This window comes from Lentzea sp. NPDC058450 (genome assembly GCF_042721395.1).
Classification (GTDB): domain Bacteria; phylum Actinomycetota; class Actinomycetes; order Mycobacteriales; family Pseudonocardiaceae; genus Lentzea.
In genome coordinates this window covers 173,015-228,297 of record NZ_JBHXLO010000007.1, presented here as the reverse complement: position 1 = coordinate 228,297, position 55,283 = coordinate 173,015, and the positions used below count along the sequence as shown (strand labels likewise).

Here is a 55,283-nt window from a genome sequence, read left to right as displayed (position 1 = left end):
GGCGTTCAGAGTGCGCACGTCGCCCAGTATAGGGCTACCGTCGAAGGATGTTCATCGTGCTGCTGAAGTATTCCGCGCCACTGGAACAGATCGACTACGCCCTCCCCGACCACCGCGCGTGGGTCGAGAAGCAGTACGAGCGGGGACTCTTCCTCGCCTCGGGGCGTCAGGTGCCGAGGACGGGTGGCGTGATCATCACGCGGCCCATGCCCCGGGGCAAGCTCGAAGCGCTGCTCGCGACGGACCCGTGGGCGGAGCAGAAGCTCGTGAAGTACGAGATCTGCGAGTTCGAGGCGACTCGGACGGCGCCGGAGCTGATGAAGCTGAACGAGGCAGTGCTCCAGCACTAGTCCTGGTTCTCGATCCACTCGATGGCCTTGGTGAGCGCGTCGTCCGCGGGCACGTGCGGGGCTATCGGGGCGTTGCCGTACGTCCTGCCGGTCCGGTCCGCCATGACCGCGGTGGTGATCGCGAGCCGGGCGCCGCCGGGCAGCGCGAACGTCTGGTTGGCCGTCGCGAACCCGGCCGTCGGGGCGCCGAACGACCGCGCGCGGGGCGCCCCCAGGAACGAGACCAGCACCGCCTCGCCCGAACTGGCCGTGGTGCCGTCGGTGAGCAGCGCGACCGGACCGTGCTGGGGCCTCGGGACGCGGTGCAGGCGGAACGTTTTTCTCGTGCCGTTGTAGACGTGCCGGCGGCGGACGCCCCAGCCGGTCGACTCGCCTTCGTGCCCGACGAACCGGCCGTGCTCGCCTTCGCCGAGCAGCGGGGCGACGACCGTGAGCATCGGGTGCATGTCGCCGCCGCGGTTGCCGCGCAGGTCGACGACCCACCCGGCCGGTCTCTCCCCGATGAGGCCCCTGAGCACCTTCAGCCCGGCGCGGACGTAGGCGTGGCCGTGGCGCGCGTGGGTCTGGGGGAGCCGCAGGCACGCGGTCGTCCCGACCAGCTGACCGGTCGGCGGACCGGAACGCGGCGGTGCGGCCGCCCGTTCGGCCGTGATCAGGTGGGTGTGCGGGTTGCCGAGGGTGGCGATCACGTGCCGGATCGCGTCGTCGGCGTCCTCGATGGCGTGAGCTTCAGCACTCAGGACGGCCCAGTCGACCCGGTCCCGCTCGATCGAGTGACGCCGGAGGAGGTCGAGCGCCCTGCCGACGTCCGCGCGGCCCGAGCTCACGCAGCCTTCTTGAGGGCCTTCTTCGCTGCCTTCGCCGCCTTCTTCGCGGCCTTCTTCCTGGCCTTGTCGCGCTCCTTGAGCAGGAACGGAACCGGGCAGCGCTTGCACTGGGGCTTCGAACGGCAGCACTTCTTCTTGAGCTTTTTACCCACTGGTTGAACTCCACTCCGACACGTATCGCTAGAGTAGGTGAGGCTCAGTTCACTGGCACTCTTGTGTGGTAATGGCGATGCAGCCGGTAGTATGAGCAACGGCCCTGCGCATCGAAGTGTCCGGCGCGAGCCCCTCCAACGCCTTCGAAGCTCTAGGAGTTCTGCGTGCCCACGGCCACCGCGTCTGCCCTTCAGACGCGCACTGACCTGCGAAATGTCGCGATCGTCGCGCACGTCGACCACGGCAAGACCACCCTGGTCGACGCCATGCTGCGCCAGTCCGGCGCCTTCTCCGCGCGTGCCGAGCTCGTCGACCGGGTCATGGACTCGGGCGAGCTCGAGCGTGAGAAGGGCATCACGATCCTCGCCAAGAACACGGCCGTGCGCAGGCACACGCCGGACGGCGACGTGATCATCAACGTCGTCGACACCCCCGGCCACGCCGACTTCGGTGGCGAGGTCGAGCGCGCGCTGTCGATGGTCGACGGTGTCGTCCTGCTCGTCGACGCGTCCGAGGGCCCGCTGCCCCAGACGCGCTTCGTGCTGCGCAAGACCCTCGCCGCCGGCCTGCCGGTGATCCTGCTGGTCAACAAGGTCGACCGCCCCGACGCCCGGATCTCCGAGGTCGTCGAGGAGGCCCACGACCTGCTGCTCGACCTGGCGACCGAGGTCGGCGCCGACGAGTCCGTGCTGGACCTGCCGGTCGTCTACGCCTCCGCGCGCGCCGGCCGTGCCTCGCTGACCCAGCCCGAGGACGGCGGCCTGCCGGACGAGGAGAACCTGGACACCCTGTTCGAGGTCCTGCTCAAGCACATCCCGGCCCCGCACGTCGACGTGGACGGCCCGCTCCAGGCGCTGGTCACGAACCTCGACGCCTCGACGTTCCTCGGCCGCATCGCGCTGTGCCGCATCCACCAGGGCACGCTGCGCAAGGGCGAGACCGTGGCCTGGTGCCGCGAGGACGGCGAGCCCGTCAAGGTCCGCATCACCGAGCTCCTGATCACCGAGGCCCTCGACCGCCAGCCGGCCGAGCTCGCCCGCGCGGGTGACCTGGTCGCCATCGCCGGCATCCCGGACATCACCATCGGCGACACCCTCGCCGACGCCGAGACCCCGGTCGCGCTGCCCCGCATCACGGTCGACCAGCCGGCCATCTCGATGACCGTCGGTGTGAACACCTCGCCGCTGGCAGGTCGCAACGGCGGCACCAAGCTCACCGCCCGCGTGCTCAAGGCCCGCCTCGACGCCGAGCTCGTCGGCAACGTGTCGGTCAAGGTCCTCCCGACCGAGCGCCCGGACACCTGGGAGGTGCAGGGCCGAGGCGAGCTCGCCCTGGCCATCCTGGTCGAGCAGATGCGCCGCGAGGGCTTCGAACTGACCGTCGGCAAGCCCCAGGTGGTCACGCACACGGTCGACGGCAAGATCCACGAGCCGTTCGAGCGCCTGTCCGTCGACTGCCCGGAAGAGCACCTCGGCGCCGTCACCCAGCTCCTCGCGAACCGCAAGGGCCGCATGGAGAACATGTCGGGCCACGGCACGGGCCGCATCAAGCTCGACTACGTGGTCCCGTCGCGAGGCCTCATCGGCTTCCGCACCGAGTTCCTCACCGAGACCCGCGGCACCGGCATCGCCAACGCCGTCTCCGAGGGCTACGGCCCGTGGGCGGGCGAGATCCGCACCCGCCACAACGGCTCCCTGGTCGCCGACCGCACCGGCTCCATCACCGCCTACGCGATGATCCAGCTGGCCGACCGAGGCACCTTCTTCGTGGAGCCCGGCGCCGACGCCTACGAGGGCATGGTCGTGGGCGAGAACCCGCGCGCCGAGGACCTCGACGTCAACATCACCCGCGAGAAGAAGCTCACCAACATGCGCTCCTCCACCGCGGACGTGATGGAGACCCTGGCGCGCCCCCGCAAGCTGTCGCTGGAGGAGGCCCTGGAGTTCTGCGCCTTCGACGAGTGCGTCGAGGTCGCCCCCGAGGTCATCCGCGTCCGCAAGGTCATCCTGGACGCCAACCTCCGAGGCCGCGAGCGCTCGCGCCTCAAGAACCGCGGCTAGTCACACGCTGACGCGAAGGGCGGCAGGACCCGAGAGGGTTCTGCCGCCCTTCGTCGTTTCCGGGGGAGGGCGTAGGTGAGGGGGATGCGGCCAGGCGGGCAGGCTGGCGCAAGGGTCCCCTTGGAATTTCGATCCCCCGCAACCCAACGTACTCAGAGGGTCTGACAGTCCGGCGGAGCGAGGGAACTGAGCGCGCGGGACGTGGTAAGGGCAAGACGGGGTGAGGCAAGACGGGGTGAGGCAAGACGGGGTGAGGCAAGACGGGGTGAGGCAAGACGGGGTGAGGCAAGACGGGGTGAGGCAAGACGGGTCAAGGATGGCTTGAGGGGATGCGAAGCCGAAGGCGAGCCCGTACGAGCGCAAGCATCGCGATGGCGCAGCCGAGCGCCCGGCCAAGACCCGAGCGCAATGCCGAAGGCGAGGCGTCCCTCCCTCTTAGCTCCGGTCAAGCGGTAACGGTGACGTACCCGCCCCAACGCAACCACGCACGCTTGAGATTGGGGCTTGACTTTGGGTGCGAGGTGCTAGCTTCTCGAGCTCGGCCGGGCGCTTTTCAGCCCGGCCTTTTCCGGCCGATGAGCGCCTCGCAAGGGCCCCGAAGTCAAGCCCCAATCTCTATCGTCGCGAAGCGGCGATGCATGGACCACGCTCGTCCGCGGTTGTCTTTGCCCCAAGCCGAACCACTCGTCCAGGTGACCCGTACTACCCACCGGGACAAGCAACCCCGCACCAGCCGCACACGTCCAACGAGTGGCAGGGGTGACAAAACCTGGGTTGCCCGAACACCGCCACCACCCTTCTGGCAATGTGAGGACCATGAGGCGACTCGGGGGAGTGCTAGCCGCCGCAGTGCTGTGCACCACAGCCGCGGCGTGCACGAACGCGCCCCCTCCCCCGCTGGTCCCCAAGTCCGAGGCCCCGGTCATCACCACGACGGGCCCCAAGGTCACCGAGATCGTGGTCGGCGTGGACGACGTGGCCGGCGGCTACAACCCGCACTCGCTGGCGGCCCAAAGCCCCATCACCACGGCCCTGAGCTCGCTGCTGCTCCCGTCCCCGTTCAAACCGGGCAACGACGGCGCGCCCCAGCTGGACCGCAACCTGATGGTCAGCGCGAAGGTCACCAAGGCCGAACCGTTCACCGTCACCTACACGATCCGCAAGGACGCCAGCTGGTCGGACAGCGCGCCCATCGCCGCCGAGGACTTCTACTACCTCTGGCAGCGTATGCGCGCCGAGCCCGGTGTCGTGGATCCGGCCGGTTACAGGCTCATCAACAACATCAGCGCGCGCGAGGGCGGCAAGGTCGTCGAGGTCGCCTTCGGGAAGCCGTTCCCGGGGTGGCGGAGCCTGTTCTCGAACCTGTTGCCCGCGCACCTGCTCAAGGACGCGCCCGGCACGTGGGCGAACGTGTTGTCGACCAACTTCCCGGCCACGGCGGGGCCGTTCCAGGTGCGCAGCCTCGACGAGCCTCGCGGTGAGGTCGTGCTCGAGCGCAGCGACCGGTACTGGGAGGTGCCGACGACGCTGGACCGGGTCGTCATCCGGCGCGCCACGCACAGTCAGATGGCCGAGTCACTGTCCAAAGGCGACAACCAGGCGGCACTCCTCAGGGCCGACGCGGCGGATGTGAACCTGCTCAACAGCATCGCGAAGGTCACGACGAAACCCGTGCCGCGCAACGAGGTCGTGCAGGTCCTGCTGAGGCCCACGAGCACGACGCTCAGGGACGTCAAGGTGCGCAAGGCGGTCGTGGCGGCCATCGACCGGGAGGCCCTCATCGCGTCCGGCACGCAGAGCGGGCCCAGTGCCTCGTTCCGCGCCGACTCCTACGTCGTGCCGCCGAGCCGGGCCGGGTACGTGAAGACCATCAACGCGAACACGCTCGACGCCGCGCTGAGCGACCAGCTGCTGACCGAGTCCGGGTACGTGAAGGCCGGGACCGAGTGGCAGAAGGACGGCAAGCCGTTCAAGCTCAGGATCGCCGCGCCCGAGAAGAGCGAGCCGTACGTGAGCATCGCGAACCGGCTCAAGGTGCAACTGCGGGACCGGGGGATTGACGCCGAGGTCATCACCCCGACGGCCGAGGACCTCTTCAGCAAGGACCTGGTCGAGGAGAACGTCGAGATCGCGGTCGTGCCGCGGGTCGACGCCGGCGACTCCGCGGCGGCGCTCGCGAGCGAGTTCGGCTGCCCCGGTGACGCCCCCGACGGCGCCACGCCCAGCCCCAAGAACCCGTCCGGCTTCTGCGACCCGTCGATCCAGGCCGACATCGACGCGGCTCTGAACGGCAAGGCGTTGCTCTCGGACGTGCTGGCGCGGGTCGAGCCGTTGATCGCCGGGCAGGCCGTGGCGGTGCCGCTGTTCCAGGTCGTCGACCTGCTCGGTGTGCTGCCGACGGTTTCAGGAGTCGGAACCGGGGCACCCCTGGCGGGCGTGCTCAGCGGTGCACCCGAATGGCGGCGCCTCGACAAGTAGTCGGGGGGCCGTAAATCGTTTGCGCGGGTTGTTCAACCGTTGCTACGTTCGGCCGTTCTCGTTGACAGAATTTCTGGCGCCCGGTCAACGAACGCACGCGCCCGGTAATCGGGCCATTGCGCCGCGCTACAACCTGTTTCCATTGGGTCACGATCCCCCTCCCAGGTAGTGACCGCCACCTCAGCGGGTTCTTACCGTGCTGCCCACGATGTGCCGGTTCGGGGCGCGTATGGCACATCACGGTTATGGGCGTGCAAGCCGACCAGGCCACGGCCGCCCAGTGCTAGGAGGGCACGTGTCGATGAGGAGAACCAAAGCACTGCCGGCGATCGCGCTGGTGGCCAGCGCGTCACTCGTGCTGGGTGCCTGCGGTGGCGGCGGAGGTGGCACGAGCGACGCCAACGGCGGCGATGCCACCATCGCGGAGATGGCTGTTGCCCGCGGTGAGTCCGCGGACGGCTACACCGCGCCGGACACCAAGCAGAGCGACCAGATCGTCGTCTCTACGGACAAGGCGTTCACGTCGTACAACAACGCGACCGAGGACGCCAACCAGTCCTACAACACGTTCGCGCTGGTTCTCGCACAGCCGGGTGCGCACATCCTGAACGGCAACAACAAGTACAGCCTCAACAAGGACGTCATGGAGAGCGTCGAGGTCACCTCGAAGTCTCCCCAGGTCGTCACGTGGAAGCTGAAGAAGGGCGTTGCCTGGTCCGACGGCGAGGCCTGGGACTGCGACGACTTCTACATGGCCTGGTTCACCCAGAGCAACTCGGCCAAGAAGGCCGACGACACCAAGTACTTCAAGCCGGCCGGCACCACCGGGTACGACCTGATGACCGGTGAGTGCAAGGACGACCAGACGTTCGTCGGTTCGTTCTCGTCGCCGTACCCGGACTACATCGGCATGTTCAACAACGACGTTCTCCCCGCGCACATCCTGGAGAAGAACGCCGGCATCGCCGACATCACCAAGCTGAACAAGGACTCCGCTCCCGCCGACATCCAGAAGGCTGCTGACTTCTGGAACGAGAAGTGGAACGGCTTCACGAAGGACCTCATGCCGGGCGCGGGCCCGTACATGCTGACCGCCTTCGAGCCGAACCAGTCGGTCACGCTCGAGCGCAACCCGAAGTGGGCCGGCAAGCCCGGTGGCCCGGCCAAGATCGTGCTGAAGGCCGTTCCGGACCCCGTCGCGCAGGCGCAGGCGCTGGAGAACGGTGAGGTCGCCGTCAACTCCATGGCCCAGCCCGACGCGAACGCCGCGACGAAGCTGAAGGGCCTCAGCGCCCAGGGCATCACGTTCGGCGCGGGCCCCGGCCTGTCGTTCGAGCACCTGGACATCCAGTTCAAGAACCCGGTGCTGGCCAAGGAAGAGATCCGCAAGGCGTTCTTCATGTGCGTCAAGCGCCAGGACATCATCGACAAGCTGATCACCGAGGTCCAGGCCGACGCGAAGCCGCTCGGCAGCCTGATCTTCTTCCCGAAGGACGAGGGCTACAAGGACGTCTACGCCGACAAGGCCAAGGGTGACCCGGCCGAGGCGAAGAAGATCCTCACCGACGCCGGCTGGGCGCAGGGTGCGGACGGCGTGTTCGCGAAGGACGGCGTGCGTGCCTCCTTCCGGATCAGCCACACCGACATCCCGCGTCGCAAGCAGACCGTCGAGCTGATCCAGGGCCAGTGCAAGGAAGCCGGCATCGAGGTCAAGGACGACACCGACCCGAACTTCCTCGACGAGCGCGTCTCGCAGGGTGACTACGACGTCGCGCTGTTCGCGTGGTCCGGTGGCCCGCTGAAGAGCGACAAGAAGTCGATCTACGAGACCGGCGGTGGCCAGAACTGGCAGAACCTGAGCGTTCCGGCTGCCGACGCCGCCATGAAGGAGGCCGTCTCGCAGACGTCGATCTCGGACTCGCTCAAGCTGTTCTCGAAGGCTGACGAGGAGATCGCGAACGCCTACGGTTCGCTCCCGCTCTTCCAGATGCCGAACATGTGGGCGTTCAAGGAGCTCGACCGCGTGTACTTCCAGAGCTACTACGGCGCGCTGTGGAACGCCAACGAGTGGCAGACCAAGTAAATCGCCATAGCTGAAGTGCGCAACGCCTGACCGGGCGGGGCCGGACCACGAGTCCGGCCCCGCCCGAGCCGGGTTGCCCCCTAGGAGCCCGCCCGTGATCCGCTACATCATCCGGCGCCTGCTGATCTCCATACCCATCCTGCTGATCGGCAGCTTCGCCTGTTACGTCCTCGTCGCCACCGCCGGAAACCCCTTGGCGGAGATGCGATTCCGGCCCGGCGTCACCGAAGCCGACATCAAGGCCGCCGAGATCTCGCTGGGCTTGGACAAGCCCGTCTTCGTCCGCTACTGGAACTGGCTCACCGACTTCCTGTCCGGTGACTGGGGTCAGAGCATCGCCCTCGGTCAGGCCAAGACCGCTGTCTTCCCGGCCGTCACCGACGCGCTGTGGACCACCGGCCGCCTCGTCATCGGCGCCGAACTCCTCGCTCTGACACTGGGTGTCTCGGTCGGCGTGCTCGCCGCCGTGCGCCAGTACTCGATCTTCGACTACCTCGCCACCAGCACCGCGTTCCTCATGTTCTCGATGCCGATCTTCTGCGTCGCGGTCATCGTGAAGAACTACGGCATCCAGTTCAACAACGTCCTGGAGTCGATGGGGCTGGACCGCTGGCTCACCACCGCGGGTCCGCGGCCGGGTGGGTTCACCGGCAGCTTCGGCGAGGTGATCTTCAAGTACACCGGCACGTTCCTGCTGCCGACCGTCGCGCTGATGCTGATCAGCTTCGCCGCCTACAGCCGGTTCGAACGCGCCTCCATGCTGGAGATCCTGCACTCGGACTTCGTGCGCACCGCGCGGGCGAAGGGCATCTCGCAGAGCCGCGTGATCTTCCGGCACGCGTTCCGCAACGCGCTCATTCCCGTGTCGACGCTGTTCTCGCTGAACTTCGGTGCCGTGCTGTCCGGCGCGATCATCACCGAGACCGTGTTCGGCTGGGCCGGCATGGGCACGCTGCTGGTCAACTCCGTGCGGCAGTTCGACCCGCCGATGCTGATGGGCTGGCTCGCGGTCACGGCCACCCTGATCGTGCTGTTCAACCTGATCGCCGACGTCGTGTACGGCATCCTCGACCCTAGGATTCGCCTTGGCTAACATCAACTTGGCGTCCGAGGGCGGCGTGGTGAACAGCGCTCCCCAGTCCGACTCCCACGAGTTCGACGCCACCAAGACCCGCACGCAGGGCCAGCTGGTCATGCGTCGCTTCCTGCGCCACCGGCTCGCCATGGTGAGCCTCGGCGTCTTCGTCTTCCTCGTGCTGTTCGCGTTCCTCGGACCGTTCATCTGGACGTTCGACTACGAGGACGTGAGCAGCAAGTCCTACCAGCCGATGAGCGGCACGCACCCGCTCGGCACCACCCAGGTCGGCAAGGACATGCTCGCGCTTCTCATGCGCGGCACCGGTTACTCGCTCCAGATCGCGTTGATCGTGGCCGCGCTCGCGACCGCGATCGGCGTCACCTTCGGCGCGCTGGCCGGCTACCTGCGCGGTTTCGTCGACACGGCGCTGATGCGGCTCGTCGACCTGCTGCTGATCATCCCCCAGATCGCGGTCGCCGCGATCGTCGTCAAGGGGTTCTCGGGCAGCTGGTACGTCGTCGCGCTGGTGCTCGCCGCGTTCGCCTGGATGTCGATCGCCCGCATCACCCGGGGTGAGACGCTCTCCCTGGCACAGCGGGAGTTCATCGAGGCGGCCCGCGCGTGCGGCGCCTCGACGCCGCGGATCATCTTCAAGCACCTCGTGCCGAACATGATCGGCTCCATCACGGTCAACGCCACGCTGGCGATCGCCGCCGCGGTGCTCACCGAGGCCGCGCTGTCGTTCCTGGGACTGGGCGTCCAGCCCCCGGACACCTCGCTCGGCGTGATCGTGCTGGAGAACTACGGGCAGTTCATGAACCGGCCGTGGCTCTTCTGGGGTCCGTTCATCGTGCTCGTGTCGCTCTCCCTGGCCGTCAACTTCATCGGTGACGGCCTGCGCGACGCGTTCGACCCGAGGCAGACGAAGGTGCGTGCCTGATGAGTGTTTCCGAACTGACGGAGGACTTCCTGCCCTCCAACACCACCGCGCCGTTGCTCTCGGTCAAGGACCTCAGCGTCACGTTCCCGACCGACGACGGTGACGTCCGCGCCGTGCGCAACGTCTCGTTCGACCTCAACGCCGGCGACGTGCTGGGCATCGTGGGCGAGTCGGGCTCCGGCAAGTCGGTGTCCTCCATGGCGATCATGGGCCTGCTGCCCAAGAACGCCGTCATCGAGGGCTCGATCCGCTACCGCGGTGAGGAGCTGAACGGCCGCACCTACAAGCAGATGCAGCCGTTCCGCAGCAAGCACATCTCGATGATCTTCCAGGATCCGATGACGTCGCTGAACCCCGTCTACACCGTGGGGTGGCAGCTCGCCGAGACCTACCGCGCGCACCACGACGTCTCGAAGAAGGCGGCGTGGGCCAAGGCGGTCGAGGCGCTCGAACTGGTCGGCATCCCGCAGCCGGACAAGCGCGCGGCCCAGTACCCGCACGAGTTCTCCGGCGGCATGCGGCAGCGCGTGGTCATCGCGATGGCGATCATCAACGACCCCAGCGTGATCATCGCCGACGAGCCGACCACCGCGCTCGACGTGACGGTGCAGGCGCAGATCCTCGACACCATGCTCCGGCTGCAGACCGAGACCGACGCGGCGATCGTGATGATCACGCACGACCTCGGCGTGGTCGCGGGCATGGTCAACCGCGTGCAGGTGATGTACGGCGGCACCGTGGTCGAGTCCGGCCCGGTCGACGACGTCTTCGAACGGCCGCGGATGCCTTACACCGTGGGACTTCTGGGCTCGGTGCCCAACCCGTCCACGTTGGGCAAGCGGCTCACCCCGATCAAGGGCGCGCCGCCGTCGCTGGTGAACCTGCCGACCGGCTGCTCGTTCTCGCCGCGCTGCCCGCTCGTCACCGACGTGTGCCACGAGTGGGAGCCGCTGCTGGAGGAGGCGGGCTCGGCGAACCACACGACGCGCTGCCACCGCTGGGAGCACCTGGCGACGATCGAGACGCCGCAACGGTTGTTCCTGCACGACGAGATCGGCTCCGTCGAGAACCCCGCCGCGTTCGTCGCGGCCAACCCCGACGAGTCGCTCGAAGTGACCGCCGTTCACGGCACCCTGGTTTCTGAAGAGGAGGCGAAGTGACCGCTCCGCTGCTGGAGGTCACCGACCTCGTCAAGGAGTTCCCGGTGCGCGGCAAGGGAATCATCCCGCGCAACGTCGGCACGGTGCAGGCCGTGTCCGGGGTGTCGTTCACCCTGCACCCCGGTGAGACGCTCGGTCTCGTCGGCGAGTCCGGCTGTGGCAAGTCCACGACCGGGCGCGCGATCCTGCAGCTGCACAAGCCGACCTCGGGCTCGGTGAAGTTCGAGGGCCGCGAGCTCACGTCCATGAGCACCAAGCAGCTGCGGCCGTTGCGCAAGGACATCCAGATCGTCTTCCAGGACCCGTACGCGTCGCTGAACCCCAAGTGGCAGGTCAACGACATCATCGCGGAACCCCTGGTGATCCACGGTGTCGAAGGCGGCGTGCAGCGCAGGGTCAACGAGCTGATGGAGCTCGTGGGCCTCAACCCCGAGCACCGCAGCAGGTACGCGCACGAGTTCTCCGGCGGCCAGCGCCAGCGCATCGGCATCGCCCGCGCCCTGGCGCTGAACCCGCGGTTCCTGGTGCTGGACGAGCCGGTGTCCGCTTTGGACGTCTCGGTGCAGGCCGGTGTCGTGAACCTGTTGGAGGAGCTGCAGGAACGTCTCGGGCTCGCGTACCTGTTCGTCGCGCACGACCTCTCGGTGGTGCGGCACATCTCGGACCGGGTCGCGGTCATGTACCTCGGCAAGATCATCGAGATGGGCGAGCGCGAGGCCATCTACACCAAGCCGATGCACCCGTACACGCAGGCGCTGCTGTCGGCTGTGCCGATGCCGGACCCGAAGGCGGAGCGCAAGCGCCAGCGGATCGTGCTGACCGGTGACGTGCCGTCGCCGGTCAATCCGCCGTCGGGCTGTCGCTTCCGCACGCGGTGCTGGAAGGCGCAGGACATCTGCGCCACCGAGGAACCGAAGCTGGAAAGGCGTGGAGGCCCGGACGGAACGCTGTCCGCGTGCCACTTCGCCGAAGAACGCGCAGTGGTGTAGCAGTAGCGCCGACCACGTGAGGTCATTAGCAAAGGCCGCCTTTATCAACTGATGAGGGCGGCCTTTACTCTGTTTCAGTGACCCTGACTGCCCCACCACGGTTGCTCTTCGTGCACGCCCACCCCGACGACGAAAGTCTGTGGACCGGCGGCACCATCGCGCGCTACGCCTCGGCGGGCGCGCACGTCACCGTCATCACCTGCACCCTCGGCGAAGAGGGCGAGATCATCCCGTCCGCGCTCGCCCACCTGGCGGCCGACCAGGCCGATCAGCTCGGTGGATATCGGGTGGGTGAGCTGAGATCGGCGTGCGCCGCACTCGGTGTGACGGACCACAGGTTCCTCGGCGGGATCGGCCGCTGGCGCGACTCCGGCATGGTCGACGTGCCGTCCAACGCCAAGGCGCGCGCGTTCATCCAGGGATCGCTCGACGACCAGACGGCCCAGCTGGTCGAGATCCTGCGCGAGGTGAAGCCGCAGGTCGTCGTCAGCTACGACGCGTTCGGTGGCTACGGGCACCCGGACCACATCCGCGCGCACGAGATCACGGTCGCCGCGTGCGCCCAGGTCTCGGAGGTCGAGCGGGTGTTCTACGCGGTGACGTCCCGCGACGCGACCGAGGCCGGTGTGGCCGCGCTCGCGAACGTGCCCGAGGCGTTCCGGCTGCCCGAGGCCGGCGAACTGCCGGTGACGCCGGATGAAGAGATCACAACGGTTGTCGACGTTTCGGAGCACCTGACGGCCAAACGGCGTGCCTTGAGGGCACACTCGACGCAGGTCAGTGTGTGGGACGGCGGGTACGCGTTGTCGAACGACATCGCGCAGCCGCTGGTCGGCGCCGAGTACTACGTGCTCGCCAAGGGGGCACCCGAGGGGGCGTCGTCGGATCTGTTCGGAGGACTGGGTGACCGGTAGCTGGCGAGTGCTGTTGTTGCTGCTTCTGTGCGTCGAGGCGGCAATGCTCGCTGTGCTCGAAGTGATCTACCTGCCCATCCGCTTCGACGGCACGCTGCTGCCGAAGCTGGGCGACCTGCCGTTCCCGATCACGATCGCCGTGGCCGCCGTCATGACCCCGTTGATGGTGTCGTGGGCGGCCGGGCTGTCGAAGCGGGTCTTCACCGCCGCGTTGCCGCTGCTCGTGTGGTTCTTCACGCTGGCCGTCTTCGGGTACCTGGAGCCGGGGGCGGCCTCCGGCCAGGCCCTGCTGCTGCAGGACTGGCGCGGACTGCTGCTCTTCGCCGCCGGGGCGTTCCCCGGTGCGGTCGCCGTGGGGGCCGTGATGGCCCGCAACGCCGCGAACCGGCCTGGGCTCTACGAGACCGCCGGGATCCAGTAGCGGTAGCGGTGGTGCTCGGTGCAGCCGAGGTCCTCGTACAGGCGGATGGCGGCCTCGTTGTGCTCGGCGACCTGGAGCACGCACGTCGTGGCGCCCTGGTCGAGGCCCCAGCCCGCCAGTTCGCCCATGAGGCGACGCGCGAGGCCCTGACGGCGGTGTGACGGCCGCACGGCCAGGCGGGCGACGTGCAGCAGGTCCTCGACGACCGCGCCCCGCACGGCGGCGACCACGGTGCCGGTGTCCGGGTCGGTGAGGCTCGCGAAGCAGACGTTGCCACCGGAGCCGAGCACGTGCCGCTGGGCGGTGGTCGTCTCGGATCCTGCCGTCAGTTCCCACCATCCGGGAAGATCACGACTCTCGGCTACGCCCTGCGCGAACTTCTCCAGCGGACCGGTCATCACGAGCGACTCGGCCCCTCCCGGGTGATCCAGATCGACCCTCCAGCCTGCGGCTTCGATCGCGGCCTCCGCAGATGAGCCGTTCACCACATGTGCCGTGGGTTTGATGCCGTGCGTCTGGGCGAACCTCTGCACGGCCTTGAGGGCGTCCGGAACGGGCATGTCAGGATCGCCGCAGGTCAGGGTGCTGTTCGCGCGTCCGGTGAACCCGTCGGCGGCCCGCATCAACCAGTTTCCGAGCGGAACTTCTGCCAGGGCGGGCCATGCTCGCGCGCAGAGCGTTTCGAGGTGATCCACGGTGTGCACCCGTCCATCCTGACTAGGTTGACAAGAGGATTTCCGAGCGGGAGTTGTGGCGTGGCGCACCGCACAGCTAAGGCAAGCCTGACCGGGTGATACTCGTATGCGCCGCGTACTCTCCGGCTTGCGCGGTGTGGACCAGATGAAGTTGGAGAGCGCAGTGACTTATGTGATCGCCCAGCCGTGCGTAGATCTGCTCGACAAGGCGTGCATCGAAGAGTGCCCCGTCGACTGCATCTACGAAGGCGACCGGATGCTCTACATCCACCCCGACGAGTGTGTGGACTGTGGCGCGTGCGAACCCGTGTGCCCGGTGGAAGCCATCTACTACGAGGACGACGTCCCCGACGAGTGGAAGGACTACACCAAGGCGAACGTCGACTTCTTCAACGAGCTCGGCTCGCCCGGCGGAGCCTCCAAGGTCGGCAAGGTCAGCGCCGACCCGGAGTTCGTGAAGGCGCTCGAGCCGCAGGCTGAGGGTCATTGATCATCCAACGCAGAGGTCCGGCACTCCCGGACTTCCCGTGGGACCAGCTGTCCGGCCACGCCGCCAAGGCGCGCAAGCACCCCGGCGGCGTGGTCGACCTGTCGGTCGGCACGCCCGTGGACCCGGTCCCGGACGTGATCCAGGCCGCGCTGTCGTCGGTCTCCTCGATCCCCGGCTACCCGACCACGCACGGCACTCCTGAGCTGCGCGCCGCCTTCGTCGCCGCGGTGGAGCGCCGGTACGGGATCGTCGGGCTGCCGGCCGAGGCCGTGCTGCCGACGATCGGGTCCAAGGAGCTCGTGGCGTGGTTGCCCACGCTTCTGGGTGTTGGGCCTGGGGACGTCGTGGCCGTGCCTGCTGTCGCTTATCCGACCTACGAGGTCGGGGCGTTGATGGCCGGGGCCACCGTCGTGCGGCTGGCCGATGGTGAGGCGCCGCCTGCCGGTACCCGGCTGGTGTGGCTGAACTCGCCGTCCAACCCGACCGGGCGGGTGTTGTCTGCTTCGCAGTTGCGGTCCGCTGTTGCGGCTGCTCGTGCTGTGGGCGCTGTGGTGGCTTCTGACGAGTGTTATCTCTCGTTGCCTTGGGATTCGTCGCCGGTTTCGGTGTTGCACCCGTCGGTGGTGGATTCGTTCGACGGGGTGCTCGCTGTGCACTCGTTGTCGAAGTCGTCGTCGTTGGCCGGGTATCGGGCCGGGTTCATCTTCGGGGATCCCGAGTTGGTGGCCGGGTTGCTGGAGTTGCGCAAGCACGCCGGGATGATCGTGCCCCGGCCTGTGCAGGAGGCCATGCGGGCTGCTCTGGACGACGACTCGCATGTTGTTGAGCAGCGGGCTCGGTACTTGGCTCGGCGTTCGGTGTTGAAGCCTGCGTTGGAAGCCGCCGGGTTTGTCGTGTCGCACTCCGAGGCTGGGTTGTACCTGTGGTCTTCTCGGGGTGAGGACGCTTGGGAGACCGTGTCGTGGTTGGCCGATCGCGGGATTTTGGCTGCGCCTGGGACGTTTTACGGGCCCGCTGGGGATCGGCATGTTCGGATTGCTTTGACGGCTTCTGATGAGCGGGTTGCGGCTGCGGTGGAGCGGTTGCAGGGCTGAGTTCTGCGGGTGCCGGTTTCGTTGGGATGTCGCGTTCCAGCGGGGTTGGTCGCGTCCCACACTTCGGCCGGCGGTTGCGAGGGTGGGCGCGCGGGTCTCGACGAAAGACCTGGGGTGTTGCGATTGGGGCTTGACTTCGGGGCCCTTGCGAGGCGCTGGTCGGCCGGAAAAGGCCGGGCTGAAAAGCGCCCGGCCGAGCTCGAGAAGTTAGCACCTCGCACCCAAAGTCAAGCCCCAATCGCCTTGAGCGGCGTAACCGGCTCTCGGGGTGGCATCAGCCCGTTCGGGCTCGCCTTCGGCATCGCGTGCCAGGCCTCGTAGGTGGCTGGCTTTGCGTTGACGGCTGCCGGCTGGGAGCGCGCGCCGGGCTTGCGGCGGTGGTCGCCTTGCGTTCGCGAGTGCGGTTGGGGCCGTGGGTTTGTGGGTCAGGGTTTGAGGGCTGACCAGACACGTCTTGTGAACTGGTTTGGTGGCACCGCGTCTGTTGTCAGGCGGACGCTCGTGCTGATCTCCTCGCCGCTCAGGCCCAGGCCCAGCACCAGGTGCCAGTGCAGGTCCCAGAGGTCGGCGAACGCGTCTAGTTCTACGTCCGCGTCCGCGCTCACGTGCAGCACGGCCGGTTCTGCTACTCGGACGACCCGTTCTACTGCTCGCACGTCGCGGGTGTTGGTGCGGAAGCTGAAGGCCAGGTCCACCGTTTCGCTGTCCAGGCCGTAGGTGGCGTAGGAGTGGCAGCGGTGGTGGGGGAGTGAGAGTGGTTGGTTGGTTTCGAGGTAGAGGTCGCCCTCGAAGCGCAACGTCGGTGAGTGCTGGCTGAGGGTGGCTCTGGCGCTCACGAACTCCCAGCCCGGCATGTCCAGTTTGGGGACGAGGAGTTCCAGGACCTCGCCGCGGCGGGCCGAACGGGTTCGTTCGCCTGAGCGCCAAGGGATTTCGCGGCTGTACGGCTCCTTCTTGGTGACGAAGACGTACGGCGCGTTGTCTGTTTGGAGGGAGAGGACGACGACTGTGCGGCCGCGCGCCCAGTCGAAGGCGACCGTGGTGAGGCCTGGTGCTACGCCGTCGAAGTGGCTTTCCACTCTCGGCCACCAGGAGGAGAGTTCCTCGGCCGGTGCGCCTTTGACGTAGCGGCCCTTCTCGTCGACGCCGACGATCCACATCGCCTCGGAGCCGCGGGCCGCGTTGCAGAGGGCGGCGATTTGGCGGGCCGCCTTGCCGTGGTCCACCGGCCACTGGGTTTTGAACTCCACGAAGGAGTCCTCGGACTGCGCGCCCTGGAGGGCACGTTCGATGGCGGCGCGAGCGTTCAACTCAAGTCGCTGTTTCAGCACGTGCACCTCCCCTCTGCCGGCGGGGGCCAGTCTGCCCTGGCAGACCGGCCCCTGACACCGAGTTTCGCGTGAGGCCCTAGTCGTTCGCGTGCAGCACCGAGTTCAGTTCGACGCCGGTGCCCTTGCGCGCCTTCACCAGGACCGTGCCGGTGACGGAGTCCCGGATGAACAGCAGGTTCGATTGTCCGCTCAGGGACAGGGCCTTGACGACCTCGCCGTCCGGAAGCGTGACCTTCGTGCCTGCGGTGATGTAGAGGCCGGCTTCGACCACGCAGTCGTCGCCGAGCGAGATGCCGAGGCCCGCGTTCGCGCCGAGCAGGCAGCGCTCGCCGATGCTGATGACCTGCTTGCCGCCGCCGGACAGGGTGCCCATGATCGACGAGCCGCCGCCGACGTCCGAGCCGTCGCCGACCACGACGCCGCCGGAGATGCGGCCCTCGACCATCGACGTGCCGAGCGTGCCCGCGTTGAAGTTCACGAAGCCCTCGTGCATCACGGTGGTGCCGGAGGCGAGGTGCGCGCCGAGGCGGACTCGGTCGGCGTCGGCGATGCGGACGCCGGACGGGAGGACGTAGTCGACCATGCGCGGGAACTTGTCGACGCCGTAGACGGTCACCGGGCCGCGCACGCGCAGGCGCAGGCGGGTCTGCTCGAAGCCGTCGACGGCGCACGGGCCGTGGTTGGTCCACACGACGTTGGTCAGCAGGCCGAACATGCCGTCGAGGTTCGCGCCGTGCGGCTGGACCAGGCGGTGGCTCAGCAGGTGCAGGCGCAGCCAGATGTCGTAGGTGTCCCGCGGGGCCGCGTCCAGGTCGATCGCGACCCGCACGCCGACGACCTCGACGCCGCGTTCCAGGTCCTCACCGAGCAGCTTCGCGGCGGCCTCGCCGAGGGCCTCGGCGATCTCGGCCGACGACACGCGCGTGGTGCCGGGTTCCGCTTCACCGAGGACGGGGGACGGGTACCAGGTGTCGAGGACGCTGCCGTCCGGGGTCACAGTGGCCAGGCCGATGCCGTATGCGGTGCTCACGGCTACCGAGCTTAGTCCGACCGCCCTGCCCGCCACCGTCCGGCGGGGACGTGGGACGCACCTTCGCGGCCCCCTGTGCCGGAGCCGTCGCCGCAGCTGAGGGACGAGGTGATCGCGGTGGTGGGCGAGGGGGAGACGTTCCCCCTTTCGCTGCGGACGGCAGCGGTGCCGGTGTCAGTCGGGGACGTCCGCGCTGAAGTAGAGCGAACCCAGGTCGCCGCGGGTGGCGATCAGGGCCTCGTTGCACTTGGACTGGCGGGCGTCGGTGCTGGAGACGTTGTCGACGCGCACCTCGCCGCACCGGTGCGCCTCGAAGTCGCCGACCGCGGTCATCAGCCGGGGCAGCACCTCGCTGACGTCCTCCTGGACGTGCTTGCCCTGCAACGACCTGTCGAGCCTGCGGGTCATCGAGCTGACGTCGCCGACCCATCCGGCGCAGTCTGCGGGCGTGAAGCTGTGCTGCGAGCCGCACGGCGCGGTGAACAGCTGCCGGATCTCGCCGCACTGCCGGTCGCACGCGGCGGGTGCTTCACCGCACGCGGTGGTGGTGAGGAGCAGGGAGATGACCAGGAGTGTGCGCTTGATCACGCGGCGTACGGTATCGGCTGAACGGCCTAGCGCCCAAGCGCGCTGAGTAGGGTGAACCGCGTGTCCGACACCCTTGATCTCCTCGCCGACCCGATCGACCTGACGACCGCGCTCGTGGATGTGCGCAGCGTGTCCGGGGAGGAGGCGGAGATCGCGGACCTCGTCGAACGCTCGCTGCACGTGCACGCGCCCCACCTGGAGATCACCCGGTCGGGTAACGCCGTGCTGGCGCGGACGTCGCTGGGCCGCGGCCGCCGGGTCGTGCTCGCCGGGCACCTCGACACCGTGCCGATCAACCAGAACTTCCCCAGCCGCCGCGAGGGCGACGTCCTGCACGGCTGCGGCACCGTGGACATGAAGGGCGGCGACGCGGTCATGCTCGCGCTCGCGGCTTTGAGCGCCACCGCTGCTTACGACCTCACCTTCGTCTTCTACGACTGCGAGGAGATCGAGGCGGAGCGCAACGGCCTCACCCGCATCCAGCGCGACCTGCCCGAGTGGCTGCTCGGCGACCTCGCGATCGTGTGCGAGCCCTCGAACGGCGTCGTCGAGGCCGGCTGCCAGGGCACGGTGCGGATCGAGATCACGACGTCCGGCAAGCGCGCCCACACCGCTCGGGCGTGGATGGGCTCCAACGCCATCCACGGCCTGGGCGAGGCGTTGCGGCGGCTGGAGTCGTACGTGCCGCGGCAGCCCCTGATCGACGGCTGCCAGTACCACGAGGGCCTGCAGGCGGTGAAGATCGCCGGTGGCGTCGCCGGGAACGTCGTGCCGGACTCCGCCGTGCTGACCGTGAACCACCGCTTCGCACCGGATCGTTCGGTGGAGGAGGCGGAGGCGCACCTCCGCGAGGTGTTCGAGGGCTTCGACGTCGTGGTCACGGACTTCGCCGGCGGCGCGTTGCCGGGGCTGGAGTCGCCGGCCGCCGCTGAGCTGGTGTCCGCCGCCGGTGGTGACCCGGTGGCCAAGCTGGGCTGGACGGACGTGGCGCGGTTCGCCGCCCTGGGGATGCCGGCCGTGAACTTCGGCCCCGGCGACCCGACGCTCGCGCACACCCAGGAGGAGCACGTGCCGGTCCAGCAGATCACCGGGTGTTTCGACGTGCTTAAGCGATTTCTGCTGGACTGATCACTAGCATCTCAGTGATGAACGAAGAGAAGAACGGCGTCGTGGACGAGCGCCCCACCGAGAAGCAGCGTGGCCCGGTCGTGCTGCGGCGCGACCGCAAGGACGAGCTCACCACCACCGATCAGCGCCTGCTGGACTCGCGCGGCCCCTCCGACTGGGTGCACACGGACCCGTGGCGGGTGCTGCGGATCCAGGCCGAGTTCGTGGAGGGCTTCGGCGCGCTCGCCGAGGTGCCGTCGGCGGTGACCGTGTTCGGGTCGGCTCGCACGGGCCGTGACCACCCGGAGTACCAGATCGGGCGTGACCTCGGGGCGGCGCTGGCCGAGGCCGGGTTCGCGGCCATCACCGGTGGCGGGCCCGGTGCCATGGAGGCTGTGAACCGCGGGTGTTCCGAGGCCGGTGGGTTCTCCGTCGGGCTCGGGATCGAGTTGCCCTTCGAACAGGGGCTGAACCCGTGGGTCGACCTCGGGGTCAACTTCCGGTACTTCTTCGTGCGCAAGACCATGTTCATCAAGTACTCGCAGGCGTTCATCTGCCTGCCCGGTGGGTTCGGGACGCTGGACGAGCTGTTCGAGGCCTTGACGTTGGTGCAGACCAAGAAGGTCACGAAGTTCCCGGTGGTGTTGTTCGGGACCTCGTACTGGCAGGGGCTGTACGACTGGATCCAGAACTCGGTGCTGGAGGGCGGGAAGGTCGGGGAGAAGGACCTCGCCCTGCTGCACCTGACCGACGACATCGATGACGCGGTCCGGGTGGTCAAGGACGCGCACAAGGCTTGGGCCGACGCGCACTGACGGCAGTCGCGGGCGCCGGTCGTGAGCCTGCCGCAGCCGCGATTTGCGTGGCTGCGGCGGGGGCAGGGGCGATAGTGTGCGGCCTTCCCCGTCAGGAGTGGACTTCAGACTGATGTACGTAGCTGTTTATTGCGGAAGCCTCGCCACCGTTCCCCAGAGTTATGTGGAGCTGGCCGCCGAGGTCGGGCGTCAGATCGCGGCGCGTGGCTGGCACCTCGTGTGGGGTGGCGGACAGACCTCGATGATGGGCGCGGTCGCCCGAGAGGCCCGTGCCGGTGGCTCGCACACCTACGGCGTGATCCCCAAGGGGCTGGCCACTCGCGAGATCGCGGACCGCGAGTCGACCGAGCTGCACGTCGTCGAGACGATGCGCGAGCGCAAGAAGATGATGGACGACAAGGCGGACGCGTTCCTGACCTTGCCCGGTGGCATCGGTACCGCCGAGGAGTTCTTCGAGGTGTGGACGGCCGGGGTGCTCGGCATGCACGGGAAGCCGGTCGTGTTGCTGGACGTCGACAACCACTACAAGGGGTTGGTGGAGTGGTTGACGGAGTTGCGGGACAAGGGGTTCGTGTCGCACGCGGCGTTGAGCTCGCTGGTCGTCACGGACGACGTGTCAGTTGCTCTTGACGCTTGCGTCGTCTAGGCCCTTGGCCTGGGCCAGGAGTTCGGTCTCCGGCAGGAGGTCGGGGAGCGGGCGGTACGGGGTCGCGGTGACCTCGTAGCGCTTGCCCGAGACGACCTTGCCCTGCCAGGAGCCCGCGATCTCGCCGTCCACCAGGATGGCGCCCCGGCGGCCGAGGATGCGGAAGATGTCCTTCTGCGCCGCCTTGTCCGGGAGGAGCAGGTCTCGGTCGCGGGCCTGCAGGTACGGGTCCGTGGGCGGGAGCAGGCGGACGTCCGGTGGTTCGGCGTCGACGATCTCGACGTCCTCCGGCAGCCAGGCGGCCACGCCGTCGACGGTGACCTCGACGAGGCCCTCCTTGGGCCAGCGCTTCTTCAGCTCGCGGACCGTGGTGCCGAAGTAACTGGCCACTTCGGACGGTCCCGCCGGGCCGTGCAGGGTCAGGTAGCGGTGGATCAGTTCGTCGAATCCTGCCGTGATGCGGGGGACGCCCGGCCAGCCGTGGATCCGTTCGAACGTGACGGTCTTCTCCTCGGGGATGATGCGCAGGCCCGCGGGGAGGGCGCCGAGGCGGAAGATCGGGTCGCTCACGTGGTCGGTGCCGCAGCCTCGGCACGGTTCGACGGTCTGCTGCGGGGCCAACGGGGTGAGGGCCTTGCTCAGGTCGCCCTTGGTCATCGGCTTGGTGACGATGGAGCGCATCGCGGTGGCGATGTGGCGGAGGGCGGCGAGCATGTCGTCGACCTTCGGGCGGGCGGCACGGGCCCTCGCGTCGGCGTCGCTCCACGGCCAGAGGGCCCGGGAGAACGCTTTCAGCTCACCCGCGCGGTGCAGGTGCGGGGCGCCGCGGACGGACCAGGTGTGGGTGAAGTCCTCTGTCGAAGGTGCTTTCAGCCTGGCGGCGAGGCTCAGCACGGCCGCGCCGGCGGTGTTGTCCTGGACGCCCAGGGAGAACACCGCCAGCTCGGTCGCGTCGCTGGTCCGCCGGTCCAGTTCGTGCTGATGGATCCGGTGGAGGAGCACCTGTTGCCGGGTGAGGTCCACCCGGACATTCTTACGCCTTCGGGATGGTGAGGCTCGACGGTCCGAAGGTGACGGTTGAGCCGCGAGTTGATTCCGTCAGATAACGCGGGTCGACCGTGTCGATCACCAGTGCGACCCGGTTGCCCGCGTCGACGTTCCAGACGGTCGGTTCCAGGTCCACGGCGAGGGTCTGGGTGCGGCCCGCGCCGGTGACCTTGATCGGCTTGTGCGTGATCAGAGCGCCCAGGCCGAGCGGGCCCACTTCGTAGAGGTACGCGAAGAGGGTCGTGGTCTCGGCGCTCGGGGTGACCGTCAGGTTGAGGCGAGGTGTGCCCGCCAGGGTGGTGTTGCGGGAGTAGTACGGGCCGTTCCAGACGCCGGCGACGTTCCTGTCCACGAACGGCAGGGAGACGCCCGTCGGGATGTTCAGGAACCCTTGCAGGGCACCGGAGAGCAGGATGGTGCCGCTGTCGGCGACCGTGCCCCAGCCCGCGGTGATCCGCTTGGCGTCGAGCTGGAGGGTCTCCGCGTTGGCGTTCGGCCAGGCGGGGAACGTCTTCCAGGTGCCGCCGTTGTTGGGCTTGAGCTGGACGGGCGCTTCGGTGTCGATGCCGTTCGCGACACCCTTGACGTACTTGTCGAACCAGCGGCCGACGGACTCCCAGATCTCGTTGGGCAGGCCGGCCGCGCCGAACAGTTCGGCGGTGGCGTGGTCGCCCGGCGAGAGCATGAGCCGCTTCGGGCCGGTGAGCTTGCCGTAGAAGTCGGTGATCTGGCCCGGGGCGAAGATGCCGTCGTTCCAGGCGTTGCCGAGCAGCACGGCGGTGCCGTTGGCGTTGATCTGCGCGACCTTGGACGCGGCCGAGCGTTCGGCGGAGATCGGGACGACCTCCCAGAACCTGCCGTCGCGGTACGCGTCCTCGGCTTCCTGCAGGACGGGACCGGGACGTCCGGTGGCCTTGCCCGCGGCCAGCAGGACCTCGACGGCCTGCTTGTTCACGGTGTTGTTCGGGTAGAGGGACCGCGCCAGGTCCGTCCACGTGCTGAGCGCGGCGGCGGCCTTGATGCGCTTGTCGTTCGCCGCGGCCAGCAGGGACTGGCCCGCGCCGTACGAGATCCCGGCCGCGCCGACCTTGGTGCCGTCGGCGTGCGCGTTGGCGATGGCCCAGTCGATGACTTTGCTGACGTCACCGACGGTCTCGGGGCCTGCCACGTCGATCGTGCCGCCCGAGTCCCAGAAGCCTCGGCTGGTGTAGCTCACGACGACGTAGCCGGACTGCTTGGCGAGCTTCGCGGCCGCGCCCACGTACTCGATGTTGGGGACCGCCCAGCTGGACGGCATGACGAGCAACGGGAACGGGCCGTTGCCCTGACCGGTCGGCTCGACGACGAGGGCCTTCAGGGTGGTGCCACCGACGCCGGGGATCGAGCGGTACGAGATCTGGTGTCCGGGAGCGGCCGTTGCGGCGACCGGAGCACCGAGCAGGGTTGTGAGGAGTACCAGGACCAAAACAAGTGATCGTCGCACGCTGGTCCTCCTTGACCATGACGTAGATCACACAGGGTTGTTACTGCGGAGTAAACCAGGCTGCTACTCGTGGGTAGCAAGACCCTGTGAGCCAGGTCACTGTCGGTGCCGGTGTTTACGCTGGGTGGCGTGAACCGATTCCGCGTCACTGAGCTGCCGAAAGACCGGGTCCTGGTCGTTGCGCATCTGACCAGCGCGGACGCGTTGTCTCAGGTGGCCGCCGACGGCGCCGATGTCGTCGAGTTCGACGGCGAGCTGGAGCTGCCGTCGCTCACCGAAACGCTGGATGTCGTGACGATCCCTCCAGGGGACGAGGACTTCACCCTGGCGGCTGCCACAGTGGCTGCGATATCCGGCGCACGGGCCGTTCGTGCGTCTGACGTACGGCAGGCGAGGAAGGTTGTGGAGATGGTCGCGAGTGTGGTCGGGACCCGTCCGCCGGCCCGTGCGATGCGAGCGCTGGCCTGATGCTGCCCGCAGTCGAAGCCTGGTTCGCCACGCACACCTGGCAGCAGCCGTCCTGGACCGTCGACGAGCTCGTGGCGTTGAAGCGCGGGCGGACGGTGTCCGTGGTGCTGCCCGCGCTGAACGAGGAGGAGACCGTCGGTGCCGTCGTCGCCGTGGTCAGGCCCCTGCTCGGGACGCTCGTCGACGAGCTCGTGGTGATGGACTCCGGGTCCACGGACCGGACGGTGGCCGTGGCCGCCGAGGCCGGGGCGCGGGTGGTGCTGCGCGAGGACGTCGTGCCGTGGCTGCCGCCGGTGCCCGGCAAGGGCGAGGTGCTGTGGCGGTCGCTGGCGGCCACCACCGGGGACCTGATCGTCTTCCTGGACTCGGACCTGGTGGACCCGGAGACCGCGTTCGTGACGGCGTTGCTCGGGCCGTTGCTGCTGGACTCGGACGTGCACCTGGTGAAGGGGTTCTACCGGCGGCCGTTGCGGCTGGAGAGCTCCGGCGGCGGGCGCGTCACGGAACTGGTGGCGCGGCCGTTGCTGAACACGTTGCGGCCGGAGCTGTCCGGGGTGGTGCAACCGCTGGGCGGCGAGTACGCGGCCACCCGGTCCTTTCTGGAGTCCGTGCCGTTCGCGGCCGGATACGGCGTGGAGATCGGGCTGCTGTTGGACGTGCACCGGGTGCACGGGCTGGCGGCGTTGGCGCAGGTCAACCTGGGTGTGCGCAAGCACCGGAACCGGTCGTTGCTGCAGCTCGGCGCGATGTCGTCGCAGATCATGGGGACGGCGCTGGCCCGGTGCGGGGTGGCGGCCGAGTCCGGCCCGTTGACGCAGTTCGTGCAGGTCGGCGGCGAGTGGCTACCCGACTCGACGGACGTGCTCGTCGCCGATCGGCCGCCGATGATGCACGTGCTCGAAAAGGGCTAGCTGCTCGGTCCGGTGGGTGACGACCAGGGCCGGGCCGTCGTGGTCGGCGAGGATCTTCGCGAGGACCCGGTCTGCTTGGAGCGGGTCCAAGCCTTCGGTGGGTTCGTCCATCAGGAGGATGTCGGGGCGGGCCAGGACCGACCTGGTGAGGATCAGGCGCTGGCGCTGGCCGCCGGAGATCTCCTCGCCGCGTTCGCCGACGACCTGGTCCCAGTCGAGGTCCAGTTCGGTGATCTGCGCGGCCCGGTCCAGTTCCTCTTGCGTGGCATCGGGTTTGGCCAGCAGGACGTTGGTGCGGACCGTGGTGTGGAAGACGTGCGCGTCGGCCAGCGCGCCCCTGCTGGGTTCCAGGTCGTGCGCGATCGCGTTGAGCAGCGTGGTCTTGCCGGCACCGATCGGTCCGACGATCGCGGTCCGTCCGCGCAGGTCGGGGACGTCGTGGGTGGTCGCCGGCCTGGGTTCGTCGGTGGGTTCCGGCTTGGGTCTGGTGAGCGCGGCGAGCGGGATGGTGATCTCGAACGTGGCGACGGCGGCCATGATCAGCCACGCCGGTTCGTGCTGGGCGAGCATCGCGATCGCGGTGGCGAACTGGACGGCGATGGCCAGCGGGGTCAGGTCCCTGGTGCGTTCTCCGCGTGACAGTGCTTTCGCGGTTTTGGTCGCAGCGGCGAGTTTTGCGTCGAACAGGCCGTAGGCGATCAGTTCTTCCTTGCTGTGGACGAGTTCGGTGGTCTGGTCGGTCAACCTGGCGCGCAACGGGGTCAGGTCGCGCGGGTTCCTGATGGCGAGCCACGGCAGCAGGGCGAGGTTGATCAGCAGGCCCGCGAGCAGGGGGAGCGAGAAGCCCGCCGCGACCGTCACGACGGCGCCGACCAGGACCGCGGTGATCCACGGCAGGGTGGCGCGGAGCCTCGTGTCGAGGTGCTGGTCGACGTTCGTGACGATGCGGGTCAGCGCGGTGCCGGACGGGACGTGCGCGCGGTGCGCGAGGTCGTCGTAGACCTTCCCGCGCAGTTCGACGGCCTCGCTGAGCACGGCTTTGTGGCTGGTCAGGCGTTCGAGGTAGCGCAGGGCGCCCTTGGCGAGGGCGAGCGTGCGGACCGCGACGATCGCCACGGTCAGCGCCTGCATCGGCGGGTGTTCGGCGGCGCGCATGATCAGCCAGGTCGCGGTGGCGGTGAGGCCGACACCGGCGAGTTCGGCGAGCGTGCCGACGAGGATCGCGAGCTTCATACGTGGACCACCCTGTCGACCTCGTTCAGCAGTGCCGGGCGATGCGCGACGATCACGGCCGTGCGGCCTTTCGTGAACTCACGGGTTGCCTGGAGCACCAGGGATTCCGTGTCCGCGTCGAGGTGCGCGGTGGGTTCGTCGAGCAGGAACAGACCGGCTTCGCGACGGTCGAGGGCGGTGGCGAGCGCGACCCGTTGCTGCTCGCCGGACGAGAGGTTCGCCGGGACGAGCGTGGGGCGTTGCGGCACCCAGGAGAGCGCCTCCAGCCACTGGCGGTGGTCGAGGTCGTTCAGGTCGACGCCGCCGACGAGCACCCGTCCGTCGTCGGGCCGCACGAAACCTAGCAGCAGCCCCAGAATCGTGCTCTTGCCCGCGCCGCTCGGACCGACCAGCGCGATCCGGTCGCCAGGGCGGATGGTGAGCGAGAAGTTCTTCAGACTGCGCACCGACACGTTGTCGAACACGATCTCGGCGTGCGCGAGGTCCGGCGGCGCCTGGCCGGTCTTCTCCTTGTGGGCAGGGACTTTCGCGAGCACCTCACGGCCTTGCGCGCTGGCGTGGTACTGCGCTCCCGCCGCCCGGAGCGGCAGAAACGCTTCCGGGGCGAGGAAGAGCACGAGGAGCGCGGTCTGCAACGGCACCCCGCCGTCGAGCAGCCTGAGGCCGACCGGCACGGCGACCAGCGCCACCGACATCGTCGCCACGACCTCCAGCACGAACGCCGACAGGAACGCGACCCGCAGCGCCGACATCGTCTCGGTCCGATGCTGGGCGGCGAGGTCGCGGACCGTCGCGGACTGCGCCTCGGCCCGTCCGAACGCCCGCAGCGTGCCGATTCCCCTGACCACATCGAGGAAGTGGCCGCCGAGTGTGGCCAGGGCGTCCCACTGCCGGGCCGTGCGCTCGCGGGTGTGCGCGCCGACCAGGGCGCCGAAGATCGGGATCAACGGCAGCGTCGCGAGGATGGTCAGCGCCGCCGTGAGGTCCGCGAACCCCAGCCTGATCACGACCGCGAGCGGCACCACGACGGCCAGAACCTGTTGCGGCAGATAGCCCACGACGTACGGCGTCACGTCATGCACGCCCCTCGTGACCAGCGTGGCGACCTCGCCCGCCTTGGCGCCGGGCGTGCGCAGGAAGGCTGCACGGAGGCGGGTTCGGGTGCGTTCGGCGGCCCGGTGCGCCCACTCGCGATGCACCCACCAGACGAGCACGCGCGCCGCGATCACGAGGCACAGCAGGGACAGTCCCGTTCCGCCGCTCAGCACCGACGCCAGGAGTTCCGCCTGCGCCAGCACCAGGAACGGGACGGGGATCAGCGCGAGGAGATGGCGACGGTCGACCACTGCAGCACCACCACCAGCGGAATGATCGGGACAGCGACCCAGGCGAGCAGGCCGAGCGTGTCGGAGTGCGCCATGAGCCCCGTGACGTCGATCGAGGAGAACGCAAGCGGGATCGGCAACGCGCACAGGGCGGCCGTGAGCGGGAAGACCTTCCACCGCCGGGTCTGGAACACCCAGCCGTGCACCGCGAACAACACCGGCATGACGAACGCGACGGGCCACGGCGCGTGCAGCAGGTGGGCCAGGAACAGCCCCCACCCCACCGACACCATCAGCGCACCGCTGAACACCAGCCACCACCACAACCGCAGCTGCACGGCCGCCATGAACAGCACCAACCCGGCCAGGACCAGCGTGAACGTGCTGTGCGCGCCGGACAGCAGCTCGCCTTCGAGCCGGGGGAACGCCGCGAACAGCACGCCGATCGCCGCGACCAGCCACACCTCGTTGCCCAGGAAGAACGGGTTCATCTGCCGCAGCACGACCTCACGACCGCGGAACGGCAGCAGCAACCCCGAGCCGTAGTCGAACCCGGCCAGCGCGAAGTACCCGACCGCGAGCACACCGAGCACGGTCAACCAGAGAGCTTCCATCAGAGCGTCACCACCAACGGAGAGACAGGGGCGGGCGCCACGTCCGGACCGCGACGGACCGCACGCGCGATCAACGCCCAGTCGACGCACGCCAGCACCACGAACAGGGACGTGAACACGATGAGCGACAACAGGATCTGCGAAGCGTCCACATGCGACACAGCGTCCTCGGTGCGCAACAGCCCGTAGATCAGCCACGGCTGCCGCCCGACCTCCCGGAACATCCACCCGAAGATGGCCGCCGCGAACGGCAGTGGCACGCCGATCACCATGAGGTACAACGGAAAGCGCATCCGGATCACGGCGTCGCGGATCAGCAGCGGCAGCGTGAACCAGCTGACGGTCGTCAGCGTCATCCCGATCATGATCATGAACCCGAGCGGCGCGCCGACCCACGGCGTCGCCTCGGTCTTGCCCGGCTGGTACTGGGCGATCACCGGGAACTGCGCGAAGCCGGCGCCGATCAGCGAGGGTGTCGCGAGCGCCGTCGTCCACACGCCCATCCGCAGTGAGCGGCGGAAGAAGTCGACCTCCGGCGTCCGCTTGATGAAGTGGTACGCCGAGACGCCGGTCATGAACACGCCGCCGACGGTGATCGCCGCGAAGACCACGTGCGTCAGCGCGGAGGTGAACGTCGGGTTGGTGAGCAGCGCGCCGAAGTCGTCCAGCCGCAGCACGTCGCCGTCGATCCGGTAGCCGACCGGGTGTTGCAGGAAGCCGTTCGCCGCCATGATCCAGAACGCCGACGCGAACGCGGTCAGGGCGGTGGCGTACAGCAGCGCCAGGTGCACCCAGCGGTTGAGCTTGCCCCAGCCGAAGATCCACAAGCCGAGGAACGTCGACTCCAGGAAGAACGCGATCAGCGTCTCCAGCGCGAGCGGCGCCCCGAACACGTCGCCGGCGTAGGTCGCGAGGCCCGACCAGTTCAGCCCGAACTGGAACTCCATCACGATGCCGGTGACGATCCCGAGCGCGTAGTTGATCACGTAGATGCGGCCCCAGAACCGCGTCATCCGCTCGTGGACGGGCGCGCCGGTGATCGTGAACCGGGTCTGCATGATCACGAGCAGCGTCACGAGACCCAGCGTGAGCAGCACGAACAGGAAGTGGAACGACGTCGTCAACGCGAACTGGAGCCGGGCGAGGTCTACTGCGCTCATGGGTAGAGACGCTATGTGTAGCGCGGCTACTTATTAAGGCGTTCGGACCGATCTCAGGGGGATCTCAGGGCTGACCCTGAACGTGGATTTCAGGGGCGATTCCGAGGGTCCGCATCAGTAGAGTGCCTACTCATGAAGCCCGACGCGCTCCGCGGTCATCTCGACGCGTTGCTGCTGGCCACGCTCGACGGCCGGGAGCTGCACGGTTACGCGATCATCGAGGCGTTGCAGCAGGGCAGCGGGGGAGCGCTCGACCTCCCGACCGGCACGGTCTACCCGGCGTTGCGGCGCCTCGAACGGGCCGGTCACGTGGTCAGCGACTGGAGCACCGTCGGCGGGCGCAAGCGCCGCACGTACAAGCTCACGCAGGCGGGGCAGCGGGCCCTGAACGCCGAGCGCAGCGCGTGGCGCGAGTTCACGACGGTCATCGACGGGGTGCTGGGGGGTGACGGCAAGTGGGCGCAGACGTGATGGACGCGGACGTGATCGAGCGGTACGTCGCCGATCTCGGATCGCGGTTGCAGGGCTCGAAGAAGCAGGTCCGCGACCTGCTCACGGAGACGCGGGACAGCCTCGTCGACGCGACCGAGGCGCACCTGGACGACGGGCTGAGCGAGACCGAGGCGCAGCAGCGCGCGGTCGAGGAGTTCGGGCCGGTCCGCGAGATCGCCAACGAGTACCAGGCCGAGCTCGCCGTCGCCTACGGCACGCGCACGCTCGTGTGGCTCGCGATCGTGCTGCCGTTGATGCACATGACGTGGGAGTACGGCCGGATGCTGCTCATCGGGCCGTGGCAGGACTTCGGCACGATGCCGCCGCCCTGGTACCTGTTCGTCGCCAAGGCCAACGACCTGACGAGCGGCATCGCGTCCGGTGTGGCGTTGGTGGCGTTGATCCTCGGCCGGGTGCTGGCCCGCCGGTTCGACACGAAACTGCTGGCCAAGATCGGTGCGGGCGTCGCTCTGGCCGCCGTCGGGGCCGTGCTGCTCGGCAACGTCTCGATCATTCTGGCGACCGCGCACTTCGACGCGTCGCGGCTGGTGTCGTCGCTGCCGATGCTGATCGCGAGCCTGATCACCTGGATCGTGATCGTTCGTCTCGGTCTGCTCGCTCGCCGCAGCCTGAGCTGTGCCACGATCGTCGCGTGACCAACGCCCTGATCTACCTGATCGTGATGATCGCCGTCGCGGCAGTGGTGTTCCTGCTCGCGGCGTTGGTGTTCGGGCGCGGCGAGGAGCTCGCGCCGCTGCCGCCCGGAGCGTCGCCCACGCGGCTGCCGGCCGAGGACATCACCGCGGAGGACGTGCGCGGCCTGAAGTTCCAGCAGGTGTTCCGCGGCTACAAGATGAGCGAGGTCGACTGGGCGTTGCAACGGCTCTCGGCCGAGGTCGAGACCCTGCGGGCGCGCGTCGAGGAGCTGGAGAGCAGTGAGCACCACCGAGCTTGAGCTGACCGTCGAGGTCGCCGCGCCGCCTGACACGATCTTCCGCGCCATGTCGGACTGGGAACGCCAGTCGGAGTGGATCTTCGGCACGACCGTGTCCGTCGTCGCCGGTGACGGGCGGTCGGTCGGCAGCGAGATCGACGCGCGCACGTTCGGCGTCAGCGACCGCATGCGGATCACCCGCTGGGACCCGCCGCACGCCGTGGAGGTCCTGCACCTCGGTCGCGTGGTGCGCGGCACGGGCGTGTTCGCCGTGCGCGGCAGCCGTTTCGTGTGGAGCGAACGCCTCGACGTGCCGTTCTTCTACCCGTTGGTGAAGCCGCTCTTCGTGCTGATGCTCCAGCGCTCGTTGCGGCGCTTCGCCCGTTTCGCCGAGGAGTACCGGTGATCGTCCGCTGCCCGTGGGGCGACTCGACCCCGGACTACGCCGACTACCACGACACCGAGTGGGGCGTGGAACTCCACGGCACCCCGGAGCTCTACGAGCGGATGTCGTTGGAGGCGTTCCAATCCGGCCTGTCGTGGATCACGATCCTGCGCAAGCGCCCGGCGTTCCGCGCGGCCTTCGGCGACTTCGACCCGATGCTGGTGGCGAAGTTCGGCCCGGCCGACGTGGAACGGCTGATGGCCGACGCGGGCATCGTCCGCAACCGGATGAAGATCGACGCCACCATCCACAACGCCCGGGTGATCGTCTCGGAGGGCGTCGACCTGGACGCGCTGCTGTGGTCGTTCGCGCCGAAGAAGCACAAGCGGCCGAAGTCGTTCGCGGACGTGCCGGCTATCACCGACGAGTCCAAGGCGATGGCCAAGGAACTGAAGAAGCGCGGCTTCAAGTTCCTCGGCCCCACCACGTGCTACGCGCTGATGCAGGCGACCGGCATGGTCGACGACCACATCTCGACGTGCTTCCGGGCCAGGAAGGCCGCTACTTCCCGCTGAACTTCGGCGCCCTCTTGTTCACGAACGCGTCCACCGCCTCGCGGTGGTCGTCCGTCGCGCCGCACTCGGCCTGGGTGCGGCGTTCGGCCTCCAGGGCGTCCTCCAGCGTGCCGTCCGCGGCCGCCGCCAGCGCTTCCTTGATCTTCGCGTACGCCGTCGTCGGCCCCTTGGCGAGCTTCGCGGCCAGCAGGTGCGCGGTCGACAGCAGTTCCTCGTCCGGCACGACCTGGTTGACCATGCCGACCCGCAACGCCTCCTCGGCTCCGACGGGCTGGGCGAGCAGCATCATCTCCATGGCGCGGCCGTACCCGATCAGGCGGGGCAACGTGTACGAGGCGCCGCTGTCCGCCGTCAGGCCCACGTTGGCGAACGCCATCAGGAACTTCGCCGACTGGCCCGCGATGCGCAGGTCCGCCGCGTAGGCGAACGACGCGCCCGCGCCCGCCGCGCTGCCGTTGACGGCGGCGATCACCGGCTTCGGCATGGCGATCAGCTCGCGCACGATCGGGTTGTAGTGCTTCTCGACCGTGTTCAACGGGGCAGGATCGCCTGCCTGGAGCAGGCCGATGTGCTCCTTGAGGTCCTGGCCCGCGCAGAACGCCTTGCCCGCGCCTGTGATCACGATCGCGCGCACCGACGAGTCCGCCGCCGCGTCCTGGAGCGCCGCGAGGAACGACTCCTTCAGTGACGTCGTGAAGGCGTTGTACGACTCGGGGCGGTTGAACGTGAGCGTGCGCACACCATCGGCGTCGTCGACGAGGAGCTCGGACACTGGACCTCCATCAAGCTGTGGAAACGTTGCGCACCGGCCGCAGGCACTCGTCGACGAACCGACTCGTGCCCGGTGCGAGCCGCAGGGTCTGTTCGTCGAAGAACGACGCTGCCGCGTGCCCCGGCCAGTCCGGTGGCAACAGTTCAGCAGGAAGACCGGGATCGCGGAACAGGAACTTCCGCCACGCGTGCAGGAGCTGCTGCGAGGCGGCGAAGGCGGCCGCGTCGTCCGTTTCGTCCACAACGGACACCACCTCGTGCCAGTGCGCGACGAAACCGGCGTAGTCGCGGCCCAGTTCGGCGAGGTCCCAGGCCTTCGCCGCGAGGCCGGCGTCGCCACCGTCGTGTGAACCGTGAAAAGTTCGTGCCGCGACCTGTTCGGCATCCAAGACGTCGGTCAGCTCGGGGGACGGGCGGGGCGCGATCCACGTCACAGGACCGAGGGCGCCGTAGCCGAGCAGCTGCAGTTCGGACGCCAGGTGGTCGCGCGAGTCGCGGCCCGGCAGCTCCTCCAGCACCACGACGTGCCAGCGACCGTCCCAGGTGGACGGCCCGGTGCGGTAGATGCGGGCGGCGGCCTCGTCCAGACGTCGTTCCCCGCGAGGTGTCATCGCGTATCCGGGCCCGTCAGGGAGCCGCGTGGGCTGCAACCAGCCCTGCCGGACGGTGCGCGAGACGGCGGTGCGGACGGCCGGCGCGGCGAAACCGAGGGGCTCCAGCAACCGGACGAGCGCGGCGATGGTGGCGGCGCCACCGCGTTCGCGGAGGTGGCCGCCGTAGACGTCGAAGAGCGCGGAACGGGCTCGCACCCGGCCCAGTCTGTCACGCCGCACAGGAGGTCGTGCCGGGTCGCGGGGATCACGGCCGCCGTCGCCGCTTCGTGACCTTCACCCCGTGGAACCGCCCGACATGACCTTCGGTGCGGATAGTGTTGGGGCGTCGTGGATACAGGTGTTGATCAGGCACAAGTCAAGATCGAGAACCGTCACCCGGACTCGCCAAAAGATCGGTTCGGTTTCGCCCCTGAGTCGCGATAGGGGAGAATGGAGCAGATCCGGCCTGGCCGGACGGGGAAGATGTTGACGGAGGGAGCACGCGATGGCGGCCATGAAGCCCCGGACCGGCGACGGTCCCCTTGAGGTCACCAAGGAGGGGCGCGGCATCGTCATGCGCGTGCCGCTTGAGGGTGGTGGGCGCCTTGTCGTCGAGATGTCGGCAGACGAGGCAAGCGCCTTGGGCGACGCGCTGAAGGCCGCCGCCGGCTGAGGCACCCCGGCGAGGAGCTGTCGAGCCCCGGTTTCCACAGTGGAGACCGGGGCATCGCTTCGTTCTTGCAGCGTTCTGACAGGGCGGAGGCAGGCCCGGACGGCGCTGGGAGAGAATGAACGGTCGTTAATGCGTTAGGGGAGGTCCAGTCGTGGCGTCGACGGTGCCGTCAGTGCCAACCAAGCTCGTGGACGTCGAGGTGGCCACCACCTCGCGCCGCGCCGTTCCGCAGGTCGTGCTCGCGGCCACCGGACCGGCGCTGGGACCGGGCGGCGACGGCATCGACGTCTCCGACCTCACCGGCAAGGCGGGCGAGACGGTCCGCCACGACGAGGCCTGGACGCTCGGCGTCGGCACCGGCTCGGTCGCGGACTACCGCGCGGCCGGTGCGTCGCTCGTGCGCGCCCTGAGCGGCGAGGACGCGCCCAAGAGCGCCGACGTGCTGCTGACCCCGGACTTCGACGCCGACAAGGTGCGCGCGTTCGTGCTCGGCGCGGCGCTCGGCGGGTACCGGTTCAAGGTCACCGCCGAGGAGGCCCCGAAGCGGGTCGGCTCGCTGCGGCTCGTCACCGGCGACACCGGCTTCGAGGAGGTGCTGACGTCGGCCGCGCTGAAGGCCCACGCGCTCGCCACCGCCACCTCGCTCGCCCGTGACCTCGCCAACACGCCGTCCAACGTCAAGGACCCGCGCTGGCTCGCCACCACGGCCGCGAAGCTCGCGGACAAGGTCGACGGCCTGACCGCGACCGTGCGGGACGAGAAGTGGCTGGCGCAGCAGGGCTTCGGCGGCGTGCTCGCGGTCGGTGGCGGCTCGTCCCGCCCGCCGCGGTTCATCGAGCTGACCTACGGCACGACCGGGCCCCACCTGGTGTTCGTCGGCAAGGGCATCACGTTCGACACCGGCGGCATCTCGGTGAAGCCGGCGGACGGCATGCACCTCATGCGCACCGACATGGCGGGCGGTGGCGCGGTGATCTCCGCCCTGCTGGCCGTGGCCCGCCGGCAGCTGCCGGTCCGGGTCACCGGGCTCGTGCCGTGCGCCGAGAACCACGTCGGCGGGGCCTCCTACCGGCCCGGCGACGTCGTGCGGCACTACGGCGGCAAGACGACCGAGGTGCAGAACACCGACGCCGAGGGCCGCATGGTGCTGGCCGACGCGATGGCGTACGCGGTGAAGAACCTCAAGCCCGACCTGGTCGTGGACGTGGCGACGCTGACCGGCGCCATGAAGGTGTCGCTCGGCCTGCGCACCGGCGCGGTGTTCAGCGCGTCCGACGAGCTCGCGGCCGAGGTCGTGGAGGCGGGCGCGGGCGTCGGCGAGAAGTGGTGGCGGATGCCGTTGCTGGAGGAGCACGCCGGTGCCGTCGCCAGCGAGATCGCGGACTACAAGCAGTGCCCGCCCGGCCCCGGTGGCATCACGGCGGCGTTGTTCCTGCAGAAGTTCGCGGGCGACGTGCCGTGGGCGCACCTCGACATCGCCGGCCCGGCGCGGTCGGAGAAGGTCTACGACGAGGTCGTCGCGGGTGCGACGGGCTTCGGCGCGCGGACGCTCGTCCAGTTGGCTGAAAAATATTCGCGTTAACCTACGAACGGGCCATACGAGACGGCGACGTTCCACGGCATGATGTGAGCTCCTTCACAACGCCGTAGAGGAGCGCCCTGTGTTACTCCGCCTGGCTGTCGCCATCTCGTTGGTCATAGCGTCGTTATCCCCTGCCTCGGCCGCGACGCCGTGGTGGGAACCGGTGGCCCGTCCGGCACCGGACTCGCAGATCAACGTGACCGGCGAGCCGTTCAAGGGCGTCGACGGGCAGGGCAGGGTGCGCGGGTTCGTCGACGCGCACAACCACCTCATGACCAACGAGGGCTTCGGCGGCAAGCTGATCTGCGGCAAGCCGTTCTCCGAGCAGGGCATCGCGGACGCGCTGAAGGACTGCTCGGAGCACCACCCGGCGGGCCTCGGCGCGATCTTCGAGGCGATCGTGACCGGTGACTTCGACGGCCACGACCCGGTGGGCTGGCCGACGTTCAAGGACTGGCCGTCCTCGACGACCGTATCGCACCAGCAGAACTACTACGCCTGGCTGGAGCGGGCGTGGCGCGGCGGGCAGCGCGTGCTGGTCCAGGACCTGACGAGCAACGCCACGCTGTGCGTGATCCACCCGTTCAAGGACAAGCCCTGCGACGAGATGCAGTCGGTCCGGCTGCAGGCGCAGCGCACCTACGAGATGCAGACGTTCATCGACAAGATGTTCGGCGGCGCGGGCAAGGGCTGGTTCCGCATCGTCACGTCCGCCGAGCAGGCCCGGGACGTGATCACCCAGGGCAAGCTCGCCGTGGTGCTCGGCATCGAGACGTCCGAGATCTTCGGCTGCCGGACGTTCCTCGACTTCCCGCTGTGCAGCAAGTCGGACATCGACCGCGGCCTCGATGAGATGTACGCGCTCGGTGTGCGCAGCGCGTTCCTGTGCCACAAGTTCGACAACGCGCTGTGCGGCGTCCGGTTCGACTCGGGCACGCAGGGCGGCGTGATCAACGCGGGCCAGTTCCTGCGCACCGGCCAGTGGTGGCAGACCGAGGTCTGCAAGGGCCCGCAGCAGGACAACCCGATCGGCACGGTCGGCCCGAACGCGCTGATCCCGGCCTCCGCCGTCGCGCCGGCCTACGACCCGGCCAAGCGCTGCAACGTGCGCGGGCTGACGTCGCTCGGCGAGTACGCGGTGCAGGCGATGATGAAGCGGCACATGATGATCGAGGTCGACCACATGAGCGTGAAGGCCGCCGGTCGGACGCTGGAGCTCGCCGCTCAGGCCAAGTACCCCGGCATCGTCTCCAGCCACAGCTGGATGGACGCCCAGTGGACCGAGCAGGTCTACCAGCTCGGCGGGTTCGTGGCCGGGTACGAGAACTCGCCCGAGGGGTACGTGTCCCAGGCCGCCGCCGCGGAACCGTTGCGGCGCAAGTACGACGTGGGCATCGGGTTCGGCTCCGACTACAACGGCGTCGGGTCGCACCCGGCACCGCAGACCGGCGTGACGTACCCGTTCCGCAGCTACCCGGACGGGCCGCTGGTGGACCGGCAGCGGACCGGCGAGCGGGTGTGGGACATCAACGTGGACGGCGGCGCGCACATCGGGTTGCTGCCGGACTGGGTGGAGAAGGTGCGGCAGCTCGGCGGCGACCAGCTGGTGCAGGACATGCTCGGCGGGGCCGAGTCGTACCTGCGGACGTGGTCGCGGTCGCAGACCTGGAGCAGGTGAGACCGGAACGCGGTGTCAACGGTCCGTTCAGCGCTCGACTCCAGTCAGTGCTCGACGCCGTGGGTCTTCAGGGCGTGATCCCGGAAGGTCCTGACCGCGGGCGGCAGCGGGTTGGCCTTCAGCCAGGCCAACCCGAAGATCCGGCCCGTCCGCGGCGTCAGCGGTAGTTCGCGCAGGCCCGGTGGCGGCACGAACTCGGCGTGGGTCAGCAACGCCACGCCGAGTCCCGCCGCCACCAGCCCACGCACCGTCTCGATCTCCTGGCACTCGAAGACGTACCGGGGCGTGATCCCGGCGTCGGCGCACATGTCGTCGGTGATCTGCCGCAGGCCGTAGCCGTGCTCCAGCGTGATCAGGTCCTCGTCCGCGAGGTCCTCGATCCGCACGGCTCTGCGCGACTCCAGCCGGTGCCCGGCCGGCACCACGACGATCAGCGGTTGCTCGAACACCACCACCGACTCGAACTCCGGCCCGGCCGGTGGCGGCGCGACCAGCGCGAGGTCGATCTCGCCGCTCAGCAGCTTCTCGACCACGGCGTGGCGCGCGTTCTGCACCAGGCTGAACCGCACGTGCGGGTGTTCGGCGCGGTAGCTGCGCACGAGCTCCGGCACGATCGCGCGGCCGAGCATGTGCAGGAAGCCCAGTGCGACGTGGCCCTTCTCGGGGTCGAGCTCCTCCTCCACCTCGCGCAGGCCCGGCTCCAGCGCGGCCAGCGATCGGGTGGCGGCCTCGGCCAGCAATCGGCCCGCGCGGGTGAGCCGGACCCGGCGGCCCGTCTTCATCAGCAAGGGGGCGCCGAGCTGCTCGCCGAGCTCGGCGATCCAGCGGCTGACGGTCGGCTGGGGGAGCCCGAGGCGTTCTGCGACGCGCGTCACGTGCTCGTCGGCGGCAAGCGCTTTCAGCATCGCCAGCTTCGGGGCCAGGTCCGATTCGTTCATGGATTGATTCTCACGCATTTCCGTATTGGACGTATGGCTTAGCGTCGAAGCCGTGAACAGGTTGACCGCGTCCATCGCCGCTTCGGGGTTCGCGTGCTTCGCGTTGCTCTACACCCCGCAGCCGGTCATGCCGCAGATCGCGGCGGAGTACGGGCTGGGACCGAGCGGCGCCTCGCTCGCGCTCTCGGCGGCGACGCTGGCGCTGGCCGTGGTGGTCGTGCCGATCGCGATGCTGTCCGAACGGCTCGGGCGGCGGCCGGTGATCGTGGTCAGCGTGCTGGTGGCCGCGGTGCTCGGGCTGCTGCTGCCGTTCGCGCCCAACTACGAGATGTTCCTCGCGCTGCGCGTGCTGCAGGGCATCGCGGCGGCCGGCGTGCCCGCCGCGTCGATGGCGTACCTCGCGGACGAGCTGGAGAAGAAGAGCCTCGGCGCCGCGGTGGGCGCGATGATCGCGGGCAACAGCCTCGGCGGCATGACCGGGCGGCTCGTCACGGGCATGACCACCGACTGGCTCGGCTGGCGGCACTCGGTGCTGCTCGCCGGGGCGTTCGGACTGGTCGCGGCCCTGGTCGTGGTGTTCCTGCTGCCGAAGCAGCAGCACCGGCCGAAGCGGGCGCCCAGCGGCATGCGGGCGGCGTTGCGGGACCCGGTGCTGCTCTCGCTGTACGTGGTGGCCGTGCTGCTCGTGGGCGCGTTCATCTCGTTCTACAACGTGGCGGGTTTCCAGCTCAGCGGTCCGGCGTGGCTGGAGACGCTGGTGTTCCTCTTCTACGGCTTCGGCAGCACGGCGGCGGCCGTCGCGGGCAGGCTCGCGGACCGCTACGGCCGTGGGCGCGTGCTGCTGCTGTGCATCGGCGTGCTGGCGTTGGGTGCTCTCGCGAGTCTGGTGTGGGTGCCGCTCGGCCTCGCGATCGTCACGGCCGGGTTCTTCGCCTCGCACACCACGGCGAGCGGCTGGGTCGCCGCGCGGGCTCCCTCGCACGCCCGCGGCCAGGCGTCCGGGCTCTACCTCGCCGGCTTCTACCTGGGCAGCAGCATCGGCGGGACGTCCGGCGCCACCTCGTACGAGGAGTGGGGCTGGAGCGGGCTCGTGCTGGTGATCCTCGGCTGGCTCGCGCTCGCCGCGATGCTCGCTCAGAACTCCAGGGCGAGGGTGACGCGCGAGTCGACCGGCGCGATGGTGGTCTTGCCGAGGCGCGGCAGCTCCGGGGTGCCCTCGACCATGCCGACCGACACCGAGCGGGTGTCCGCCGGGATCTCCACGACGACCGCGAACGGCAGCGGGCCGCCGTCGTAGCGGGCGCCGACCTGCCGGGCGGTCGAGCCGTCCGGCAGCGTCACGGTGATCAGGTCCTTGGTGAGCAGGCCGCCCGCCGTGTCGGGGAGGTTGCCCTGGGCCTCGACCCGCACCTCCAGCAGCGCCTTGTCCGGCGCCGAGATCGTGGCCACGTCGTACTGGCTCTCGCCGAGCTTGATCGGGCGCTGCCGGCCGAGGCGGACGCCGGTGACCTTCATGCCGAGCTCGCGGTCGCCGAAGCGGATCTTCTGCGTGTGCTCCTGGAACTGGCCGGGCGCGGCGGCACGCTGCAGCACCGGCGGCGGGGTGTCGGAGCGCTTGCCCGTCTGGACCTCGACCCGCTGTTCCAGCGACTTCGCACCGAGCGTGCTCAGCACGAGCGACTCGGCGCCCTCCTGCGGATCCGGCACGGTGAACACGACGAACACCGAGCCGGTGGCGGGCAGCCGGTCGGCAGGGAGGGTCTGCCGCTTGCCCGGCACCTCCAGCGAGAGTTCCGACGGCTGCGGGGCGAACCCCTGCCAGTTGGTGCGGGTGAAGCCGCTGTCGGTCTCGTTGAACTTCTCGACCTTCATCCGGATGACGCGCAGCTTCGACCCGGACTCGGCGCGCACAGTGCCCTCGGACGTGTACCAGATGTCCGGGTTGGCCCAGCCCGTCACGGCGACGCCGAGCAGGTCGTCACGGAGCTTGACGTCGGCGTCGCCGAGGCCCAGGTCGACGTTGTTGCGCTTGCCGTCGTCGGGCAGCACGGCCAGGAAGTCGCGTCCGGCGGTCATGTCCTGCTGCTTCGACGGGTCGAACTCCTTGCCGTCGGTGCGCACGAGCGTGCCGCTCGGGGTGCTGCGGTTGCCCTTCTCGGGCACCTGCGGCGACTGCACCTCGTAACGGACCTCGTCATCCGTCTTGGTGACTTCCTTGAGCGGCACGGGCACCCAGTCGGTGCCGGCGCCGGTGCCGGGGACCTGGACGGGCCCGCACCACAGCCGCTTGTCGACCTCGGACTCGACGCCCGTCTTCGCGAACCAGCAGCTGACCGCGGCGGCGCCCGCCCGTGCCACGTAGCCGTAGGCCAGCGTGTAGGCGAGCTGCGCCTCGGCGTTCGACTGCAGGTCAGAGGCGTCGGCAAGCTTCTTGCCGTCGATCGTGACCTGGACGTTCTTCGGCTGCGACGCGGGTGCTGAAGTGGCACATCCGGTCACTGCGAACAGGACCGTCAGCCCCAGCACCGCACCACGCACAATCCTCGCGCCCCTCACCAGTTGGAACCGAAACGTCACTACTGGTTAAAGGCGGCCCTCACTCGTCAGGGTTGCCCTGAGTGAGTGTGTCTCAAATCACACTGCGATAGACCTCGACCGTCTGCGCGGCCATCGTCGACCACGAGAAGTCCTGTTCAGCACGCGTGCGTCCGGCGGCTCCGAAACGCTGCGCGCGGTCGGGGTGTGTGATCAGTTCGTTCACGGCCTGGGCGAGCTCGTGTCGATATGTCGACAAATCATGCTCGTCGTAGTGGACGAGCAGGCCCGTCTCGCCGTGCACGACGACCTCGGGGATGCCGCCGACGTCGCTCGCGACGACCGCCGTGCCGCAGGCCATCGCCTCCAGGTTCACGATGCCGAGCGGCTCGTAGACCGACGGGCACACGAACACCGTCGCGTGGCTGAGGATCTGCCGCACCTCGGCGGGCTGGAGCATCTTCTGGATCCAGAACACGCCCGCGCGCTTCTCCGCAAGCTCGCTCACGGCCGTGCGGATCTCCTCCGCGATCTCCGGCGTGTCCGGTGCCCCGGCGCACAGCACGATCTGCGCCTCGGGGTCGATCTCGTGCGCGGCGGCCACGAGGTGGCTCAAACCTTTTTGCCGGGTGATCCTTCCCACGAAGGCCACGATCGGCTTGGTGGGATCGATTCCACGAGACGTCAGCGCGTCTGTTTCCCGAACGGGGTGGTACGCGTTGCTGTCGATTCCGTTGCGCACGACGTGCACCTTGGCGGGGTCGAGCGCGGGGTAGGCGTCGAGCACGTCGGCCCTCATGCCGTCGCTCACGGCGATGACCGCGTCGGCGTGTTCGTAGGCCGTGCGCTCCGCCCAGGACGAGATCCGGTAGCCGCCGCCGAGCTGCTCTGCCTTCCACGGCCGGCGCGGTTCCAGCGAGTGCGCGGTCACCACGTGCGGGATGCCGTGCAGGAGTTTGCCCAGGTGACCGCCCATGTTGGCGTACCAGGTGTGCGAGTGCACGAGGGTCGCCGCGGAGATCGCGGCGGCCATCTCAAGATCGACGGCGAGGGTCGTGAGGGCCGCGTTCGCCTGCTCCAGGCTGTGCGGTGGGGTGTGGGCCGTGGCGTCCGATCTCGGCGCACCGAAGCAGTGCACGTCGACGTCCACGAGCTCGCGAAGATGGGGCACGAGGAATCCCACGTGCACACCAGCCCCGCCGTAGACCTCCGGCGGATACTCCCGTGTCAACAGCGCAACTCGCACGCCCTCACCGTAGATCACGGGCGTACTTGTTGGGACTGGCCACTTTGCGTCTGGTTCGAGAACGATCGCACGGATAGGGTCACATGCTGTGAAGGGGCAGCCGCACGTTCTCGGAATTGTGCTTGCCGGTGGTGAAGGCAAGCGCCTGTGGCCACTGACGGCCGACCGCGCGAAACCGGCTGTGCCCTTCGGGGGCAACTACCGGCTGGTCGACTTCGTGCTGTCGAACCTGGTCAACGCGGGGCTCGCGAAGCTCTGCGTGCTGACGCAGTACAAGTCGCACTCACTGGACCGCCACATCTCGACGACGTGGCGCCTGTCCAATGTGCTCGGTCAGTACGTGACCCCGGTCCCGGCGCAGCAACGCCTGGGCCCGCGCTGGTACACGGGCTCGGCCGACGCGATCTTCCAGTCGTTGAACCTGGTCCACGACGAGAAGCCGGACCACGTGGTCATCTTCGGCGCGGACCACGTGTACCGGATGGACCCTGGCCAGATGATCTCGCAGCACGTCGAGTCGGGCGCGGCCGTGACCGTGGCCGGCATCCGGGTGCCGCGCACCGAGGCCAAGGCGTTCGGCTGCATCGACTCCGACGCCTCCGGCAAGATCACCCGGTTCCTGGAGAAGCCCTCCGAGCCGCCGCACGTGCCGGACGACCCCGATGTGACTTTCGCTTCGATGGGCAACTACGTCTTCACGACGGAGGCGTTGCTCGACGCCCTGCGCGGAGACGCGCTGAACCCCGACTCGGACCACGACATGGGTGGCGACATCATCCCCATGCTGGTGGACCGCGGGAAGGCGCACGTCTACGACTTCCAGGACAACGAGGTGCCGGGCGCGACCGACCGGGACCGCGGCTACTGGCGTGACGTGGGAACGATCGACGCGTACTACGACGCGCACATGGACCTCGTCTCGGTCCATCCGATCTTCAACCTCTACAACCAGCTCTGGCCTATTCGGACGGCCACGCCGCCGCTGCCGCCGGCCAAGTTCATCGCCGGAGGGTCCGCTGAGGACTCGATGGTCGGGCCCGGCTCGATCATCTCCGGCAAGATCCACGGCTCGGTGATCTCGTCCGACGTGACCGTCGAGGTCGGGTCGGTCGTGCAGGGGTCGGTGCTGCTGCCCGGCGTGCGGATCGGCAAGGGTGCCGTGGTCCGGCGGGCCATTTTGGACAAGAACGTCGTGGTGCCGGACGGTGCGTTGATCGGCGTGGACGCGCCGATGGACCGTGAGCGCTACACGGTGTCCGCGAGCGGTGTCACGGTCCTCGGCAAGGGCGTGCGGGCCTACTAGGGGCGGCGGGCGGCGACCAGCAGGCCGTCGCCCAGCGGCAGGATGACCGGCACGAGCCGGTCGTCCTCCTTCACCAGGCGCGCGATGTCCCGCATCGCCTGGGTCGACTCGTCCCGCTGCGACGGGTCGACGACCGCGCCGTGCCACAGCACGTTGTCGAACGCGATGACGCCGCCCGGCCGCAGCATGCGGACGCCGTGCTGCAGGTACTGCGGGTACTCGGGCTTGTAGGCGTCCACGAACACGAGGTCGTAGGCCGCGTCGGTCAGCCTCGGCAGGACGTCCAGCGCCTTGCCCATGATCAGGCGGGTGCGCGACGGCGAGATGCCCGCCGACGCGTAGGCCTCACGGGCCGCGCGCTGGTGTTCGGAGGCCACGTCGATCGAGGTCAGGATGCCGGAGGAGGGCATGCCCGCCAGGAGGTAGAGGCCGCTGGTGCCCGCTCCGGTGCCGATCTCGACCACCGCGCGGGCCTGGAGTGCGGTCGCGAGGAACCGCAGGGCGGCGCCTCCGCCCGCGCCGATGGGCACGCAGCCCAGTTCCTGGCCGCGAGCTCGTGCGGCCAGGTGCACGTCGTCCTCGGGGAGGTACTGCTCGACGTACTCCCGCAGGGCCGATTCCGTGGTCACGGGGTAGCAGGTTAGTGCTTCCGGTGCCCAAAACGGGTGAACGTGGCCCTAACCGAGATTCTCAGGATGCTCTCAGCCCACTCTCACGATCGTTTAAAGAGCGCAGGAGAAGGTACAGAAGCAAGAAGCCAGGCTCTAGTCGGGAACAAGCCGGACCCGTCGCCCGTTGAGCCGCATAAGGGTCGCCGGGCGGCCCACATGGAGGTGCCGAAACACCTGATGCGCACGCAGTCGAGTTCAGCTGAGGCCGTCGCTCCCATCGAGACGGCTGACTGGACGCCGCCCTCGTGGGACTCCATCGTCCGCGAGCACGCGGACAGGGTCTACCGGCTCGCGTACCGTCTGACCGGCAATCAGCACGACGCCGAGGACCTGACGCAGGAGACGTTCATCCGCGTGTTCCGGTCGCTCGCGTCGTACAAGCCGGGCACCTTCGAGGGGTGGCTGCACCGCATCACCACCAACCTCTTCCTCGACATGGCACGCCGGCGCAGCCGCGTGCGCATGGAGGCGCTGCCCGAGGACAACGACCGCCTCGAGGGTGACGACCTGTCCCCCGAGGAAATCTACGACGAGAACCACCTCGACCCCGATCTGCAGGCCGCGCTGGACGAGCTCCCCCCGGAGTTCCGCGCCGCTGTCGTCCTGTGTGACGTGGAAGGTCTCTCCTACGAGGAGATCGGTGCCACGCTCGGGGTGAAGATGGGTACCGTGAGGAGCAGGATCCATCGGGGCCGCCAGGCCCTGAAGGTCGCTCTCGAACGGCGTCGTCAGGAATCGTTGCTGGAGGACTCTGCATGACCGACCTCCGTGGTTGGAGCCTTCCTGAAGGGCACCTCGCGCTGGACGCGGTGGTGGCGTTCGTGGACGGGGAGCTTTCCTCGACCGCCCACGAGCGAGCCTCCGCGCACATCCAGCGTTGCGGGTTCTGCGCCTTCGAGACGTTCACGCAGCAGCAGGCGCGCGCGGCAGTGCGCACCGCTTCGGCGCCCACGGCGCCGGCGTCGCTTCTCGACCGGCTCGGCGCGATCCCCCAGGAAGTCGAGCTGCCGTCCGCTCCGGACGGGCTCGCGATCACGGAGGACGGCCAGTTCGTCGCGGTCCAGCGCACCGACAAGCCCGCTTTCGGCACGGGCCCGGTGCTGGGTTCCTCCAGACCGTTGGGCAGCAACGGCTGGTTCAGCGGCCGTCGCGCCCGCCAGGGAGCCGGGGTCGTCGTGAGCGGCATGCTGCTCGGCGCGCTCGCGTTCACGACGCCCGACAGCGAGGCGCCCGCGCCCGCCCCGTCGCCGCAGAACGCCGGCGCGATCTTCGCGACCACCCCCTGACAGCCATTTCACTGTTCGTGAGGCACGCTGTAGTTCAGCACTCCTAGCGAAAAACCGGGGAGAGATGAGCCAGCAGTCGCCCAACGGCCAGACGTCCACACCCGTTTCCGGAGTGGACGACGGAGCGCACCGCAGGCTCCGGCCACGGCCCCTGGTGCAGCCGCCGGTCGACCCCGCGTACGCCACCGCCTTCGGCCGCCCGGACGGTGTACCCGGCGCGTTCGCCTCGCGCGACGTGCCCGTCTCGCAGGTCGAGTCCTCGCCGCCGCCCCCCGAGTCCCTCGTGACGGCGTTCGGCCGCCAGGGCTCCTCCGAACTGCTGCAGCGCCCGCCGCAGCCCACTTCCGACCCGGACCCGGACATCGATCCGGTGTTCTGGGGCGACAAGCCCGCCGGTGACCCGTGGCGAGACCCGACGTCCGGCGCCGTGATCGGCCCGCCCGCCGTCGGCGAGGACCCACCCGGTGAGCCCGAGCGCAAGCCCGCCCCCGGCCCCCTGCTGAGCGTCCCGGAGCTGCTCTTCGGCCGCCGCGTGAAGCCGACGGCGCTGGCGTTGCTGCTCACGGTGGCGTTGGTGCTGGGCGCCGTCGGTGGCCTGGTCGGCTGGCTGATCGGCCGAGCCGGCAACCCGCTGACCGACTCGACGGTCACCCTGGCCGAGGTCGAGCAGGGCAAGGAACGCCCGGCCGGCTCCATCTCGGACATCGCGAAGCGCGTCACCCCGAGCGTCGTCTCGATCGAGTTCAAGGGCGCGAACGTCGCGGGCGTCGGCTCCGGCGTCGTCATCGAGGGCGGCGGCTACATCCTGACCAACGACCACGTCGTCGCCCCCGCGGCCCAGGACTCGTCCGCGAAGCTGAGCGCCGTCTTCACCGACGGCACCCGCGCGCAGGCCCGAGTCGTCGGCCGCGACCCGAAGACCGACCTGGCCGTCATCAAGGTCGAGGTCACCAACCCGACCGTCCTGCAGTTCGGCAACTCGGACGAACTCCAGGTGGGCGACAGCGTGATCGCCATCGGCTCCCCGCTGCAGCTCTCCAACACCGTCACCGAGGGCATCGTCTCCGCCCTGCACCGCCCGGTCACGGCGGCGGGCGAGAACGGTGGCCCCCAGGTCACCTACGACGCGATCCAGACCGACGCCGCCATCAACCCGGGCAACTCGGGCGGCGCACTGGTCGACTCGCGCGGAGCCCTGATCGGCATCAACTCCTCGATCCGCACCGAGACCGGCGGCTCCGTGGGCCTCGGCTTCGCGATCTCCGGCAACCAGGCCCGCAAGATCAGCCAGGAGCTGATCCGCAACGGCTCGGTGAAGCACGCCGACATGAACATCAACGTGAAGTCGGTGTCCGCCGAAACCTCAGAAGGCGCCCAGGTCCAGAACGTCCCCGCAGGCGGAGCAGCAGCGGCCGCCGGCATCCAGGAGGGCGACGTCATCACCAGGGTCGGCAACCGCATGGTCCGCAACGCCGCCGAACTGGTCGTAGCGGTCCGCGAGCACGAAATCGGTCAAACGGTGCAGGTAACGCTTGCCCGCCAAGGCCGTGAACTCAAACTCGACGTGACGCTGAAGAGCGACTGACAAGTAGGCTGGGACCCGTGTTCGACAGCATCGGATGGGTAGAGATCCTCATCATCGTCGTCGCGGGTCTCTTCATCCTGGGGCCCGAACGCCTGCCGTCCGCGGCAGCCTGGCTGGGCAAGACCGTGCGCCAGGTCCGCGAGTACGCGACCGGCGCGCGCGAGCAGCTCAAGCAGGAGATGGGGCCGGAGTTCGAGTCGCTGCGCAAGCCCTTGGAGGACTTGCGGGAGCTGCGGAACTTCGATCCCAAGCGGGCGGTGGCCAAGCACCTGTTCGAGGAGCCGGAGAACGGGACCAAGTCGAACGGGTATCCGACGCCTTCGACGCCGCCTGCGGCGGAGCAGCGGCCGTTGGGGCCTGGGGAGCGTCCGCCCTACGACCCGGACGCGACCTGAGTCGTAGTTGGGTTGCGTCCGGGTCGTCAGTGCGGTGGCTGTGTCACGTCGCCAATGCGGTGGTTGCGTTTGGTGCAAAGACTTTGACGAGCCGGGTCATTTCATCGCCGCTGACGCGTCGATAGAGATTGGGGCTTGACTTCGGGGCCCTTGCGAGGCGCTTGTCGGCCTATAAAAGCCGGGCTGAAAAGCGCCCGGCCGATCCGCGAGGGTAGCACCTCGCACCCAAAGTCAAGCCCCAATCTCCAGCGTGCGTGGCTGAGTTTGTGCAGGCACGTCACCACACCGCTCTATCAGCGATGCACAGGAGTCACGCCTCGCCTTCGGCATTGCGTTGAGAACCTGGGCGGGCCGAGCGGGACGAGGTCAGGCGAGGCAGACGAGCCACCTGGCCTCGCGCAATGCCGAAGGCGAGGCGTCCCTCCTGGCTCATCACGGCAACCGGTAATGACGTGACGTGCCCGCCCAACGTGCCCACGCTGCAAAGAGATTGGGGCTTGACTTTGGGTGCGAGGTGCTAGCTTCTCGAGCTCGGCCGGGCGCTTTTCAGCCCGGCCTTTTCCGGCCGATGAGCGCCTCGCAAGGGCCCCGAAGTCAAGCCCCAATCTCTATCGTCGCGCAGCGGCGATGACGAAACCAAAGCTCGTCGAAGTCTTTGCACCAAACCAAGCCACCGCATTGGTGACCCGAAACCGACCTGGGACCGTCAGCGCCCGGCAGGCGACACGTTCAGCAACCGCCCAGCCAGCCCACGCGACCGCACCGACAGCTTCTTCGCCACCTCGGACAGCACCTGAGCCGCAGCCGAGTCGGGCACGGCCTGCACGATCGGCGTGCCGGTGTCCCCGTTCTCCCGCAACCGGGGGTCCAACGGCACCTGCCCGAGCAACGGCACCTCAGACCCGATCGCCGTGGACAGCGACTCGGCCACCGCCGCACCGCCACCGGCCCCGAAGACCTCCATCCGGGACCCGTCCGGCATCTCCAGCCACGACATGTTCTCGATGACCCCGGCCACCCGCTGCCGGGTCTGCAACGCGATCGACCCGGCCCGTTCGGCCACCTCGGCTGCGGCAGCCTGAGGCGTGGTCACGACCAGGATCTCGGCGTTCGGCACCAGCTGGGCCACCGAGATCGCCACGTCGCCGGTGCCGGGCGGCAGGTCCAGCAGCAGGACGTCCAGGTCGCCCCAGAACACGTCGGCCAGGAACTGCTGCAACGCGCGGTGGAGCATCGGGCCGCGCCACACGACGGGGGTGTTGCCCGGGGTGAACATGCCGATCGAGATGACCTTCACGCCGTGCGACTGCGGCGGCATGATCATCTTCTCTACCTGCGTGGGGCGGCCTTCGGCGCCCAGCATGCGTGGGATCGAGTGGCCGTAGATGTCGGCGTCGACGATGCCGACCGACAAGCCGCGAGCGGCCATCGCCACGGCGAGGTTCACGGTGACCGAGGACTTGCCGACGCCGCCCTTGCCGGACGCGACGCAGTAGACGCGCGTCAGCGAGCCCGGCTGGGCGAAGGGGATGACCGGCTCTTCGGTGCCGCCGCGCAGGGTCTTGCGCAGTTCGGTGCGCTGGGCGTCGCTCATGACGTCGAGGTCGACGCGCACGGACGAGACGCCTTCCAGGGCGGAGACCGCGGCGGTGACGTCAGCGGTGATCTTGTCGCGCATCGGGCAGCCCGCGACGGTCAGGAAGACGCCGACCACGACGGTGCCGTCCGTGCCGACCTCGACGTCCTTGACCATGCCGATCTCGGTGATCGGGCGGCGGATCTCGGGGTCCTGCACACCCGCGAGCGCCTTGCGGACGTCCTCGACGGTGGGGCGGGGCTGCGTGGTGGTCACCGATCCATGCTACGTCCGGTTCGTGCCTCTCCTACCGGCCGGTCACTTTCCAGCACAGGCCCTGGTCGTAGCCACGGGGGCGCTGTCCGTAACATCGACGTCCGTGCCGGAATCGGGTAGTTCCCGGTTGCCCACCCGTGTCGAGCTCGGGGTGTGGCGATCGTTCCTCCGCGCGCATGCACGGATCACGAGGGTCCTCGAGGCCGAACTGATTGCTGAGCAGCGCCTATCGCTCGCGGCGTACGACGTGCTGGTTCAACTGGCCGAGACGCCTTCCATGCGCATGCGCATGACCGAACTGGCCGATGCCGTCCTGCTGTCCCGCTCTGGCGTGACCCGCCTCGTGGACCGTTTGGAACGTGCTGGTCTTGTCGGGCGCGAACGCGCCGACGGTGACGGACGCGGCATCGTGGCCGTGCTCACACCTCTGGGCGCCGAACGTCTGCGCAGTGCCTCCGCCACCCACCTCGCCGGCGTCGCCGAGCACTTCGGGGAGAGCTTCGGCCCCGGTGAGCTCGAGGCGTTCGGCCGCACGTGCGACCGCCTCGCCGCGGACGACATGCTCCCGTGACCCCATGATCACGGTGGTGGGACTGGTGCACGTCGAGGCTGGCCGCCTCCTCGTTGTGCGCTCACGCAACAAGAAGGCCTTCTACCTTCCCGGCGGCAAGATCGAGCCGGGGGAGTCCCGTGAGGACGCCGTCCGCCGCGAGGTCCGGGAGGAGCTCGGCGTCGAGATCGGCGCACCGGCGGAGTTCAAGCGCTACGTCTCGCTCGCGTACGGCGAGGGCGAAGGCGCGATGGTCGACATGACCTGCTTCACGGCCGCGCTCGAAGGCACGCCGAGGCCCGCCGGGGAGATCGCCGAGCTCACCTACGTGACCCGCGACGAGTACCGCGAGCACGCCGAGACCGCTCCCGCGATCCACGAGGTGCTGGACGACCTGGTCGCGAGCGGACAGGTCAGGCCGTGAGCCGCCGCGCTTCCGCCAGCACGTCGGCGTCGATCTCCGCGTCGCTCCGGTCGCCGCTCTCGTAGTCGTCGTCCAACCAGGAAAGCCCGGTCGTGAGGTCGATCCAGGCGTACCCGAACTTCTCGTACGGCCACTTCGCCAGATCCCGCGGCGCCAGCTCTCCCGTGAGCGCGCGCCGGGCCTGAGCCCGCAGCGCTGCCTCCTTCGCCGCGACGGTGCCCCGTTCCAACGGGTCGAGCCCGAGCTCCGGCAGCACCTCCCGCAGCCGGATCGGCACCTCGATGTCGGCCTCCCGCCGAGACACCGCGGCCAGCACGGCCAGCGACGGCGCGGGCACGTCTTCCACCACCAGATCGCAGGCGGCGAACACGACGTCCCACGCCGACTTCTCCTTCACGCACCACAACGCCACGACGTCGTGGAACGCCTCGACCGTCAGGGCCTGACCTTCTTCAGGTTGTTCTGCTCCTTCACGAGCTTCTCCAGCTCGCCCCGGATGAAGTCGCGCGTCGCCACCTCGCCCAGCGCGAGCCGCACCGCGGCCAGCTCACGGGCCAGGTACTCGGTGTCCGCCTTGGTCTGCGCCGCCCGCGACCGGTCCTCCTCCAGCGACACCCGGTCCCGGTCGTCCTGCCGGTTCTGCGCCAGCAGGATCAGCGGCGCGGCGTAGGCGGCCTGCGTCGAGAACGCCAGGTTGAGCAGGATGAACGGGTACGGGTCCCAGCGCAGCGACACGGCCACGAGGTTCACCACGATCCACGCGACGACGATCAGGGTCTGCCAGAACAGGAACTTGCCCGTGCCGAGGAACCGCGCGAGCCGTTCGGAGAACTGGCCGAACGTGTCCGGGTCGATCGAGAAGCGGAAGCCGCGCGGGCCGCGGGGCTGGTCGAGTCTGCGCCGGGGCAGCAGTTCAGGCATGGCTCAGTCCCGTCTCGCGCCAGTTGTCCGGCAGCAGGTGGTCCAGCACGTCGTCCACGGTGACGGCGCCGAGCAGGTGCTCGTCCTCGTCCAGCACCGGGGCGCACACCAGGTTGTAGGTGGCGAAGTAGCGCGTCACGTCGCTCAGCGACGCCCCGGGCGACAGGAACGCCATGCTCGTGTCGAGCACGCCGGCGACCAGGTCGAACGGCGGTTCGCGCAGCAGCCGTTGGATGTGCACGCAGCCGAGGTAGCGGCCGGTCGGGGTCGCCGACGGCGAGCGGCACACGAAGACCATCGACGCGAGCGCCGGCGTGAGGTCGGGATTTCGCACTCGTGCCAACGCTTCCGCGATCGTCGCGTCCGGCGTGAGGATGATCGGTTCCGGGGTCATCAGGCCGCCGGCGGTGTCGAACGAGTACTCCAGCAGCCGCCGGACCGGTTCGGACTCCTCGGGTTCCATCAGTTCCAGCAGGCGGTCCTTGGTGTTCTCCGAGAGTTCACCGAGCAGGTCGGCAGCGTCGTCCGGGTTCATCGCCTCGAGGATGTCCGCGGCGCGTTCCTCGTCCAGGTGCGACAGGATGTCCTTCTGGTCCTCTTCGGACAGTTCCTCGATCACGTCGGCGAGCCGCTCGTCGTCCAGCGCGTCGGCGACCTCGTGCCGGCGCTTGGCCGGAAGTTCGTGCAACGCGTGGGCGACGTCCGCCGCGCGCATGCCCTCGAAGACCGCGACGAGCTGTTGCGCGCTCTGCGGCTGGCCCGCGATCTCGTTGACGCTCAGGCCACCGACGTCCTCCCAGCGCCACACCTGCACCGGGCCCTTGAGGCTGAACCGGCCGGTGCGCTCGCGGCCCGCGACGCGCACCATCCGCCAGTCGCGGGTGCGGGTGAGCTCCATCGCGGCGTCGACGACCACGGCCGTGCCGCCGTCCTCGAGCTGGATCTTGGCGTCCAGCAGTTCGCCGATCACCAGCACCTCGTTGACGCGCTGGTGGAACGGCCGCAGGTTCACCGACCCGGTCGCGAGCGTCACGGCGTTCGGCTCGATCGACGTCACCCGCAGCATCGGCACGAAGATCCGCCGGCGCGTCACCAGCTCCACGGCCATGCCGAGCACCCGCGGCGGCTGCCGGTCGATGCGGAGGCTGATCACCACGTCGCGGGCCTTGCCGATGGGTTCGCCGTCGGGACCGAACACGGGCAGTCCGGCCAGCTGAGCGATGTAGATCCTGTTCACAGCCACCACAACGACCAGGCTAGATCAGGAACCTGCCGCCCACCCGGCGATCTCGGCGCAGATCACGGCCTCGTCCTCGTCTTCTTCCTCCAGGCACCAGATCCAGTTCGCGACGGCCCGGTACAGCGTCCAGTCCCGTGCCTTCGCCACGTCCAGCTCGCCCGCGTCGCACAGCGCGAGAAAACGGTCGGTGAGTCCCTTTCGACCGTCCATCTCGTCGAACCTGTTCCACAGCAACGGCAACATGCCGCGCTCCAGATCGCCGGCCAGCGGCTTCGGGTCGATCATCAGCCACGGCTCGCGGTCGCCGCGCAACACGTTCTCGTAGTGCAGGTCCGCGTTGACCAGGGTGCTGCCCATCGGCCGGGTGGCCACCTCGTGTGCGGCGTCCAGGAGCTTGCGCGGCACCGCGGGGTGGTGGTCCGGCAGCTCGCTGCGGAACCGGTGGATCTCGGCCGGCGCCTCGAACCTCCGGTGGCGGCGCAGCAGCGAGCCGATCACGTCGACCGCCTTCTCGATCGGTTCGTCGAGCAGCGAGTGCGTGTGGTCCAGCCGTTCCAGGAGCAGCGCGCCGAGTTCCGCGTCGTGGTCGAGCAGCAGCACGGCACCGTCACCGTCGTAGATCTTGAGTGCGAGCGGCTCGTGCTCGGTCTCGGTGTCGACCCAGGTCAGCTTGAGCACGGCCGGGTGTCCGTCGGCCTGGCGGACCGGCAGCACGACCGCGCAGAACCCGTTCATCAGCGCGCCGTCCGGTGTGAGCCGCCATCGCGCGCAGGCCTTCGTGGCGAGCTTCGGCAACGACGCCACCCACTCGGCGGCGCCCTCGCCCAGGCCTTCGCCGAAGCCTGCCGGCGCGGTGATCACGAGCTGAACTCCAGTCGGTACACGGCTTCCCACTCCGGTTTCGTGTTGAGGCGGGCCGTCTTCAGGGCCAGCGCGGTCTCGTCGTCCGGCTCGGTCAGGTGCGCGACGGCCTGGGCGTCGACGAGGTGCGAGTGCGTGCTGGGAGAGCGCACGGTGACGGTGACCTCCGCGCCGTCGCTCAGGGGCGCCGTCGGTTCGGTGCCGCCGGAGATGACCCACAACGCGTCGGCGCGCCAATGTGCGTGGACCAACCGCGGCTCGTGGCCCGGTGAGGTGATCCAGACGGCGGCGGCCTTGCGCAGCGCCGAGTCCAGGATTCGAGTGATCTCCACCGGTTCAGCCTGCCACGCTCCTGTGAGACCGGACTCATGGAACATGCGCCCGGAGTTGATGCGTGCCACTGTGGCGCTCATAGTTACCGGCCGGTACGAGGAGGTACTCCAGTGGTCGACCAGCAGCGTCCCCGTCGCTCGTGTCTGGCGGTCCCGGGATCCAGCCAGAAGATGATCGACAAGGCCCGCACGCTGCCGGCGGACCAGGTGTTCCTGGACCTGGAGGACGCCTGCGCCCCGCTGGCCAAACCGGACGCCCGCAAGACCATCGTCGCGTCGCTCAACGAGGGCGGCTGGGGCGACAAGGCCCGCGTCGTGCGCGTCAACGACTGGACGACGGAGTGGACCTACCGCGACGTCACCGAGGTCGTCGAGGGCGCGGGCGCGAACCTCGACTGCATCATGCTGCCGAAGGTGCAGACGCCCGAGCAGGTCGTGGCGCTCGACTTCCTGCTGACGCAGATCGAGAAGACCATGGGCTACGAGGTCGGCAAGATCGGCATCGAGGCGCAGATCGAGAACGCCCTGGGCCTCAACAACGTCAACGCGATCGCCACCGCGTCCCCGCGCGTCGAGACGATCATCTTCGGCCCGGCGGACTTCATGGCGTCGATCAACATGAAGTCGCTCGTGGTCGGTGAGCAGCCGCCCGGCTACGACGTCGGCGACGCCTACCACTACATCCTGATGCGCATCCTGATGGCGGCGCGGGCCCACGACAAGCAGGCCATCGACGGCCCCTACCTGCAGATTCGCGACGTCGACGGCTACAAGCGCGTCGCCGGCCGGTCCGCCGCGCTGGGCTTCGACGGCAAGTGGGTGCTGCACCCCGGCCAGATCGAGGCGGCCAACGAGGTCTTCAGCCCCAAGCAGGAGGACTACGACCACGCAGAGAACATCCTCGACGCGTACGAGTTCTACACGTCCGAGGCGGGCGGCAAGCGGGGCGCGGTGATGCTCGGCGACGAGATGATCGACGAGGCCTCGCGCAAGATGGCGTTGGTGATCTCCGGCAAGGGCCGCGCCGCGGGCATGGCGCGCGCGAACGTGTGGACGCCGCCGGAGGACTGAAATCCGTTACTGATTGTGCCCTACTTCACCCCGAATATTACTGGACGTGTTTGACCGTCACGGGTTGCGTTCAAAACGGGTGAAGTGGGGCACAATCCGTGACGAGAGTTTGCGATCAAGCCCCGCCTCGGGTGCATGCTCTTCGTCATGTCACGTTCGAGTAACGGCAAGGCGAGCAGACGGTTGCGGCTCTTCAAACGCCGCGAGGACGACCTGCTGGAGCGCAGCTTCCGCAGCTGCCCCGGCTGCGCCGCGGACGTCCACGTGTTCGCCGACGTCTGCCGCCACTGCGGTGGCGCGCTGGAGATCGCCCTCGCCGGCTGAGCCGGTCGCCGCGCGGGCCGTCAGTTGTAGGTGCCGCTGACCGCCGCGAGGATCACGAAGACGTAGAACGCCAGGTAGGCGAGCCAGCCGACGATGACGAAGTAGCCGATGATGATGCCGGCGAGCGCCAGTCCGTGGCCTTCCTCCTCGCCGCGCTTGATCTTGGCCATCGCGATGTGGCCGAAGACGACCCCGACGATCGACGAGACACCGCAGGTCACGAAGCCGGCGATGCCGAGCACCAACGACACGATCGCGTTCGTCTGCGGCTTGGGCATGGGCGGTGGGTAGCCGTAGCCGTACGGCTGGCCGTAGGGGCCTGGCTGTCCGTACGCGCCTGGCTGGCCGTAAGGCTGTTGCTGGCCGTAGGGCTGCTGGCCGTACGGGTCACCCGGCTGCTTCGGGTTGTAAGGGTCGTAGGTCATCGTGCTCCCCCTGGACGTGTGAGCCGGGATCTTAAGGTCGCGTGTGCAAGTTCGTCGCGCGTGGGTGCGTGATTACACCTGTCAGGGATGCTGTTTCGGTACAGCTGGTTCCGGCGTGTTGCGGAGAGCACACCGCGGTCGCAAACGAGCG

59 protein-coding genes are annotated in these 55,283 nt (G+C 68.9%); 35 read left to right on the top strand and 24 right to left on the bottom strand.

The annotated features are described in order from the left end of the window. Positions 1 to 47: 47 nt before the first annotated feature. A complete protein-coding gene (locus ACFWNN_RS14220) occupies positions 48 to 350 on the top strand; it encodes a YciI family protein (protein WP_382440313.1) in 303 nt (100 codons plus the stop codon). Here the strand turns inward: ACFWNN_RS14220 and ACFWNN_RS14215 are convergent. Together ACFWNN_RS14215 and ACFWNN_RS14210 are read right to left on the bottom strand one after the other, a co-directional pair. Next, positions 347 to 1,177, bottom strand: coding sequence for a S41 family peptidase (locus ACFWNN_RS14215; RefSeq protein ID WP_382440312.1), 831 nt, complete (start codon positions 1,175 to 1,177; stop codon positions 347 to 349). The genes ACFWNN_RS14220 and ACFWNN_RS14215 overlap by 4 nt on opposite strands. Continuing rightward, the gene (locus ACFWNN_RS14210) at positions 1,174 to 1,329 is read right to left on the bottom strand and encodes a hypothetical protein (protein WP_162185756.1); all 156 of its coding nucleotides are present in this window, start codon (positions 1,327 to 1,329) and stop codon (positions 1,174 to 1,176) included. Before ACFWNN_RS14210 ends, ACFWNN_RS14215 begins: the two co-directional genes overlap by 4 nt. Positions 1,330 to 1,494: 165 nt before the next feature. Between ACFWNN_RS14210 and typA the strand changes: the two genes are divergently transcribed. The 9 genes from typA (at position 1,495) to ACFWNN_RS14165 (ending at position 13,453) form a co-directional block, all read left to right on the top strand. Then, positions 1,495 to 3,390, top strand: coding sequence for a translational GTPase TypA (gene typA, locus ACFWNN_RS14205; protein ID WP_382440311.1), 1,896 nt, complete (start codon positions 1,495 to 1,497; stop codon positions 3,388 to 3,390). Positions 3,391 to 4,206: 816 nt separating this feature from the next. After that, a complete protein-coding gene (locus ACFWNN_RS14200) occupies positions 4,207 to 5,868 on the top strand; it encodes an ABC transporter family substrate-binding protein (RefSeq protein WP_382440310.1) in 1,662 nt (553 codons plus the stop codon). Between the two features lie 301 nt (positions 5,869 to 6,169). Then, entirely contained in the window at positions 6,170 to 7,951 is a 1,782-nt protein-coding gene (locus ACFWNN_RS14195) for an ABC transporter family substrate-binding protein (RefSeq protein ID WP_382440309.1), read from the top strand. A gap of 94 nt (positions 7,952 to 8,045) precedes the next feature. Next, complete coding sequence (locus ACFWNN_RS14190; protein ID WP_382440308.1) at positions 8,046 to 9,044, top strand: ABC transporter permease; 999 nt, start codon at positions 8,046 to 8,048, stop codon at positions 9,042 to 9,044. 28 nt (positions 9,045 to 9,072) lie between these two features. Beyond that, a complete protein-coding gene (locus ACFWNN_RS14185) occupies positions 9,073 to 9,969 on the top strand; it encodes an ABC transporter permease (RefSeq protein WP_382440406.1) in 897 nt (298 codons plus the stop codon). Next, a complete protein-coding gene (locus ACFWNN_RS14180; RefSeq protein ID WP_382440307.1) occupies positions 9,969 to 11,129 on the top strand; it encodes an ABC transporter ATP-binding protein in 1,161 nt (386 codons plus the stop codon). The genes ACFWNN_RS14185 and ACFWNN_RS14180 overlap by 1 nt, the downstream gene beginning before the upstream one ends. Then, positions 11,126 to 12,118 carry an ABC transporter ATP-binding protein gene (locus ACFWNN_RS14175; RefSeq protein ID WP_382440306.1) on the top strand — a complete coding sequence of 331 codons (993 nt, stop codon included), beginning with the start codon at positions 11,126 to 11,128 and terminating at the stop codon, positions 12,116 to 12,118. Before ACFWNN_RS14180 ends, ACFWNN_RS14175 begins: the two co-directional genes overlap by 4 nt. Positions 12,119 to 12,195: 77 nt before the next feature. Next, the gene (mshB, locus tag ACFWNN_RS14170; RefSeq protein ID WP_382440305.1) at positions 12,196 to 13,032 is read left to right on the top strand and encodes an N-acetyl-1-D-myo-inositol-2-amino-2-deoxy-alpha-D-glucopyranoside deacetylase; all 837 of its coding nucleotides are present in this window, start codon (positions 12,196 to 12,198) and stop codon (positions 13,030 to 13,032) included. Continuing rightward, positions 13,022 to 13,453 carry a hypothetical protein gene (locus tag ACFWNN_RS14165; RefSeq protein ID WP_382440304.1) on the top strand — a complete coding sequence of 144 codons (432 nt, stop codon included), beginning with the start codon at positions 13,022 to 13,024 and terminating at the stop codon, positions 13,451 to 13,453. Before mshB ends, ACFWNN_RS14165 begins: the two co-directional genes overlap by 11 nt. Here the strand turns inward: ACFWNN_RS14165 and ACFWNN_RS14160 are convergent. Further along, a complete protein-coding gene (locus tag ACFWNN_RS14160; RefSeq protein WP_382440303.1) occupies positions 13,429 to 14,157 on the bottom strand; it encodes a GNAT family N-acetyltransferase in 729 nt (242 codons plus the stop codon). The genes ACFWNN_RS14165 and ACFWNN_RS14160 overlap by 25 nt on opposite strands. Positions 14,158 to 14,311: 154 nt before the next feature. Between ACFWNN_RS14160 and fdxA the strand changes: the two genes are divergently transcribed. Continuing rightward, a complete protein-coding gene (gene fdxA, locus ACFWNN_RS14155; RefSeq protein WP_382440405.1) occupies positions 14,312 to 14,638 on the top strand; it encodes a ferredoxin in 327 nt (108 codons plus the stop codon). 2 nt (positions 14,639 to 14,640) lie between these two features. Then, positions 14,641 to 15,732: a succinyldiaminopimelate transaminase gene (dapC, locus tag ACFWNN_RS14150; RefSeq protein ID WP_382440404.1), complete on the top strand. Its 1,092-nt coding sequence runs from the start codon at positions 14,641 to 14,643 to the stop codon at positions 15,730 to 15,732. 425 nt (positions 15,733 to 16,157) lie between these two features. Here the strand turns inward: dapC and ACFWNN_RS14145 are convergent, their stop codons facing one another. From ACFWNN_RS14145 to ACFWNN_RS14135, 3 genes are all read right to left on the bottom strand, one after another. Next, complete coding sequence (locus tag ACFWNN_RS14145; protein WP_382440302.1) at positions 16,158 to 16,982, bottom strand: hypothetical protein; 825 nt, start codon at positions 16,980 to 16,982, stop codon at positions 16,158 to 16,160. 157 nt (positions 16,983 to 17,139) lie between these two features. After that, positions 17,140 to 18,093, bottom strand: coding sequence for a 2,3,4,5-tetrahydropyridine-2,6-dicarboxylate N-succinyltransferase (dapD, locus tag ACFWNN_RS14140; RefSeq protein WP_382440301.1), 954 nt, complete (start codon positions 18,091 to 18,093; stop codon positions 17,140 to 17,142). A gap of 174 nt (positions 18,094 to 18,267) precedes the next feature. After that, a complete protein-coding gene (locus ACFWNN_RS14135) occupies positions 18,268 to 18,681 on the bottom strand; it encodes a hypothetical protein (RefSeq protein ID WP_382440300.1) in 414 nt (137 codons plus the stop codon). A 60-nt stretch (positions 18,682 to 18,741) separates the two neighbouring features. On the opposite strand from ACFWNN_RS14135, the gene dapE reads away from it, so the two are divergent. The 3 genes from dapE (at position 18,742) to ACFWNN_RS14120 (ending at position 21,249) form a co-directional block, all read left to right on the top strand. Further along, positions 18,742 to 19,809, top strand: a complete 1,068-nt coding sequence (gene dapE / locus ACFWNN_RS14130) for a succinyl-diaminopimelate desuccinylase (protein WP_382440299.1) — start codon at positions 18,742 to 18,744, stop codon at positions 19,807 to 19,809. 17 nt (positions 19,810 to 19,826) lie between these two features. Next, on the top strand, positions 19,827 to 20,603 hold the full coding sequence (locus ACFWNN_RS14125; protein WP_382440298.1) for a TIGR00730 family Rossman fold protein: 777 nt from the start codon (positions 19,827 to 19,829) through the stop codon (positions 20,601 to 20,603). 112 nt (positions 20,604 to 20,715) lie between these two features. Beyond that, complete coding sequence (locus ACFWNN_RS14120) at positions 20,716 to 21,249, top strand: TIGR00730 family Rossman fold protein (RefSeq protein WP_382440297.1); 534 nt, start codon at positions 20,716 to 20,718, stop codon at positions 21,247 to 21,249. Here ACFWNN_RS14120 and ACFWNN_RS14115 read toward each other — a convergent pair. Beyond that, the gene (locus tag ACFWNN_RS14115) at positions 21,220 to 22,272 is read right to left on the bottom strand and encodes a winged helix DNA-binding domain-containing protein (RefSeq protein WP_382440296.1); all 1,053 of its coding nucleotides are present in this window, start codon (positions 22,270 to 22,272) and stop codon (positions 21,220 to 21,222) included. The genes ACFWNN_RS14120 and ACFWNN_RS14115 overlap by 30 nt on opposite strands. Before the next feature lie 10 nt (positions 22,273 to 22,282). After that, complete coding sequence (locus ACFWNN_RS14110) at positions 22,283 to 23,779, bottom strand: CocE/NonD family hydrolase (RefSeq protein ID WP_382440295.1); 1,497 nt, start codon at positions 23,777 to 23,779, stop codon at positions 22,283 to 22,285. A gap of 129 nt (positions 23,780 to 23,908) precedes the next feature. On the opposite strand from ACFWNN_RS14110, the gene ACFWNN_RS14105 reads away from it, so the two are divergent. Together ACFWNN_RS14105 and ACFWNN_RS14100 are read left to right on the top strand one after the other, a co-directional pair. Beyond that, complete coding sequence (locus tag ACFWNN_RS14105; RefSeq protein WP_382440294.1) at positions 23,909 to 24,247, top strand: hypothetical protein; 339 nt, start codon at positions 23,909 to 23,911, stop codon at positions 24,245 to 24,247. After that, positions 24,247 to 25,158, top strand: coding sequence for a glucosyl-3-phosphoglycerate synthase (locus ACFWNN_RS14100; RefSeq protein WP_382440293.1), 912 nt, complete (start codon positions 24,247 to 24,249; stop codon positions 25,156 to 25,158). The genes ACFWNN_RS14105 and ACFWNN_RS14100 overlap by 1 nt, the downstream gene beginning before the upstream one ends. Here the strand turns inward: ACFWNN_RS14100 and ACFWNN_RS14095 are convergent. Genes ACFWNN_RS14095 through ACFWNN_RS14080 form a run of 4 tightly spaced genes read right to left on the bottom strand, consistent with a single transcriptional unit; the run spans position 25,090 to position 29,490 of the window. Beyond that, complete coding sequence (locus tag ACFWNN_RS14095) at positions 25,090 to 26,391, bottom strand: ATP-binding cassette domain-containing protein (RefSeq protein WP_382440292.1); 1,302 nt, start codon at positions 26,389 to 26,391, stop codon at positions 25,090 to 25,092. The two genes, ACFWNN_RS14100 and ACFWNN_RS14095, sit on opposite strands and share 69 nt — an antisense overlap. Then, positions 26,388 to 27,737, bottom strand: a complete 1,350-nt coding sequence (locus ACFWNN_RS14090; RefSeq protein ID WP_382440291.1) for an ABC transporter ATP-binding protein/permease — start codon at positions 27,735 to 27,737, stop codon at positions 26,388 to 26,390. Before ACFWNN_RS14090 ends, ACFWNN_RS14095 begins: the two co-directional genes overlap by 4 nt. Further along, complete coding sequence (locus ACFWNN_RS14085) at positions 27,707 to 28,330, bottom strand: cytochrome d ubiquinol oxidase subunit II (RefSeq protein WP_382440290.1); 624 nt, start codon at positions 28,328 to 28,330, stop codon at positions 27,707 to 27,709. Before ACFWNN_RS14085 ends, ACFWNN_RS14090 begins: the two co-directional genes overlap by 31 nt. Continuing rightward, positions 28,330 to 29,490, bottom strand: a complete 1,161-nt coding sequence (locus ACFWNN_RS14080) for a cytochrome ubiquinol oxidase subunit I (protein ID WP_382440289.1) — start codon at positions 29,488 to 29,490, stop codon at positions 28,330 to 28,332. Before ACFWNN_RS14080 ends, ACFWNN_RS14085 begins: the two co-directional genes overlap by 1 nt. A 132-nt stretch (positions 29,491 to 29,622) precedes the next feature. Between ACFWNN_RS14080 and ACFWNN_RS14075 the strand changes: the two genes are divergently transcribed. The 5 genes from ACFWNN_RS14075 to ACFWNN_RS14055 are packed head-to-tail and all read left to right on the top strand — an operon-like array spanning position 29,623 to position 31,876. Continuing rightward, complete coding sequence (locus tag ACFWNN_RS14075; RefSeq protein WP_382440288.1) at positions 29,623 to 29,961, top strand: PadR family transcriptional regulator; 339 nt, start codon at positions 29,623 to 29,625, stop codon at positions 29,959 to 29,961. Further along, entirely contained in the window at positions 29,946 to 30,638 is a 693-nt protein-coding gene (locus ACFWNN_RS14070; RefSeq protein WP_382440287.1) for a permease prefix domain 1-containing protein, read from the top strand. Before ACFWNN_RS14075 ends, ACFWNN_RS14070 begins: the two co-directional genes overlap by 16 nt. Next, positions 30,635 to 30,937: a DivIVA domain-containing protein gene (locus ACFWNN_RS14065; RefSeq protein ID WP_382440286.1), complete on the top strand. Its 303-nt coding sequence runs from the start codon at positions 30,635 to 30,637 to the stop codon at positions 30,935 to 30,937. The genes ACFWNN_RS14070 and ACFWNN_RS14065 overlap by 4 nt, the downstream gene beginning before the upstream one ends. Then, the gene (locus tag ACFWNN_RS14060; protein WP_382440285.1) at positions 30,918 to 31,322 is read left to right on the top strand and encodes an SRPBCC family protein; all 405 of its coding nucleotides are present in this window, start codon (positions 30,918 to 30,920) and stop codon (positions 31,320 to 31,322) included. The genes ACFWNN_RS14065 and ACFWNN_RS14060 overlap by 20 nt, the downstream gene beginning before the upstream one ends. After that, positions 31,322 to 31,876, top strand: a complete 555-nt coding sequence (locus tag ACFWNN_RS14055; RefSeq protein WP_382440403.1) for a DNA-3-methyladenine glycosylase I — start codon at positions 31,322 to 31,324, stop codon at positions 31,874 to 31,876. Before ACFWNN_RS14060 ends, ACFWNN_RS14055 begins: the two co-directional genes overlap by 1 nt. Here the strand turns inward: ACFWNN_RS14055 and ACFWNN_RS14050 are convergent. Further along, positions 31,863 to 32,648 carry an enoyl-CoA hydratase-related protein gene (locus ACFWNN_RS14050; RefSeq protein WP_382440284.1) on the bottom strand — a complete coding sequence of 262 codons (786 nt, stop codon included), beginning with the start codon at positions 32,646 to 32,648 and terminating at the stop codon, positions 31,863 to 31,865. The two genes, ACFWNN_RS14055 and ACFWNN_RS14050, sit on opposite strands and share 14 nt — an antisense overlap. A 10-nt stretch (positions 32,649 to 32,658) precedes the next feature. Next, the gene (locus tag ACFWNN_RS14045) at positions 32,659 to 33,456 is read right to left on the bottom strand and encodes a PaaX family transcriptional regulator C-terminal domain-containing protein (protein ID WP_382440283.1); all 798 of its coding nucleotides are present in this window, start codon (positions 33,454 to 33,456) and stop codon (positions 32,659 to 32,661) included. A gap of 289 nt (positions 33,457 to 33,745) precedes the next feature. On the opposite strand from ACFWNN_RS14045, the gene ACFWNN_RS14040 reads away from it, so the two are divergent. The 3 genes from ACFWNN_RS14040 to ACFWNN_RS14030 all read left to right on the top strand — a co-directional run bounded on the left by ACFWNN_RS14040 (position 33,746) and on the right by ACFWNN_RS14030 (position 37,173). Further along, complete coding sequence (locus tag ACFWNN_RS14040) at positions 33,746 to 33,913, top strand: DUF3117 domain-containing protein (RefSeq protein WP_065914675.1); 168 nt, start codon at positions 33,746 to 33,748, stop codon at positions 33,911 to 33,913. A 172-nt stretch (positions 33,914 to 34,085) separates the two neighbouring features. Continuing rightward, positions 34,086 to 35,495 carry a leucyl aminopeptidase family protein gene (locus ACFWNN_RS14035; RefSeq protein ID WP_382440282.1) on the top strand — a complete coding sequence of 470 codons (1,410 nt, stop codon included), beginning with the start codon at positions 34,086 to 34,088 and terminating at the stop codon, positions 35,493 to 35,495. 163 nt (positions 35,496 to 35,658) lie between these two features. Continuing rightward, positions 35,659 to 37,173, top strand: coding sequence for a hypothetical protein (locus tag ACFWNN_RS14030; protein WP_382440281.1), 1,515 nt, complete (start codon positions 35,659 to 35,661; stop codon positions 37,171 to 37,173). Positions 37,174 to 37,217: 44 nt separating this feature from the next. Here ACFWNN_RS14030 and ACFWNN_RS14025 read toward each other — a convergent pair whose 3' ends face one another. Then, positions 37,218 to 38,111, bottom strand: a complete 894-nt coding sequence (locus ACFWNN_RS14025; protein ID WP_382440280.1) for a LysR family transcriptional regulator — start codon at positions 38,109 to 38,111, stop codon at positions 37,218 to 37,220. Between the two features lie 52 nt (positions 38,112 to 38,163). On the opposite strand from ACFWNN_RS14025, the gene ACFWNN_RS14020 reads away from it, so the two are divergent. After that, the gene (locus ACFWNN_RS14020; RefSeq protein WP_382440279.1) at positions 38,164 to 39,408 is read left to right on the top strand and encodes an MFS transporter; all 1,245 of its coding nucleotides are present in this window, start codon (positions 38,164 to 38,166) and stop codon (positions 39,406 to 39,408) included. A 1,332-nt stretch (positions 39,409 to 40,740) separates the two neighbouring features. Here the strand turns inward: ACFWNN_RS14020 and glgA are convergent. Beyond that, complete coding sequence (gene glgA, locus ACFWNN_RS14015) at positions 40,741 to 41,892, bottom strand: glycogen synthase (protein ID WP_382440278.1); 1,152 nt, start codon at positions 41,890 to 41,892, stop codon at positions 40,741 to 40,743. A gap of 88 nt (positions 41,893 to 41,980) precedes the next feature. Between glgA and glgC the strand changes: the two genes are divergently transcribed. Further along, positions 41,981 to 43,195, top strand: coding sequence for a glucose-1-phosphate adenylyltransferase (gene glgC / locus ACFWNN_RS14010; RefSeq protein ID WP_382440277.1), 1,215 nt, complete (start codon positions 41,981 to 41,983; stop codon positions 43,193 to 43,195). On the opposite strand, the gene ACFWNN_RS14005 is transcribed toward glgC, so the two are convergent. After that, complete coding sequence (locus ACFWNN_RS14005; RefSeq protein WP_382440276.1) at positions 43,192 to 43,824, bottom strand: O-methyltransferase; 633 nt, start codon at positions 43,822 to 43,824, stop codon at positions 43,192 to 43,194. The genes glgC and ACFWNN_RS14005 overlap by 4 nt on opposite strands. A gap of 198 nt (positions 43,825 to 44,022) precedes the next feature. Here ACFWNN_RS14005 and sigE point away from each other — a divergent pair, with 198 nt between their 5' ends. From sigE to tatB, 4 genes are all read left to right on the top strand, one after another. Further along, positions 44,023 to 44,625, top strand: coding sequence for an RNA polymerase sigma factor SigE (gene sigE, locus ACFWNN_RS14000; RefSeq protein WP_382440275.1), 603 nt, complete (start codon positions 44,023 to 44,025; stop codon positions 44,623 to 44,625). Then, positions 44,622 to 45,152: a zf-HC2 domain-containing protein gene (locus ACFWNN_RS13995; RefSeq protein ID WP_382440274.1), complete on the top strand. Its 531-nt coding sequence runs from the start codon at positions 44,622 to 44,624 to the stop codon at positions 45,150 to 45,152. Before sigE ends, ACFWNN_RS13995 begins: the two co-directional genes overlap by 4 nt. 64 nt (positions 45,153 to 45,216) lie before the next feature. Continuing rightward, entirely contained in the window at positions 45,217 to 46,737 is a 1,521-nt protein-coding gene (locus ACFWNN_RS13990) for a trypsin-like peptidase domain-containing protein (RefSeq protein WP_382440273.1), read from the top strand. A gap of 17 nt (positions 46,738 to 46,754) precedes the next feature. Continuing rightward, positions 46,755 to 47,132 (top strand): Sec-independent protein translocase protein TatB, encoded by a 378-nt coding sequence (gene tatB / locus ACFWNN_RS13985; RefSeq protein ID WP_382440272.1) that lies wholly within the window; start codon positions 46,755 to 46,757, stop codon positions 47,130 to 47,132. A 706-nt stretch (positions 47,133 to 47,838) separates the two neighbouring features. Here the strand turns inward: tatB and ACFWNN_RS13980 are convergent. After that, positions 47,839 to 48,984, bottom strand: a complete 1,146-nt coding sequence (locus tag ACFWNN_RS13980) for an Mrp/NBP35 family ATP-binding protein (protein WP_382440271.1) — start codon at positions 48,982 to 48,984, stop codon at positions 47,839 to 47,841. Positions 48,985 to 49,087: 103 nt separating this feature from the next. Between ACFWNN_RS13980 and ACFWNN_RS13975 the strand changes: the two genes are divergently transcribed. After that, complete coding sequence (locus ACFWNN_RS13975; RefSeq protein WP_382440270.1) at positions 49,088 to 49,555, top strand: MarR family winged helix-turn-helix transcriptional regulator; 468 nt, start codon at positions 49,088 to 49,090, stop codon at positions 49,553 to 49,555. Positions 49,556 to 49,559: 4 nt separating this feature from the next. After that, complete coding sequence (locus ACFWNN_RS13970; protein ID WP_382440269.1) at positions 49,560 to 49,958, top strand: NUDIX domain-containing protein; 399 nt, start codon at positions 49,560 to 49,562, stop codon at positions 49,956 to 49,958. Here ACFWNN_RS13970 and ACFWNN_RS13965 read toward each other — a convergent pair. Genes ACFWNN_RS13965 through ACFWNN_RS13945 form a run of 5 tightly spaced genes read right to left on the bottom strand, consistent with a single transcriptional unit; the run spans position 49,948 to position 53,312 of the window. After that, entirely contained in the window at positions 49,948 to 50,355 is a 408-nt protein-coding gene (locus ACFWNN_RS13965; RefSeq protein ID WP_382440268.1) for a hypothetical protein, read from the bottom strand. The genes ACFWNN_RS13970 and ACFWNN_RS13965 overlap by 11 nt on opposite strands. A 38-nt stretch (positions 50,356 to 50,393) precedes the next feature. Beyond that, positions 50,394 to 50,879, bottom strand: a complete 486-nt coding sequence (locus ACFWNN_RS13960; protein WP_382440267.1) for a DUF1003 domain-containing protein — start codon at positions 50,877 to 50,879, stop codon at positions 50,394 to 50,396. Next, positions 50,872 to 52,125 carry a magnesium transporter MgtE N-terminal domain-containing protein gene (locus tag ACFWNN_RS13955; protein WP_382440266.1) on the bottom strand — a complete coding sequence of 418 codons (1,254 nt, stop codon included), beginning with the start codon at positions 52,123 to 52,125 and terminating at the stop codon, positions 50,872 to 50,874. Before ACFWNN_RS13955 ends, ACFWNN_RS13960 begins: the two co-directional genes overlap by 8 nt. A 15-nt stretch (positions 52,126 to 52,140) precedes the next feature. Next, on the bottom strand, positions 52,141 to 52,980 hold the full coding sequence (locus ACFWNN_RS13950) for an aminoglycoside phosphotransferase family protein (RefSeq protein ID WP_382440265.1): 840 nt from the start codon (positions 52,978 to 52,980) through the stop codon (positions 52,141 to 52,143). Further along, on the bottom strand, positions 52,977 to 53,312 hold the full coding sequence (locus tag ACFWNN_RS13945) for a hypothetical protein (RefSeq protein WP_382440264.1): 336 nt from the start codon (positions 53,310 to 53,312) through the stop codon (positions 52,977 to 52,979). Before ACFWNN_RS13945 ends, ACFWNN_RS13950 begins: the two co-directional genes overlap by 4 nt. 111 nt (positions 53,313 to 53,423) lie before the next feature. Here ACFWNN_RS13945 and ACFWNN_RS13940 point away from each other — a divergent pair, with 111 nt between their 5' ends. Both ACFWNN_RS13940 and ACFWNN_RS13935 read left to right on the top strand, forming a co-directional pair. Then, positions 53,424 to 54,383 carry an HpcH/HpaI aldolase/citrate lyase family protein gene (locus tag ACFWNN_RS13940; RefSeq protein ID WP_382440263.1) on the top strand — a complete coding sequence of 320 codons (960 nt, stop codon included), beginning with the start codon at positions 53,424 to 53,426 and terminating at the stop codon, positions 54,381 to 54,383. A 147-nt stretch (positions 54,384 to 54,530) separates the two neighbouring features. Beyond that, entirely contained in the window at positions 54,531 to 54,707 is a 177-nt protein-coding gene (locus tag ACFWNN_RS13935) for a hypothetical protein (protein ID WP_157513054.1), read from the top strand. 20 nt (positions 54,708 to 54,727) lie between these two features. Here ACFWNN_RS13935 and ACFWNN_RS13930 read toward each other — a convergent pair whose 3' ends face one another. Then, positions 54,728 to 55,132, bottom strand: a complete 405-nt coding sequence (locus ACFWNN_RS13930) for a DUF4190 domain-containing protein (protein WP_382440262.1) — start codon at positions 55,130 to 55,132, stop codon at positions 54,728 to 54,730. Between the last annotated feature and the right edge of the window lie 151 nt (positions 55,133 to 55,283).

What these genes read in the sequence shown, in the direction of transcription:
- ACFWNN_RS13970 (WP_382440269.1), top strand. Translation starts at nt 49,560, where the DNA reads ATGATCACGGTGGTGGGACTGGTGCACGTCGAGGCTGGCCGCCTCCTC.
- ACFWNN_RS14180 (WP_382440307.1), top strand. Translation starts at nt 9,969, where the DNA reads ATGAGTGTTTCCGAACTGACGGAGGACTTCCTGCCCTCCAACACCACC.
- ACFWNN_RS13960 (WP_382440267.1), bottom strand. Translation starts at nt 50,879, where the DNA reads ATGCCTGAACTGCTGCCCCGGCGCAGACTCGACCAGCCCCGCGGCCCG.
- ACFWNN_RS14120 (WP_382440297.1), top strand. Translation starts at nt 20,716, where the DNA reads ATGTACGTAGCTGTTTATTGCGGAAGCCTCGCCACCGTTCCCCAGAGT.
- ACFWNN_RS14040 (WP_065914675.1), top strand. Translation starts at nt 33,746, where the DNA reads ATGGCGGCCATGAAGCCCCGGACCGGCGACGGTCCCCTTGAGGTCACC.
- ACFWNN_RS14220 (WP_382440313.1), top strand. Translation starts at nt 48, where the DNA reads ATGTTCATCGTGCTGCTGAAGTATTCCGCGCCACTGGAACAGATCGAC.
- ACFWNN_RS13935 (WP_157513054.1), top strand. Translation starts at nt 54,531, where the DNA reads ATGTCACGTTCGAGTAACGGCAAGGCGAGCAGACGGTTGCGGCTCTTC.
- ACFWNN_RS14075 (WP_382440288.1), top strand. Translation starts at nt 29,623, where the DNA reads ATGAAGCCCGACGCGCTCCGCGGTCATCTCGACGCGTTGCTGCTGGCC.
- ACFWNN_RS14125 (WP_382440298.1), top strand. Translation starts at nt 19,827, where the DNA reads ATGAACGAAGAGAAGAACGGCGTCGTGGACGAGCGCCCCACCGAGAAG.
- ACFWNN_RS13930 (WP_382440262.1), bottom strand. Translation starts at nt 55,132, where the DNA reads ATGACCTACGACCCTTACAACCCGAAGCAGCCGGGTGACCCGTACGGC.
- ACFWNN_RS14100 (WP_382440293.1), top strand. Translation starts at nt 24,247, where the DNA reads ATGCTGCCCGCAGTCGAAGCCTGGTTCGCCACGCACACCTGGCAGCAG.
- ACFWNN_RS14200 (WP_382440310.1), top strand. Translation starts at nt 4,207, where the DNA reads ATGAGGCGACTCGGGGGAGTGCTAGCCGCCGCAGTGCTGTGCACCACA.
- ACFWNN_RS13990 (WP_382440273.1), top strand. Translation starts at nt 45,217, where the DNA reads ATGAGCCAGCAGTCGCCCAACGGCCAGACGTCCACACCCGTTTCCGGA.
- ACFWNN_RS13995 (WP_382440274.1), top strand. Translation starts at nt 44,622, where the DNA reads ATGACCGACCTCCGTGGTTGGAGCCTTCCTGAAGGGCACCTCGCGCTG.
- ACFWNN_RS14085 (WP_382440290.1), bottom strand. Translation starts at nt 28,330, where the DNA reads ATGGAAGCTCTCTGGTTGACCGTGCTCGGTGTGCTCGCGGTCGGGTAC.
- ACFWNN_RS14195 (WP_382440309.1), top strand. Translation starts at nt 6,170, where the DNA reads ATGAGGAGAACCAAAGCACTGCCGGCGATCGCGCTGGTGGCCAGCGCG.
- ACFWNN_RS14080 (WP_382440289.1), bottom strand. Translation starts at nt 29,490, where the DNA reads ATGAGCGCAGTAGACCTCGCCCGGCTCCAGTTCGCGTTGACGACGTCG.
- ACFWNN_RS14025 (WP_382440280.1), bottom strand. Translation starts at nt 38,111, where the DNA reads ATGAACGAATCGGACCTGGCCCCGAAGCTGGCGATGCTGAAAGCGCTT.
- sigE (WP_382440275.1), top strand. Translation starts at nt 44,023, where the DNA reads ATGGAGGTGCCGAAACACCTGATGCGCACGCAGTCGAGTTCAGCTGAG.
- ACFWNN_RS14095 (WP_382440292.1), bottom strand. Translation starts at nt 26,391, where the DNA reads ATGAAGCTCGCGATCCTCGTCGGCACGCTCGCCGAACTCGCCGGTGTC.